Raw genomic sequence first — 56,833 nt, 5'->3', positions numbered from 1 at the left:
GGTGAGGAGTCGGGCAGCGGGATCGGCCGGTGTGATGGTTTCGGCCAGAGCGCGAGCCTGCGTAGCGGACAAGAACCGCTTGGCGCCGCCGGGCACCAGCTCGAGCAGCAGTGGGTGGATGTTCAACAGCTCGATGCATGTGCGGCCGAGTTCATCGCGGCGATCGACCAGTAGACCCAACACGATCAGTTCCGGATCCGCTTGCACCCGACGCAGATTCGGCGACCTCGAGGCTGCCAACGCGACCGAGTGCGCATCCACCCGGTTGGTCTTGCGGCGTTTCCGGTGGCGAACACCCGTACCTCCGCCGACAGCTTCGCTGGGACGTCGATGACGTTTTCGCCGTCGTAGACCAGACGGTGCGCGAGGTGACGGACGACACCGTTGCAGCCCTCGATCGCCCACGCACGATCTGGGAATTGTCCTACTGCGGTGAGCGTCTCGCCGTAGCCGGCGGCATCGGTCCCTGCCAGCCAGCCCCAGGCCGGCTACCACAAACACTTACCGGCGGTTCATTCGAGTTGGCGGCTCGTGGCACCGGATGGCGGCATTCACGCGCGGCTCGTGAGGTGTCCGGTGTGGCGTTCGCGAGGGCTGCGCCGGTGCGGTCGATTCCGTCGTTTCGGCGACAGCGCATCGGGTTGTATTACTCGGCAATGATCCGGGGCGCATGTGGGGTTCGAGTCGTGGCTGGAGCGTGACGAGGCGATGGCGCTCGACTTCGATCCGAATGCGGTTTCGTTTGCGGCGCAACCGCTTTGGCTATCATGGCTGCTGGCCGCCTACATCCAACTCCGGCTGGCCGCGGCCAGGCCGCCGAGCTGAGACTGCCTTGGGAGAACCACTGCCCCGCAACGATTTACACCCGCCCGCGTCCGACGAGGGGTCAGCACCTGCGAACACAAGCAACCAGCCCCGCCAGCGCGGCGAAATCCTCCCTCCCCTGACCAGGACGACCCGCAACATCGCAACCAGCACCTGGCACCACGCTGCGACGTGCACATCAAGACACCCAGCAAACAGAAAACATCCAAAGCCGCCGGACCGCGACCACGCCGCACAGGATAAAACGCGAGCTCGCGGGCCTGCAGGCAACGCCTCGGCCGACAACCGGCCATGATCGCCGAGTGATCTGCCAGGCCCGAGCGATCTCCACCCGGCCGGAGGAGTCAGTGTCGTCGGCGCCCGACCGCTCGACGTCGCCCGGTCCACGATCTACTAGTACATGTGCCAAGTGTCGGCGCTCATGGAATCCCCAGGTGAGTCGGTTTGTGCGGACGCAATGACGCACCGGGAACTGCACCGCCACAGCTGGCGGCAGCTCTTCACCGAGTTCGATGCCGTGGTGTGTCCGATCACGTCGATTCCTGCGTTTCCGCACGACCACAACCTCGACCGAGGGGAACGACGGATCGACATCGACGGCGTCGAGTACCCATACATCGACCAGGCCGTCTGGGCCGGTCTGGTTACCATGCCCGGACTCCCAGCCACCGCCATACCTGCCGGCCGGTCCCCCGAGGGACTACCGGTGGGCGTGCAACTCATCGGTCCGATGTTCGAGAACCGCATCCCGCTGCGGTTGGCCGAACTACTCGAGCAGACAATCGGCGGCTTCCAGGCACCAAAGTAAGGGCGTGCCGTCAACGATCGTGTCACCGCACGTGAAGCTGTTCGGCCTGGTAGCAGCCGATATCATCTTGTTCAGTTGCTGGCGTGAGGTAGCGGTACAGCGATGTTTTTGGGATCCCGGTCTTACTGGTGATTTCCCCGAAGCTGTTTCCTTGGCCGCGGAGCAGTCGGACGTAGTCGATCTTGTCGTCGGGCCAGGCGGTGGGTCGGCCGATCTGGCGGCCTTTTGGCTTCGGCGACGGCGCGGGCGTGGGCGGCGCGTTCGGCGGTGAAGATGCGTTCCATTTCGGCGAACAGGGCGAGCAGCAGGATCCGCGCCTGGCATCCCCACCGGCTACCGGCCGCTGCGCGTGCGCGGCATTCTCTTCTGATCTCGCCCCGGATGCCGCGGTACGGCAGTTCAGGATTCGATTTGACCTTCCAGTGGGTGGAAGGTGCAGGTTGGTGGCATGGACGAAGAGACGGATCGCTACACGATCGGAGAGCTTGCTCGCCGCACCGGGTTGGCGACACGCACGATCCGATTCTGGTCTGACAGTGGGGTAATACTGCCCTTGGAACGGTCGGCGGGCGGCTATCGCCTCTACAGCGCCGACGCGGTCGGTCGCCTGCATCTGGTCCGGACGCTTCGTGAACTCGGCCTCGGCCTGGACGCGGTGCGGGAGGTACTCGACCGACAATCCACGCTGGCCGAAGTCGCCGCGAGCCACGTCGAAGCCCTCGATGCCCAGATCCGGATGCTGCGGCTGAACCGTGCGGTCCTCCGCAACGCCATCTGTCGAGAGAACAAGACCGAAGGACTGTCCCTGATGTACGAACTCGCCCGATTGTCGGCCCGCGAACGGCAACAACTCATCGACAGTTTCGTCGACAAGATCTTCGCCGACGTCAACGACGCCGACGCTCTTGTCATCGCCGACTTCATGCGAGAGATGCCGCCACAGCTCCCCGACGACCCGACCTCCGCGCAGGTCGACGCCTGGATAGAGCTGGCCGAGCTCGTCTCTGACGACGACTTCCAACACATCATGCGCCAGATGGTGCTCCGCGGCGAATCCGACACCCGCATCGAATTCGGCCTCAACATTCGACCCCTGGTTCTCGAACACGCCGGCCCAGCCGTCGAGAAGAGCATCGCACCGGAATCCGACATCGGCAGCGTGGTCCTCGACCACATCGTGCCCACCGATCTCGACGACACCGAGTCACAGGCACTGCTCGAATGGCTGGACCTGGTCGCCGAACCCCGCGTCGAACGCTACTGGGAGCTGCTGAGCCTGATCAACAACCGCCCACCGGCTCCGCCCAGCGTGCCTGCTTTCACATGGCTCGCTGCCGCCCTGCGCACACACCGATAATCCGCCACCGCACTGGCCCCAAGCCCACCCGCAGGAGACTTCCCGTGCCGAACCTTCTTCACATCGATTGCAGTATCCGACCGGCAGAGTCGGTCACCCGCCAGCTGACCGCACTGTTTGCTGAATGCTGGCGCACCGAGAATCCCGGCGGCGACCACACCTACCGCGATCTCGGCAGATCGCCGATACCCCACATCGACGAGGCATCGGTGATGGCAGCCCTGCTCCCGCCCCACGAACGCACCGAAGCCCAACGACAGGCGTGGACCCGTTCCGAGCCTCTCATTACCGAGCTACGCGCGGCCGACACCATCGTGATCGGCGTGCCGATGTACAACTACTCCATCCCATCAACCCTCAAAGCATGGCTGGACCGCGTCACCATCGCAGAGCACATGGTCGATGATTCCCGTACCAAGTCCGGCGTGCTCGAAGGCAAACACGTCCTTGTGGTGACTGCGCGCGGTGGCGCCTATGGACCAGGCACCCCGCGAGCGGAGTACGACTTCCAAGAACCGTACTTGCGAGCCGCCTTGGGGCAGATCGGCTTGGCGACACACCTGCACCTTGTCCATGCCGAGATGACACTCGCCTATTCCATACCGCACCTGAGCCAATTCTCGAACATCGCTGACGCCTCCCGCAGCGCAGCCGAGGATCACGTTCGCAGGCTCGCCACAGCTCGAAGCTGACCGCATACGTGCCAATGAGACGCATGCCGTCATGGATTAGTAACGTTCGTTCGCGAGACACCCTGCCGCACAGGATGTGCCCGCAGGTCGATTCTGTAAACGTTGCCGTGTACGCGGCAATGTCAACCTGTCGGCGGTTCGCAATTGTGGATGTTCGAAGTTGTGTTCAGTGGTGACGTGCGAATTCGCCTGCGGCTGAAGAGGACTGCGAAACGTCGGCGTGTCTCGAACTCGTCCGCAATACCGTTCTTTGTGCTCGTACTCGTATTCAGCGCGGGGGTTGGAGGATGGTCGGGGATTCGTTGTTGCCGGAGCGGGGTGTTCTGACTGCTGACGAGGCGCGGTGGCGGGTGGCGGTGCGTCATGCGCAGGTTATCGGGCCTCTCGCGGAGTTGGATCGGGTGAGTATCGCGGTCGCGGATGAGGCCGCTGCTGTGTTCGGGGTGATGCAGCGTCAGGTGTATGCGCTGGTCAAACGCTGGCGTGCTGGGGAAGACGTGGCGTCGGATTTGTTACCGCGTCATCCGTCTGGTGGTCGTGGTGGTGCGCGGCTGCCCGATGAGGTGGAAGTGATCGTTCGGAAAGTTCTGCGGGCGCGGTACCTGAGCAGGCAGAAGCGGTCGGTGGAACGGCTGATCGGCACCATGATGACGATGTTGCACGAGCTGCCGGGCACCACGTTCTCCAACACCGGTGAGCGGGGCGACTACGACAGCGACGCGAAAGCTGTTCTCACCCTGGGCGAGTTGCAGCGACGGATAGCTCTTGCTGTGGGCCTGCTATCACGGTGAACCGCACGACGGGCTGGGTGGGCGGACGAGGCCGCGACCCAAGGGGTGCCGCGGACGGTGACGAGCGAGACGGCGTTTTTGATCTACTTCCTGCCGGTGATCCGCCGAACGCTGACCCGCACCGGGTTCACCGTCGATCACGTGCAGTATTACGCCGATGTGCTGCGGCCGTTGATCTCCCACCGTGAGCATTTGGGCCGGTTGGTGTTGCGGCGCGATCCACGCGATATCTCCCGGATCTGGGCGTTGCATCCCGAGACCGGTGACTACCTGGAGGTGCCGTACCGCACCTGGTCGCGGCCGTCGATCGGCGTGTGGGAACACAGTGCGGCGGTGGCTCGGTTACGTGAGCAGGGCCGCGCCGAGATCGACGAGAACGCCCTGTTCGCGATGGTCGAGCAGATGCGCCGCATCACCGACACTGCGACCGCGACCAGCCCCAAGGCCCGCCGAAACACCGAGCGCCACACCCAGGTTCGGTCGAGGACCCGCACCCCTACCGAGCCACCACTGTCATCGCCGCCAGCGGATGTTGCACCGGTGGCTGCGCGGCCGTTCGAGGTGATCGAGCAATGGTGATCGGTAACCCGGTCGATCTGTCGCATCTGCACCCCTCGGCGCATCGGGTCGCGATGCTTCCGGCCGCCGAGCGGGTGCGTCATGTGCGCGCGGACCGGTGGATCGGCTACACCCGCGCCACCGAAGCCCTGGGCACGCTCGAGCGGTTACTGGAGATGCCCAGTAAGCAGCGGATGCCGAACCTGTTGTTGATCGGGCCGACCAACAATGGCAAGTCGATGATTATCGAGAAGTTCCGCCGCGAGCATCCACCGATCTCGCACACCGACCAGGAGGAGATCCCGGTGCTGGCGGTGCAGATGCCCTCGGAGCCCAGCGTGCTGCGGTTCTACGTGGCACTGCTGTCGGCACTCGGCGCCCCGGTGCGCCCACGCGCGCCGCGGCTGGCCGATCTCGAAGACCTCGTACTGCGGCTGTGCCGGGAGTGCGGGGTGCGGATGCTGGTGATCGATGAGCTGCACAATGTCCTCGGCGGCCGTAGTAACGTGCGCCGGGAATTCCTGAATCTGCCGCGGTTTTTGGGCGACAGCTTTAGGCGGGAAGCACGGTTGTGGATCGACCCGCGACACAACCGCGCCCGGGCCGCGGCCGGCGCCTGGTCCCATCGCCGGCGCATCACCGCGCCGACGTGGTACCGGGGCCGGTGGTGCCAGGCCGGTTCGACCAGCAGTCGGCGTGCGTGAGTGTTTCCGGTCTTGGTGATCGCTTCCTGCACGCGCGACGAGCCGGAGGAATACTCCGAGGGCACCAGACCGATGAACGAACCGATGGTGTTGCCACTGAATCGATTCCAGTCACCGATCTCGACGGCCAACGCGAACCCGGTCAGCGTGGAGACCCCCGCAGACACGACACCCGTCGCACGACCTGGGTGAACTCACTCGCAGCAGCCATCTCCTCGATCGCGGCGTCGAGGCGTCCGCGTCTGGCCTGCATCGTCAGCACATGGTCGTAGTCGGCGTCGAACGCCATCCGTGTGGCCTGCGAGGTCAACTGTGGTGCCGCTTCGGTGCGCAGCCATCGGTCGTGTGCCCCGGTCCAGGCGGCGCCGCCGTAGTAGACGATGCCGTGCCGAAGCAGCAATTTCGAGAGCCGATGCCGGGCGCGCATCAGATCGCCTCGGCATTCCTCACGCGCGCGCACCAGATCCCGGGCCGCCTCCTGATCGATGGTCGGGATCGACACCGCAGTGATCTCGTCCAGCCGCAGCAACCGGGCCAGATGCAACGCGTCGCGGGCGTCGGCTTTGACCCGGTCACCGGCCGGTTTCTGCAGCTTCGAGGGCGCGAGGACCTCACAGCGGATCCCGACCGCGGTCACGCCCGATACAATCCGAACCCGGTCGGACCGGCCTCGTAGGCCACCACCACCGGACCCGGCAACCCCGATATCCACGACTGGATGGGCTCATACGATGGGGTCAACCGGGCTTGGAACACTTCGCCCGTGACGCCGTCGATAGCTGCTGCCGCGACCGAACGTGCATGTACGTCCAGCCCGACACTCGTACGCTCGGTAAACACCGGGGCCTCCCACCACTGTCGGAAAGACCGGGCAGGCGACTCCCACTCGGTAACCCACGAACATGGGTGAGCGAGGCCCCGGCCCGCAACCCCCAGCTCAACGCCGACGGCCACCCATACCGTCTAGCACCAGCAGTGTTGCATCGCCCCCTTGAACACGGCTGTGCGTTCCGGGCCGTCTCGCTTTGTAGCGGGGAACAGGATTTGAACCTGCGACCTCTGGGTTATGAGCCAAATGCATCTCACCGGATGAATGACATCGAACAAACCTCAGATCAAGGTCCGAATGCCTACCTCGGCCAGTACCAGAAAAACCATGCCCCGGCGGAACCCAGTGTGCATTCCGATGTATTGTAATTGCGTGAATAATCAAGCCTTTCCTGGTTACAAGATAGTTCCGTTGAGTGATTGCCATTGATCTTCGGATAATCTCCCTGGGCGTGATTCGTAGTCGGTGTTGCCGCTGCCACCCCGCCGGAGATAGCAGTCAGACCGGCGGCGATCACCGAGAACGCAATGATCCGTGTTCGCAATTTCTTCCCCTTCATCGTTGCTTCGTGAATGGTGTCGATAGCGCGATCACCCTGTAGTGCAGGTAGGTAAATTGGCCATCCAACACCTGCATCAATGTAGCTCAAGTCCGAGAGGATTGGCTCCCCTGATTATTCTCAGGTTGGAGAATACCTGACTATATTCACCTATCGATGGGCTGGAGCTGTTCACCGAACCCGGCGCCGCCCCCGGGCACCGGTGGCTGCTGGCCCGACGCAACCGAACCACCGGAGAAACCGCCTACTACCGGTGTTTTTCCACCCGACTGCCTCGTCAAATCGCGTGCTTTGCAATCCCTTTCGAAACCGTGCTCCATTGATCCTCGCGAACGTCTGCTGTTGAAGCGGTATTGCGCGTCAATGCGATACCGGTAGACATCCATCACTCAGCGATAAGCGGGCATTCATAAGATCGCACGACATGCAGGACATCCGCATCAGTGTCCATCGGTATGCAATAGGTATCGACCCGCCCTGAGTGGATAAGACCGATCGGAATTAGAGTCAATATGTGCGGCGCACCAACCCGAACAGTTGATAGACGTGCCGCACCTTGGTCCAGCGCAGCGGATGCTTCAACACGGCCGCAGCATCGACACCGATGTGTTCACCCTCTTTGGATGCCTTGCGTCCGATCTTCCCGCCGGCGCCGGGCTCACCTGGACGAACTCGTCTCTGCCTGCCCCGAAATGAAGACCTGGCCCGGCTCGTCGGTGCGTTCGCGTCGATCCTGGCCGAACGCCGCGGCAGCGACCTGGATAGCTGGATCACACGGGTTCGCGAGGCCAGGCACCGAACTCGACCCGTTCCTGCGTAGGCTCGCCCAGGTGGCCGGATCTCAACGACCGTGTCAAGCTGCGGTGTCCGGGATCGTTGGCGCGTCCGGTTGCCAGAGGCGGTTGTCGCGCAGCAATGCCCACACGACATCGATGAGTCGGCGCGCCAGTGCGATCATCGCCTTGGTATGGGGTTGTCGCTCGGTTCTTTTGCGGCGGTAGAACTGTCGTGACGGGCCGTCGGTCTTCAAGCTGGAGAACGCGGTCATGTAGAAGACGTTCCGCAGCCTGCGGTGGTATCACAGCGGCCGGTGAAGGACCCCGGTACGACGACCGGAGTCGTTGGGCACCGGCGCGAGCCCGGCGTAGGCGGCTAGCGCGACAGTTGTATTTCGTTGTGTGTCACTGTAGTTCGTGGCTCGATGGTTCGGCGTGATGGTGGATGATGTTGTCGCTGAGGATGTTTCGGTGTGGCGGTTGGGTTTCGATGATCTGTTCGCTCGGGTGGCGGGGGTGTTCGGGCGGGTTGAGCCGCGGCGGTGGGCTCGGTCGTATCTGATGGGGTTGTTGGCGCCGGTGGAGCGCAAGAACTCCTGGCAGCTGGCTGAGGCTGCCGGGGTCATCGATCCCGGCGGCCTGCAGCATTTCCTGAACCGGTCCCGCTGGAGTGCTGAGGAACTGCGTGACCTGTTGCGTGAGTATGTGGCCGAGGCGCTGGCAGGTCCGGACGGCGTGTTCGTTCTGGATGAGACGGGGTTCGTTAAGAAAGGCACGAAATGCCGATCTCGGCATTTCGTGCCTTATGACGAGCTGGCGGTAATGCCGAAGTGCGGCCGGGAGATTGGTTGTGAGGTTGCTGTTTGAGGCTGGTTGAGCGGCATTTTGTGGTGGTGGGTCCGGTTCGTGGTGTCTCTGGTCGATGAGTCCCATCGACGACAGGAGACGATCATGGACTCTCGAAGTGGAGCACGGCGCTGGGGACCGATTATCGTGGATGGCCCGCTGGCGTCGTTCGTCGACGGCTTGCGCCGGGAGTTGGCTGGTCAGGGATATGCCCTGGACACGGTCGGCGATCACGTGCATCTATTGGCGGATCTGAGTGACTGGCTGTCGGGCCGGGGTCTGGCGCTGGACTGACGAGCGAGATGGCCGGAGAGTTTCTGCGTGAGCGGCGCGCTCGGGGCCTGCGCATCGGAGTGACCGTTCGCGCCCTTGCGCCGATACTGGGGTATCTGCGCCGATTGGGTGTTGCCCCACCGCATTCGGCGGTCGCCGCGGTCACTCCGCAGGACGTTCTTCTGGCCGAGTATCGCGACTATCTGGAGGCCGAACGCGGGTTGTCGGCAGGAACCATTACGCACTACCTGCGGTGCGCACGGGTGTTTCTGACATGGCTGCCCGAGCCGTGCGGGTCGTTGTCGGGGTTATCTTCGGGTCAGGTCACCGGTTACGTCATGCGTTGGGCGCGACAACGGGAAGGTCGCCCGCCGGACATGGTGACACTGCCGGCGTTGCGGTCGTTGCTGCGTTTCCTGCACGTGGCCGGGCATGTCCCCTGGCTGCTGGCCGACGCGGTCCCGGCCGGTCGTGCTCATCCTGGTCGGCTGGGGGTGCCGCGGGCGGCGTCGGCGGAGGGGATCGGGGCGGTGCTCGCGTCGTGCGACCGTGACAGTGCGGTCGGCCGCCGCGACTACGCGATCGTGTTGTCGTTGACGCGTCTGGGTTTACGCGGAGGCGAAGTGGCGCGTCTGGAACTTGCCGACGTCGGTTGGCGATCCGGCGAGGTGATGATCCGGGGAAAAGGGCGGCCGGGTCGATGTCCTGCCGCTGCCTGGTGATGTCGGCGAAGCGTGGGCGCAGTATCTGCTGCATGCGCGACCGAAAACGACCGCCACCACGGTGTTCGTGACGATGGTCGCGCCGTTCACCGCGCTGGCGACCTCGTCGGTCACTCAGGTGCTGGCCCGTGCTTGCTCTCGTGCCGGTGTCGCCCGGTTCGGGCCCCACCGGATCCGGCATGCGGTGGCGTGTGGTCTTCTCGATGCCGGAGCGTCGATGGCCGAGATCGGGCAGCTGCTGCGCCACGCTCACGAACGCACCACGGCGATCTACGCCAAGGTCGACCAGGCCCGGCTGGCCGAGCTGGCCCAGCCCTGTCCGCAGGGGGCAGCCCGATGACCATCCGGACCCGGGTCGAGGACTATCTGGCGATGCGTCGCGCGCTGGGCTACCGGCTCCACGCCGAGGGTCGGATGCTGCTGGACTTCGCCGACCGGCTCGATGCGACCGGGCAGCACACGATCACCATGTCCGGGGCGCTGGCCTGGGCGATCGAGCCGAAAAACGCGGCACCGGTGTATTGGTGCCGCCGCTTGGGCGTGGTGCGAGCTTTCGCACGTCACCTGCACACGCTCGACCCGAGTTGCGAGGTCCCGCCTGCCGACCTGCTATCGGGTCGGTCGCAGCGCCCGACGCCGTATATCTACACCGATGAGGAGGTCGCCGCGCTCGTGCACGCGGCGCAGACCATCGCCGCACCGATGCTGGCGGCTACCTGCCACGCAGTGATCAGCCTGATCGCCGCGAGCGGACTACGGCTCGGCGAGACGCTCGCGCTGGACCGCGCCGACGTCGATCTGGACGCCGCGATGCTCACCGTGGTCGGCAAGAACCAGCACACGCGGATGATCCCGCTGCACTCCACCACTGCGAAGATGCCACATCACCCTGGCCATGCTCGCCCACGCCTTCCTGGCCGTCACCGCCGCCACCGACCCAAAAGCCCACGCGGGCTGGGCCCGATCACAGTCGCCGACATCCGCCGTCTCCTGGCGGTGATCATGCACCCCACCCGCACCCTCACCCACGCCCTAGCCGCCACCCGCTGGCGCCGCCACCACCAAGCACACGCGAGACAACTCCGCTACCAGCGAAAACACCTGACACACAACGAAATACAACTGTCGTGCTAGTCGGTCGTGTCTCACGCGACCTGGGTGATGGAGATGACCTTGCCGGATGTTCTGGTGACGGGGTGCGGACCTTGCGTAGGCATTCAGCGTGTGGGCGTCCGTGAACCGCCCGCGGTCAGCACCGATTTCAGCGAGTACGCGCGCTGGTCAAGTCCGCGAGGCGGGGAAATCGGTGATGACGGCGTAATCAGGATGCTTGCGGAATTGCTCGGCCCCAGCCTCTTCCAGTTCGGTGGCGCCAGCGCAGCCAGCATCGAGCACCGACACTAGCAGTGCGAGGGCTTGGCGAGCTTGGTGGCGGACTCGTCGGGCGAAGGTTGTCAAGAACGCAGGGTAGTACTCGAGCAGCGGCGATCACGGCTCTCACCGTAAATTCGCTAGCGGTCTTTGTCCTTGCGCAGGACGACGGTTTGCCGGTCCAGGTCCACGCCGACTAGCGGCGGTGCACCCTCGCTCTGCTCGTCGCGCAGCATGGAGACTGATTCGCGGTGGTCGAGTTCCATGCGCTTGGTGCTGTAGAACAGCGCGGTGAACTCGTCTGTGAAGGTGCTCGAGATCGGGGTACGGCGCCGCCTGCGGCGCTTGTTGATGGTCAGCTCGTAGACCGCGACGAGCAAAAGAAGGATTACCCAGCCCGGAATCCACCACTGCAATACTGATGCCATGCCACCAGAAATTACCAGAAATGGGAGCGAACAGTCGCGCTCCCGATATTCGAATCGGTTGGTCAGCGAGCCGATAATCCCCGGCAGTCCGAAACCCCTTTAATAGTTGGCCGAGTTCGTTGGGCTCCGGTCAAATGCGGTTATACGTACAGTCCGACGCATACCTATGGTCTACCGATGCGGGAAGCTACCCGGTCGACAACTATGACCTTGGCAGACAGGACGCACCGGTACTCTGCCCATTTTGTCTCTCGGGCGAGCGGCTATCGAGGTGCGTCGCCATCGCATCGGAGGCGGAGCGGAATCAACTCGAGCGCAATCAATTCCATTGGAGGAGATTTCAGATCATGCGCAAGACCATTACCGCATTACTCGTGGCCGGCGCGGCCATCTGCGCGTGCTCGGCTGCAGCCAACGCTGCGGCACCGATAAGTCTGTCTACCAGGGCTGCGGTCCAGCAGTCTGTGCGTGTAATCGAATTCCGATCAGTCGGACGCTGGGACGATTGGGCAATTTGCCAGGCGTCTAACGACTCCTGGCGTGCCGATGGGTGGCGGACATCCGAGTGTTACTGGAGTGACAGATACCTCCAGCCGGGTTGGGCATTCGATGCCTCGAGATGACCGGTCGGTGAGGATGATCGGCTCTGGTCCTGCTTTCCGGTGTGGTCGGTGATGCGGTCGCCGTAGATCAGGGCGAAACTGCTACAGCGCTTGTTCCAGCGGTGTGTGCACGCCGACGTCGGCCCGATTCTTGCGCGGTTGCGGATACCCGCGACCGCTCCATACCCATCTGGTTTAGCCACCGATCACGTTCGATCTCATCGCATTGTTCACTACGCTGCGGTCCTGAACCACCCCGGAGTGTGGGGAGACTTTGATGTGCCCCGGGTTTGCCGGAGTCGGTCTGCTTGACTTCTGGCCACGACATCGTCGAAGGAGACTTGTTCGTGGCGAAGCGCTATTCCGTGGAGTTCCGTCGCAAGGTGCTCGATCTGGTCGCTGCCGGTCGTCCGGTAGCGCAGGTCGCCGCTGATCTCGATATCAGTGATCAGACGATCTATACCTGGAGTTGATCGACACCGGTCAGGTGCCGAGCCTGACGCGGGGCGAGCAGTCCGAGTTGAGCGCGGCCAAGAAGCGGATTCGAGAGCTAGAGAACGAGGTTACGATCCTGAGAAGGTCTCGTGAGCTGCTGTCGGAGCCGAACGACCCAAAAGGCGATACGCGGCGATAGCCACGATGGCGTCGGAAGGTTTGCCGGTACAGGCCGCCTGCCGGCTGCTGGATGTGTCGGAGTCCGGGTTCTATGCGTGGCGCTCGCGCCCGCCGTCGAACCGGGACTTGCGCCACGCCTGGCTGACCGACCAGATCCGCGCCGTGCACACCGCGTCGCGCGGAGTATACGGCGCGATGCGTGTTCACGCCGAGCTCACCCTCGGCCTCGGACTGACCGTTGGCCACGGCCAAATCGAGATGCTGATGGCCCGCGCCGGGCTCAAGGGCTTGCCCGGCAACCGGCGCCCGAGACCGCGTCACGAGACTCCCGACCGCGGGCGATCTGGTTTCGCGTGCCTTCACCCGATCGGAGCCAAATCGGTTGTGGGTCACCGACATTGAGCGCCGTGAGGCGCTGTTCAACCGAGTGGAGGTGAAAGACCTGCACCATGAGGCCGTCGCAGCGGCCGAATGAAGCTGGGGGCAGCCTGATCCGGGAGACGCCGGAAAGGGTGGGAAGCAGCCCTGACAACGACGGGACGGCCTGGTACTGCCAGACGGGTCGGGTCCGGCAAGCGAGACGGGAAGGTGTACGCGAGGAACCAGCGGCTGAACGCTCCTTAAGTGAGAAACACCAGCTCCAACCTGGCGGATATGGGCTGGACAGCGACGCGCACCCGCCGCCGATGGCGGTGGGGAACTCCGCGGTCAGGTAGATGTCGCCGGTCGTGGAGGTCACGGTGAAAGTCTGCGGCGTAGCCGTGACGAGGTCGCAGGGGCATAGCTGGGCACCTCACCTGTCGATCGGTGAACAGTGAACACGGGAACCGTCTTTCGGCTCCCTGCCCTGGTTCGGCAACCCGCCGAACCGGGGCGGGGTAGGTGCGTCGTCTGCCGATGCCGGAGGACGGGGCGGAGGAGCCGTAGTAGTCCGAGGCCGGGAAAGCCGGTCACATGGCGAAGGGCTCCAGCGGGTTCGCGGCAAGCAAGCAGACTGTGGAGGTCACTTGTGAATACGAGTGCTTCGTGGCCCGATCCGGACACGGCGGAGCTGCGAGTACGCAGGATGCAGCGCAAGCTGCACCATTGGGCGGTCGATGATGTCGACCGTCGGTTCGATGATTTGTTCAACCTCGTTCACGATCCCGCGTTCCTCACGGTGGCGTGGGAGCGGGTGCGGACGAACAAGGGCGCGCGTTCGGCCGGGGCCGATGGGATCGTGGCGCGATTCCTCGGTCCGGACGAGGCGGCTGGACTGCTCCGGGAGCTGCGTGATGGGCTGAAGGAGCGTGTGTTTCGGCCGGATCCGGTGCGGGAGGTGACGATCCCGAAGGCGAACGGCAAGCTCCGCCGCCTGGGCATCGCTACCGTCGCCGACCGGGTCGTGCAAGCCTCGCTGAAACTGGTACTGGAACCGATTTTCGAGGCGGACTTTCATCCGTGCTCCTACGGTTTCCGGCCACGCAGGCGAGCACAGGACGCGATCGCCGAGATCCATTACCTCGCCAGCGGGCCACGGGCCTACCACTGGGTGTTCGAGGGAGACATCACGGCGTGCTTCGACGAGATCGACCACACGGCCCTGATGGACCGGGTGCGTCGCCGTGTTGGAGACAAACGCGTTCTGGCCCTGGTGAAGTCGTTCCTCAAAGCCGGCATCCTCGGGAAGGATCTCAACTTTCGGGACACCATCACCGGAACTCCGCAAGGCGGAATCCTGTCACCGTTGCTCAGCAATATCGCCCTGTCCGTACTCGACGAGCACTTCGCGGCGAAATGGAAAGCGCTCGGCCCGTATTGGACACGCGCCAAGCATCGGCGTGCCGGTGGCCCGACGATGAAAATCGTTCGCTACGCGGACGATTTCTGCGTCATGGTCCACGGCGAACGCGCCCACGCCGAAGCGCTATGGGATGAGATCGCGGCGGTGCTCGCGCCGATGGGCCTGCGCCTGTCGGTCGAGAAGAGCAGGGTTTGCCATATCGACGAGGGGTTCGAGTTTCTCGGCTTCCGCATCCAGCGGCAGGTCAAGAGGGGCACGAACAAGCATTACGTCTACACCTGGCCGTCGAAGAAGTCGCTGATCTCGGTCACCGACAATGTCAGGGATCTGACGAGACGGCACAAACATCGAACGCTCGCCGACCTGTTGTATCGGCTGAATCCCGTTCTGCGGGGCTGGTGCAACTACTTCCAGCACGGGGTGTCCAAACGCACCTTTCAATACCTGGACCACTTCGCGTGGTCTCGAGTGGTGACATGGATGCGCAAACGGCACCACGGGCTGGCCTGGGGTGTGTTCCATCGCAGATTTCTGCCCGGATGGCAGATCCGCGACGGAAAGAGGGAAATGTTCCGGCCGCAGAAGATTGAGGTCACCCGATATCGCTACCGGGGCACGAAGATCGACACCCCATGGACGGTGAGACCGCCCGTGACAGCGGCGGCAATGGCATAACCCGTGGAGAGCCCGTTGCGGAGAGATTCGCTCGGCGGGTTCGGAGGGCGGATCGGGGAAACGGATCGACGGAAACGCCGACACCGCGCCCCGGTCCGACCCCTACACCGAACATCGCACCCGCGAGGGCAAGGTGTATTGCGCGGTCGTGCTCGACGCTTTCTCCCGGCGTGTGGTCGGCTGGGCCACCTTCCTACGGAAGAAATACTCCCAGCCTTACCGATGGACTACTGATGTGAGCAAGCATTCCCCAACCTAGAGTCGATTGAAGCCCAGAGAGTTGAGCATCTCTCTGGTAGTTGATGTTGTCCTCACAGCTGGTGCTGCGGAAGTCCGCAGCACCAGATCGCGTTTGTGCGAGGAGTCTCGAAGTCGAGGCGGTGCGCGCAGTCAATACAATTGAGAAAGGCAATTCACATGATGCGCAAGATAATCACCGCTGCGCTGACTGGTGCAGCCGTCGTCGCGTGCGCGGCTACGGCCAGCGCTTGGGAATTTCGAGAGGGGACGGTCGGGCGCTTCAACGATCAGCCAGCGTGCCAGACAGTTCACGACCAGTGGCGTGCTGAATGGAAGACATCGGAGTGTTACTGGAACGACAGGTACCTCCAGCCCGGTTGGGCTTTCGACGCCTGGAAATGATCGGCCATCGCAGCGGGTCGGCGGCGGCCATCGAACCTCCGGCTGCCAGTGAGCAACGGCTACACTGCGAACTACGGTCACCGCCAATCCAGTTGTGATGCACACAAACACGACATATCACGCAGGAGACGGTTCTCTGTGGGTGAATTCGGCTGGAAGTAAGACAATGTCTCACATAGATTTGATTCGTTTCTGCTTCGTCGTAATCGGTTGTGCTGTATGAGGTTCGGTCCAGGTGGATGCGTTGTCGCGGCGGCTGGTGCCGGACGAGTTGTGGGAGTTGGTGGAGCCGCTGCTGCCGGAGTTAAGTCCAGGTCCGCAGGGTGGCGGTGTCGCGCCGGTGGGTCAGCGGGCGGTGTTCACAGCGGTGGTGCATGCGCTGAGCGGCGGTTGTGCGTGGCGGATCTGCCGCTGTCGTTCGGGGTGAGCGTGCCGACGGCGCATCGCCGGTTCACGGTGTGGACCAAGACTGGAGTGTGGCGGCGGCTGGATCGGGCGGTGCTCGACGAACTCGACGACCACGGGCTGATCGACTGGTCGCGGGCAGTGGTGGACGCCGCGAGCGTGCGGGCATTAGGTGGCGATCTGCCCGGTCCCAACCCGGTCGAACGCGCCAAGCCCGGCTCGAAGATGCATGCGCTGTCTGATCGCGCGGGAATTCCTCTGCCCGTGGCGGTTTCGGGTTGCCAACGTCCACGATTCGTAGGCGCTGAGGCCGTTGGTGAAGGTGGATCTGGCGGTGCGGTCCCGGTGCGGCCCGCGGCGGCGCCGACCGGACAAGCTACACGCGGACAATGCCTCCGACCGGCCCGAACTGCGGCTGTTGGTCCGCCGCTGCGGCATGGCGGTCCGCATCGCCCGCAAGTGCATCGAATTTACCCAGCGGTTCGGCCGCCACCGCTGGGTGATCAAGCGAACCATGCGTGCCGCGAAGCGATAGATTTCATCTGCTGGATGACAGGGAGTCACATGTCTCACGAATTGAAGGCCGTTTTGGGCAGGCTGGCACTTCTCGAGACCTTGGCTGGGGATCACGACATCCCGGTCGTTGCTCTCGATCAAGGTTTCGGTTTGATCCCGCTGACGTCAAAGATCATGCACACACTTGTCGGCGATCCGACGGGCCGACTTCGCCTGCGTGAACTTGATGAAGTATTCAAGCTCTGGTCGGCTCATGGTCCTATCGTTCACGCTACCAACGACGTACACGCTGGCGGGCCGGGTGCACAGGCCGCGCGGATCTGGCGGGATGGCGCACTCGTCTTTGCCCAAGAAGGATATGCCCACAGCGGGCCGATCTCGATGGCATTGCTGCGGCTGGGTGTTACCGGTGGCAGTCTTGGTTGGGACGAGTTCGATGTAGTGGGACTGAACCGTCACCGCAAGACCAGCCAGTGGCTCGATGCTGCACTCCAACGTCCGCAGAGCTAGAGACGGCGGCATAGTCGCCGGGCGGCTGCCGACCGCACTTGTGCAGCGCGGCCATCCGCTTGCAGAACATCGTCACCACCTCGTCGCGCGACTCCACTCGCTGCTGATGCAGCAGGCTGACCAGTAACGTCACCAGTTTCTTACCACCGGTCTTGCGCATATCGTCGACATCAGTGGGTGGGGCCTCACCGGCGAAGGTGAGCGTGACCTGACCCCGCGGGTTCGGTCCGGGTGGACCGAACCGAACCCGGGGTCCCTCTCAAGCGACCTTGGCGGGCGACACCCTCGGCCAGCCACGGCTCGGTCGGTCCGATCGCGTCCAGAGCTTGCGCCAGCCGCGCCTTGAACTTCGCCAGAGTGGGTGCCTGAGCTGGTGTCTTGATCCGGTCGAACTCGCGTGCCGCGTCGCCGGATCGACTGTCAGCATCCCCTTCAGCCGCGCCGGCGACGCCCGGTCAGGCCGGGCCGCGACCATGTCCAAGACGAAGGTCGACCTATCGTTCGCGGTCCCGTCGGATCGGGCTTCGAGGTTTGCCGATCGCCGATCGCCGATCAGCGAGCAAAGCACCACATGAAAGCAGTACTTGAACACTGTTCAAGCTCGAGGTAGATTGCGGCGTCATGTCAAGCGAACTGTTGGATGTGTTGGTGGAAAAGGCATTCCGCCGCGAGACCCCTACCCGCACAGAAGCTCTTGCGCTGCTGACAGAATCCGAACCGCTCATCGACGTCGTCGCGGCGGGCGCACAGGTGCGGCGCGAATTCTTCGGCACGCGAGTCAAACTCAACACGATCATCAACATGAAAAGCGGACTGTGCCCGGAGGATTGCGGCTACTGCTCACAACGACTGGGCTCCGAGGCAGGGGTCCTCAAATACTCCTGGATCACTCCGGACAAGGCCGCCGAGGTCGCTGGCAACGCGGTCCGAGCCGGTGCCAAGCGGATCTGCTTGGTCGCCAGTGGACGCGGCCCCGCGGACCGCGACATCACCCGAATCGAAAACACCATCACCGCAATAAAATCCGACAACCCACAGGTCGAGATCTGCGCGTGCCTCGGTCTGCTCACCGACGGCCAGGCCGAACGACTCGCCGCGGCGGGCACCCACGCCTACAGCCACAACCTCAACACCGCCGAGGCCCGCTACGCCGAGATCTGCACCACGCACACCTTCACCGACCGAGTGGACACCCTCCGCCGCGCCGCCACCGCGGGCCTGTCCCCGTGCTCCGGGGCGATTTTCGGCATGGGCGAATCCAGCGACGACATCATCGATGTCGCGATCGCTCTGCACGAGTTGGATCCAGACTCGGTGCCGATCAACTTCCTCATCCCATTCGACGGCACCCCGCTGGGCGACCGCTGGGACCTCACCCCCGACCGCTGCCTGCGAATCCTTGCCCTGTTCCGCTTCTACTTCCCCGACGTCGAGGTCCGCCTCGCGGGCGGACGCGAAATCCACCTACGCAGTCTGCAACCGCTGGCACTACACCTCGCCAACTCGATCTTCCTCGGCGACTACCTCACCAGCGAAGGACAGCCCGGCACCGACGACCGCCAAATGATCACCGATGCCGGCTTCACCATCGAAGGAACCGAGGAACAGACCCTGCCCACCGCCCGATACGACCTCGTCACCATCCGCCGACGTGGAGCCGGAACCACCCAGCGCCCTAATACTTAACCCACCACAACGACCCCCTCCCGAATTGCGTCCGCACAAACCGACTCACCTGGGGATTCCATGAGCGCCGACACTTGGCACATGTACTAGTAGATCGTGGACCGGGCGACGTCGAGCGGTCGGGCGCCGACGACACTGACTCCTCCGGCCGGGTGGAGATCGCTCGGGCCTGGCAGATCACTCGGCGATCATGGCCGGTTGTCGGCCGAGGCGTTGCCTGCAGGCCCGCTAGGTGGCTGGTGTCGAACAGGCGTCTGGCGGGCTGTGGTGTCGCCGGGTTTGGGCGGCGTGATCGTTTGAACGCGTGTTGACGGCGGTGCCGGTTGTCATGCCGTTTCGGGTTGTGCCCAGGGCGATTTGGGCTTTCTCGCGGGGTTGTGCGACTGTCAGGCCGGGACTGCTGTCCAGCCGCTGGCTGGTGTAGCCGATTCTGAGGACGGCGAGTGGGGCAAGGTTATGCGCGGCGGCGAGCAGGCCGAAAGTCGGCGCCGATCTTGGCCTGTCCGCGCATACGGGCGCGGCGTCCACCGTGGCGGCGGCGCATCAGGTGGCTGATCTTGCGTTCCACCTTGGGCCGGGTGGCGCGGTAGTCGCCTTCCAGTCGGGGCGAGTTGGCGTGCGCGGGCAGTGGCCAGGTATTTCTCGTAGGAGCCGATGGTGACGGTGCGTCCGCTGACTGCCGTTGTGCATTGCGCGCGTAGCGGGCAGCCGGTGCAGGCATCGGCGAAGGAGGCGGCGCCGGTGTGGCGGCCGGTACGGACAGCGATTGGGCGCGGTGCCCTTGTGGTCACCGACGCCGTTCAGATACAGCTGTGTGGTAGTGCCGAACAGGTGGTGGCCTACCCAATTCAGGCCGGGCTGCAATTTCCGGATTTGGCGATACGCGGATAGCCCTCGGTCGCAGTGGTCAGCCACCGACGGGTGTGCTCACCGTCGGTTCGTAGCGGCAACTGCAGGTGCTCGGCCAGCCCGGCGAACGCGCCGGTTCGGACGCGATCGCCACGGTGGACGATCTCGATGGACCGCCACGCTCGGGCCGGAGCGGTGTAGCAGCGCCGCACCCGATACACCGCCCACCTACACGTATCGAGTGCGGCATCAGCGAGAGCATGAACCTCGTGCGCGCCGTCGGCGCGTAGCCGGTCTCGCAGCGACTTACCGGGACCGAACAGGCCGGAGCGGTGGTTCAACGCGACGGTCACGAATTCGTCGACCAAATGTTTGTACGCCTCCCCGGGGGAGCCCGGTAGCGGGCGAGCTGGTCGGGCCAGCTCGGCACCGACACGAAACAGCACTGGCGGCAACACGATTTCGGCCACCACACTCCGAATACCCCGAAGAGATACCCCTGGCACGGTGCGCGGGACCAGCCGGTGGCGGTAAGCGGATTTATCGGGTGACGCCGCCCACCCATCGTGACCGAAGTATCCCGGCCCATCCGCCCGGTCTCATCGACATTGAACCCAACCGCATGAACGTGGTTGTGGACCCAAATATGTTGCGCACCAAGCATCGAGCGGTTGCCCTTTCGCTTTGGCTGAATACGTGCGCTGTCCACTGAGCGTCGGCATTACGCCGTTGCGGCGGTGTTCGACACTGTGGGGGTAGAAGCCGTGTTCGTCCGGGTCGGGATGCCGCCGCGTCGGTACGCGAGTGTCCTGCAAACCACGATCCCGTCCACGGCGCTCGGACTTGCAGGGGCCGCCTCGACCAGTCGCACCCACCGCTGAGCCAGCAACGGCAGGACATGCTCGGCGACCAGATCGCAGGTGCTGGACCACTCATCGCCGGTCTGGGCGACCACTACGATCAGATCGACAGATCCTCCCGCAACTGCGGCGGCCGGAACGCTGGATCCAACAACGTCCGCACGATCGCCGCAGGCCTCCCCTCCAAGGCTTCTCTACCGGGTTCCGAGCTGTTGATCGTAGGGACTTTGCTCGGGTAACTGGGCAGTGGGATTCAGGCGTCGATTCCAGATGAATTTCGAGCGTCACGGATGTGCGTTGAAGGTGATCGATCCGAACGAGCTGGATGACGGCGCCGCGACCTTCGCGCGTGTTGGCCCGCGCCCGGGCGCCGCAGCGATGTGATTCGACCAGTTCTTCGATCTCCAGCGGCGTCGGTGCGTCGAGATGCCTTTCAACCCAGACGTTTTCGATGGTGTGCCTATACGGATTGTGGGTGCGTCAACGCCGCCACCACGGCCGAGACTGTCCGAACGACACTCGTGCCCGTCCACAGGTGGCCCGATCTGCCAGTGCCGCAGGCACTTCGACCGGGAACACGACCATTGGTTCCGGCACCACAACCGCACCGCCGGCCGCGTACTCCAGGTAGCGGCGGGTCTGCAGCGGCGAGCACCCAAACCGCCGCACCAGCGCCGGAGCCGCCTCCACCACCGGTACTTCAGCATCAGCCAGTTCCACTGCCGCATTGATTCGCTGCGCGAATTCAGCAGTGCTGCAGCGATTTCCAGCTATGACTCGACTGTCATACCAGACATGCCACACCGTCCCGGAAACGCCGGCGAGGACCCTCCAACTGGCGATAGCTCAGAGTGCCATCGAAGCAGAAGTTGCCAACTGCGTTGGGGCGTATCTGTTCGACCCCCTCGCAACTACGCATTACCTATTACTCACTGATGTGCGGCGCTGGATATTGGCCGACGATGATCTTTCGGTACCCGCGAGCGACGATGACAAGGACAACCGGGGACCCGACATAGCCGGTGGTGAACAGTAGGGAGTACCGGTCGACGATGGTCTCTGAACTACCCCGGGTTCGGTGCGCGCCGGTTTATCTGTCACCGGCCGGTAGCTCGGCGCGATGTGCCGAACCCAGCGTTGCGTGGTCCCCGCTATGGGATGCCTCACAGGCAGATCCGCAGGATGTCACCGACGACACCTGGATGGATGAGAGCTTCCGGATGAGAGTTGCCGGTCACGTCCGGCGGGATGGGTAGGAACGTCGGTGGCCATCACGGATATCCGGGCGTTCGCCCACCTCACCGAAGCCGACATCGAGGCGCTCGGTCGCGAACTCGACCAGATCCGCGCAGACATCGAGCGATCGCTCGGGCAACGAGACGCGGACTATATTCGGCGCGTCATCAGGGTTCACCGCGGCCTCGAGGCGACTGCGCGGCTGTTGTTGTGCGCCAGCCGATACCGGGCGCCGCGAATGGCCGGGATCTTGATGCTGGCGGCCGCCAAGATCATCGAGATGATGGAGCTCGGCCATAACATCAGTCACGGTCAGTGGGATTGGATGAACGATCCCGAAATCCATTCCACCAACTGGGAGTGGGATTTCATTGGTCCGTCCGCTCATTGGAAGCGTTCGCACAACTATGTTCACCACACCTACACCAACGTATACGGCTTGGATGAAGACCTCAGCTTCGTGGTGCTGCGGATGACCCGCGATGAGCCGTGGCGTCCGGTCCATCTGATCCAGCCGGTGGTGAGCCTGGTTGTCGCGGCCGGGTTCGAATGGGCCATCGCCGTACACGACTGGGCACTCGAGCGACGCCACACAGGCGTTCACCGCGGTCAGCGGCGGTCACAGCCGAACATTGAGTTCGCGCGAAAGATCGCCAGCCAGGTCGGTAAGGACTTCCTGCTGTTCCCGGCGCTGAGCCGACGGGGGTTCCGACGGACGCTCGCGGCGAACGCCTCAGCGCTGCTGTTGCGCAACTTGTGGTCCTACGTGGTGATCATGTGCGGGCACTTCCCCGACGGAGCCGAGAAATTCACCATCGAGCAACTGGAGGGAGAGACCCGTGGTGAGTGGTATCTGCGGCAGCTGCTGGGAACCGCGAACTTCACTGCTCGCCCGGTGCTGGCGTTCCTGAGCGGCAACCTCTGCTACCAGATCGAGCACCACCTGTTTCCCGACCTGCCCAGCAATCGCTATCCCGAGATCGCCGAGCGTGTCCGCGCGCTGTGCGACAAGTACGACCTGCCCTACACGACCGGCTCGCTGACCGGACAGTTCTGGCTGGCCTACCGCACCGTCTGGAAACTCGCGCTGCCGGACCTGTTGCTGCACCGGACCTCCGACGATGCCGCGGAAACCAGATCCGAACGGAAATTCTCCGGGATTTCACTCGCCTCGAGCGGGTCCTCTTGGCAGGCGATCGACCCGATCACCGGTACGCGACGGGGGCTCCGCACTGCCCTGGCGGCGGACTCGTCGAGGCGGCTGGCGGATCACGGTCGGGGCCGGTGGTTTCAGCGGCGATGGATCGCCTCGATCACTGGTCAGCGCTGAGGACGGCAGTGAAAGGACAGTCATTGACGACAGAACGGCCCGTGGTTCGGATTCTCGCTGGAGTGGCAGGTCGCAGCCTCACTCTGATGGTCGGGATGGCGATCGGTGCGGTGGACGCCCTTGCGGCCCGGCGATACCAAAACAGCAGGCAACCAGCCCCCGCGTTGCAACCGGTCGTCGTGGGCGTGAGCGGCGGTGCGATCGCGGCCGCGGCGATAGCGCTGGGTGTGACCCGTGACCAGGCCCGGCAGATCGCGATCGATCATCCTGAGCAGAATGTCCTGGGCACGAAGAGTTTCCGTGCCCTGCTGACCCGACGTGCGCTGTATCCGCAGGCGCGGATTCGGGAACTCGCCCACATCATCGTGGGTGATCGCACTTTCGCCGACTTCGTCCTCGACCCGAAAATTTTCGGACAGCAACCACACCAGACGGCATCGTCTCTGCTCATACCCGTCTACTCTGCCGAACACGGCACACTGCTGCTGCCCCGAGATCTCCCGAAGCTTGGCCTGTCCGACCTACCCGTCGCCGATGCGCTGGTTGCCGCCACCCGGATACCGGGAGCTCTGCCAGCGGCCGCGGGACTTGAGGACATCTTCGACGGCGGCTGCCAATACCGGGTCCCTCACGACATCTTCGCCTCGCGCCCTGCCCTGGTTCTGGACCTGTACAGCCCGCAGCCATACGACAGTCGCGGCGGATTGATCTTCCCCTTGCTGCATCCATCGCTGCCCGCAATCGCCCATCGCCCGCGCCCGTTCCACGACAAGACCCTGCGTGAGTCGACCATCTTCGCCCACCAACCCTACGGAGCAGCACTCAAAGCTCCCGCACGCACATCCGAAGAACTGTTCGACACCGGCTACGACATCACCACGACCTGGATCTGTTCCCGCACCGACGAGCAACTCCTGAACATTGTCGACTCACAGGTTCTCGGCTTGCCGGATGAAACCGCCGCCGAGAATCGAATCCAGTCGATCGCCTGACGAAGTCGTTCAGGGATATGGCTCATCGGGTTACGCTTCCGGCGATTCCAGTTCGACGTCGAGCAACAGCGGCCCGCCTCGCCCGGCCCACCCCTCGACATCCGGATCCGTGCCATCTCGGAGCTGTCCGTATCCGGGATGCACAACGGACGCAAGTCGATACAAGCGCGTGCGACCGGAACGGCTTCGTGGACATCCGCGCTTCTCCCGCTGCCGAGGGGCCGACAACGCACTGTGTCCTCCCGCAGTGTTGCCGCTCCCTCCAATATTTGACAAAGGGTAAGACCGGACACCAGTAGACCTGCTGCAGGAATTCGGCCAAGGACGAATCGAGCTGACCCACCAGGCATTCCACACCCTCGAACCCTGGCGAGCCGACACCCATCTGCGGGAGCTGCTCATGGCCTGCGGTGTTCTCCCCGCGATCGACAAACAGATCTGCGCGTTCGAACGCTGGCTAATCAGCCACCTCACCACCATCACCGACCCGGACCACGACCAGATCGTCCGCCGCTTCGCCACCTGGTATCTGCTGCCCCAACTGTGGGCCAAAGCCGATCACCCCAGCCAGCCGCCGCCTCCGCTCACGACCAGACCAAACAGGCAACACAGTTTCTGGAATGGCTCGCAGCCCGGCAAATTGCACTCACCACCTGCCGACAGTGCAATTTCGACTCCTGGCACGTCGAGCATGGTGAGCATCAGCGTGGTTGCCTCCGCCCTTTCTGTGGTGGTGCATGAACGGCAAACTCACCCAACGCTTCTGGCTGCCGACCGCAATTTCTCACCGGGCGTTACCGATGCCGCCGCGTGATCGCCTCGAGCTGATCGGTGCGGTCCTGACCGACCAGGACAAGCCGCTGCACTAACGCGCCGCAGCTGTGATCGTGTTGCGCTACGCGCAGCCACTCACCCGCGTCGTCCGGCTCACCATCGACGACGTCATTCGCGACGGTGACCAGGTACTTCTGTGGCTCGGTGAACTACCGTCCTGGGTCCCGGATCTGGTCGCCGACATCCTGCTCGCCTGGATCGACCAGCGCACCAATATGAATACCGCCACCAACCGCGGCTCGCGTTGGCTGTCCTGGCCGGCGAGCTGGACAACCGATGCACCCCGAAACCGGGCGCGCGTTGGTCAAGGGGCTCGGCGTCCTCACCGTTCCCGCTCGAGCGTCAGCGATCCGTCAGCACGTTCAGCGGATGCCCGCCCCGGTCGTCGCCGCCGCTCTCGGCTACCACCACCTCACCATTACCAGGCTTGCCGCCGAGGCCGCGGCCACCTGGGGCCGTTACGCCACCGCAACCTGATTCCGCTCACCCACCGGTTGGAAACCGTCGACAGTTGAACACGCGAGCTCGCCAGTCCGGAACCCCTCGTCGACGATGCGGGCCGCGTTCGCGACCTCAAGGTCTGCGAGCTGTGCGCGTAGTGCGCCCGGGACCACTGTCGATGTCGTGGTTGCGTGCGGTCGTGGCGATGCTGTCGAAGAATGCGTCGAGTATTAGTGCGGTATCGCGCTCCGGATCGGGATGTAGTCGCCCACACTGAGGTCGAATCGGTCGATATTCACGTGTCTGTCCTTTCGAGACGTTGTCCGCTCCGGAACACAGCCACCGCACCCGAAATGGACGGCCGGCCGTGCTCGCAACCGAACGAGCACGCCGACGCACTCCACCGACCAACCTGGCGTCAACGATATGAGGTTGTTACGCGGGCGGCATTTCACAGCCGCCGCTGTGCCGTCCAGACCCCGATTCAGACGTCCCTGCAATGCTATTCAGGGCGCTGAAAGTGCCAGAGGATCATGGCGGGAACCCCGGAACCTGCGGTCTGTGCGGCCTCGGGTGCCAGGCCGCCTAGTGACCACGGCCAGGCGTCCCACGGCCCAGGATCGTCACTGCGCGGCGGAACCGACGTCGGCGCGGGCGCAACGGGCTCTTCACAGCCCCGCACCAGCAACCCCGCAGCCAGTGCTGCGCGCACATAGTCCCCGGCGCGATGGTGATAGGACCGCACCCGCCCCGCCGTCCCATCCGCGCGCCGAATCGTCGGAACCCGCCCGCGCGCAACCTGTTCCGGATGCACATCCGCGATCACCAGCTGCCCGCCCGGCCGCAGCGCCCGCGCGAACTCACCCAGTACCGGCTCCAGCTCAGGAAGATGCGTCAAGGCCAGCGCACACGCCGCCACATCGACCGAACCGCTCTCAACTGGTAGTTCGCGCAGGTCCCCAAGCCGAAAGTCCCCCTTCGGCAGTCGTTCTCGCGCCACCGCGAGCATCTCCGCGGAACTGTCGACCCCGATGACCTGATGCCCGCACTCAGCCATCAGGGCCGCAACCCTGCCAGTCCCGCAGGCGGCGTCCAATGCCATCCCACAGGGCAAGTTCGCCGCTACCGCGCGAATCATCGCCCCACCGAAGTCGAACGCAGGATTGTCGGGAGCGTCATACCTACTCGCCCAAATCCCGTATCCCTCAACCGAATCCACATGCTCGACCTCAACGCCAGACACGCGTTCCGCCTCATCGACTAGCCGGCGGATCTCCGCGATCCGCGCCTCGGTGAACTCCCGTCCATATTCCCCGGCGAATGCGCGCAACAACGAGACTCCTTCAAGCCCCAACACATAAGCCAGCGGATGCTCGTAGGCCATGATCGCGAAGCTAACCCCCAACCGCCCTCTCGAAGCCACCGATTTTCCGTCCGCAACCATTGACATTGCCCCCGAGGACAAGGTTTACCGTCGAGTTCCTCGCGGCTGATCTCCGGAAACTCGCGAAGCTGCTGAACTCCTCGTCCGCGAATACTCGCGTCGCCACGAACCTAGTCCTCCGGGACCCCGACCAACCTCATCAGCAGCCAAGCCAAGCACCAACCACCCCGCCCCGCATCCGGAACCATCCCGGTCTATTAACGATCCACACATTACGGCGTGGAGACGTCACGATTCACCTCACCGATACACGCAGCTCATCCGCTATGCATCGACCGCGTACGCTGACTGGAATGCGCAGAAGGCTGCGAAAAAGGCTGCGAAACCTCCAAACTGGTGGCCGGGAATATGTCTGGCGGGCTGAAATCGGCTGCCTACCCGGCGACGGAGCCGATCTTCACCGCTGCATCAACGTTCGCATCTGGGGTGCCGGGAAGAATAGCCGTGTTCTCGTCGCTGACCTACTCTCCAGAAGCATGAGCGTGGGCTGGATCCCCGCTGCAACTGACGGCGCCTACCCCACCGCTTTCGACATCCTACGACTGATCGATCGCGCCGTGGCACTCGGCTGGGAACCCGACATACTCGGCGGAACCTTCCTACTGACCGAAAGCTCCGGATTGGAACTCCCCAGGTTCCTGATCACAGACCGGGTACGGCGCTCCGATGCTCCCGATCCGACCGCCCGGGTAATCCAAGCCAACAACCATCGGCTCGAAGCAGATATCTAGCCGACGGGACCGGAAGCCCCGCAATAGACACACCATCCGACGCCCTCGGCTCTATCTCGCTATCGGTTCGCGCCGTGAGGCGCTGTGATCAGGTCAGTAATTGCTCTCGCACGGCACGCGCCCGCCGACCTGCAAACCGTGGCCAGAGCCGCGAGTCGGCTATGCCTGGCTAAGACTTCGTGAAGGAATCCGATTTGCCAGATCGGGCTGCTGCGTGACTCCTCCGGCAGATATCACGGGTCCTCGGCGCCGATCATTTTTTCCTGCGCTGACACCCGCGCCGCTGTCAGTGATCTTTCGGTCGGGCCCATTCGCGTTGTACGGGTGAGTGTTCGGTGCTCAGCCCAGGCTGAAGGGCTGGCCCCACAGCGTCATCCAGGTAATGACGTTGTCGGTCTCGACCTGCGCGCTGACGAAAGCGCGCACCTGGGCGTAGCTGCCGCAGCCGGACAGGCCGATGGTCTCGTCGGACCAGATGGTCGACCACTGGTGCCCTTGAAGACTGGTGCAACAATCGACTCCTGGCTTGAACAGGGGCGGAATATCAATGTCAGTGTGCAGGTGTTGAATTCGGTTGCACGGACGTTGTCGTTGGATGCTGCGGAGAAGGCGCATTTGTATCGACTTGCGGATGTGCCGACGGTGCCGACTGCGCATGCGGGAACGGCTCTGCCAGAAGAGCTTCAGGTGATTTTGGATCATCTGGAGCCGTTGCCGGGTGTGGTGTTGAGTCCGCGTTATGACGTGCTGGCGCACAATAAGTCGTATGAAGCGCTGTGCCCGGGTTTCGTCAAGGGCGAGCGTAATGTTGCTCGTCGGGTGTTCCTGACCCCGGAGTGCTGCAACACCTATCACCACAATTGGGATGACTTGCGCCGCATGGTCGGTTATCTGCGTGGTTCGTATGTGAAGAAGCTTGGTGATCCGGGGTGGGAGGGTTTTATCGCTGAGTTGTGTGCGGAGAGTGAGACTTTCGCGTCGTTGTGGGCTCGTAATGATGTTGCGGCTGTGCCAGTTGCGCCGAGGGTTCGTGGCCCTCACGGGTCTGGACGACTGCCTTCACCGACTGCCCCATCTCGGGGTCCGAGACGCCGATCACCGCGACATCGAACACGGCGTCGTGCAAGGCGAGCACGTTCTCCACCTCTTGCGGATAGATATTCACACCGCCGGAGATGATCATGAACGCCTTGCGGTCCGTGAGATACAGATAGCCGTCCTCGTCGAGGTGGCCGAGATCGCCAACGGTTGTCCAGGTCGGGTGCTCGGGATGCTGTGCGGCACGGGTCTTCTCGTCGTCCTTGTGGTACCGGAACGGCAACTCCGGACGGGCGAAGTACACCGCGCCGGTTTCCCCCGACGGGAGTTCCTCGCCGGAATCGTCGCAGATGTGGACCTCGCCGAGCATCGAGCGCCCGACCGATCCGGGCCGCTCCCGCCATTCGGGCGTGGTGATGATGGTCAGCCCGCCCCCTTCAGTGGAACCGTAGTACTCCAACGGGTGCGCCCAGAGATCAGGAGGTGATCGTTTTGCGGTCATGACCTGTGTCGGAAGCTCGTCGTCGCCTGCCGGTGTGAGTCCGGTCCGGGTAGCTGCCAGGAGGCCCGGTAGCAGGCTGGCGGCTCGGTCTGGAAACGGGTCGGGTCGAAGCCCAGCGTCGAAAGCCCTTGTAGGGGAAGCGACTGAGCGGTCCGTAGCGGAAGCGAAGCCTGCCGCGTCGTTAGACATTGAGGGAGAGCCGAGCCGGGCTGTTCACGGTGAAGGCCATGGAAGCGGTGAAGAGCCTGGATGCGCAGCCGTGAAGGACTCCCCGGCGTAGAGGGCGCGGAACGTTCAGAAGGTGACGGCGGGAACTGGGGAGGCCCTCCCCGGCCGAAATGCACTGCGAATTGTGTGGAAAGGCTTGTCCTATAACCGGTGTGGAGCCGGGAAGTGGATCGGGTGCCGGGAGGGAGTCGGAGGCGGTCGTAGTACCGATCGAGCCGGGCGGACAACATAACCGCCGGTGAGGGAAGGGCCGTTGCTTCGTTCACGCGTTGTGTCTGGAAAGGATGGGCCCGGTGAGTGCCGGTCAGGCTAGTTCCACCGCTGTGGGGTCGTTGGACCCGGTTCGAGCCTTGCAGCACACGCTTTACTGGTCGGCCAAGGCTGATCCGGGACGACGGTTTCATGCGTTGCGGGACAAGGTCTATCGCAGAGACGTCCTGTGGCGTGCGTGGGTGGTGGTGCGCCGCAACAATGGTGCGCCGGGTGTCGATGAGACCACCCTGGGGCAGATCGAGGACTACGGTGTCGAGAGATTCCTCGACGAGCTGGCCGAGGACTTGCAGAACGAGCGGTGGCGGCCGTTGCCCGCGTCGGGTGCTCATCCCCAAGTCGGGGTCTAGTGAGAAGCGGCCGTTGTCGATTCCTGTGGTTGGTGATCGTGTGGTGCAGGCTGCGGTGAAGATCGTGCTCGAGCCGATCTTCGAGGCGCAGTTCCTGCCGTGCAGTTTCGGGTTCCGCCCGAAGCGGTCGACACACGATGCGCTGCAGGTGCTCGTCGACGAGTCCTGGCGAGGCAACCGATGGGTGGTGGAAACTGATATCGCCAACTGGTTCTCGGCGATTGGGCACGAGAAGCTGATGGCAGCGGTCGAGGAACGCGTCAGTGACCAGGGCATGCTGAAGCTGCTGCGCGCGGTGTTGCGCGCGGGAGTGATGGCCGGCGGTTCGGTGCGCCGTGAGGTGACCGGAGCCGCGCAAGGCGGACCGCTTTCGCCGTTGTTGTGCAACGTGTATCTGCACCGGCTCGACCGGGCATGGGACACGAATGCGCACGGAGTGCTGGTCCGATACTGCGATGACCTGGTGGTGATGTGCCGATCGCGTCGGCAGGCCGAGGCCGCGCTTGCGCGGCTGGTAGTTCTGCTGGGTGAGCTCGGGCTCGAGGTCAAGGAGTCCAAGACCCGGATCGTGCATCTGGTCGAGGGCGGCAAGGGAGTGGACTTCCTGGGCTTCCACAATCGGCTGGTGCGCGGGTGGACTCCCCGGTCGGCGCATCTGGTGTTCCTTGCTCGTTGGCCCTCACGCAAGGCGGTGCAGCATGCTCGGGACCGGATCCGGTCGATCACGGCCCGGCACCGGATGCTGCTGCCGACCGAACACATCGTGGGAGAGCTGAACCTGTTCCTGCGGGGATGGGCCGGATACTTCCGTTATGGGAACTCGGCTCTGCTGTTCGGTCAGATCAGAAACTATGCCCTCTCGCGTCTGGCGTTGCTGTTGTCCAAGCGGGGCAACCGGCGACACGCATGGGGATGGGGCATGGCCCAGGTGCTGGCGTCGCCGGACCACCTCGGGCTGATCAGCCTCGATGGAATCGTCGTGCCGCCCAGGCCCTTTCGGACCTGGAAGGGTTGAATGCCGCCGGTGAAGAACGTCGGTAAGCCGTGTGCGGGAGAACCGCATGCACGGTTTGACGGGCGGGAGCTGGAAACGGATCGAATGGCCGGTCATGGTGGGGCAGAAGAACGATCAAGCGGGAAAACCGTTCGGTCACAGTGGCTTCCACACCTACAACCGCTCACGACACCGCGCCAGTTCCCGACCCAACCACTGATCCCCACCATTCGATCATCTTTTCCTTGACCTCCGGCGGGCACGGTGCAGCGGAATGCATGGCGATCTTCATCGATGAGACGTCGTATTTGGCGCGATTCTCCTCGGGGAGTTGCAGCATGCGGACGAACATCGTGGGTACGAACTGAGCGATCGTCACGGGATAGCGGTCGATCAGTTCCAATGCCAGTTCTGCGTCGAACTTGTACATCATCAGCACTGTGCCGCCCAACGAATGGATCGCGGCGGCCCATTTCACCGATGCACCATGATAGATGGGAGCAGGCTGCAAGTAGACGTCCTTCGCACCGATGTGGAATCTCTGGTCGAGGATGGCCGTCAGCGGCTCACCCGGCTCGGTCACTTGGATTGTCATCGAAGCACTGCGAATTCCCTTGGGCCGACCTGTGGTACCCGACGAATACATCATCTCCGCACCACGTGGCAGTGTCGACGGACGACGCCCGAGGTAACTCTCGATGAGCGCGTCGTAGTCGCGATAGCCCTCGATTGGGCCCCGGATGCCATACCGGAACTCGACCGCGGGTGTCATGTCCACAATGGCCTTGCCTACCTCGCCCAGCACAGCCGAGCAGAACAGCACCTTCGCGTCACAGTCGTTGACTATGTAGGCCACTTCCTCGGCCGACAGGTACCGGTTGATGGGGGTGATGTACATCCCGGACTGCATGACCGCCCAATAGATGTCGAAGTACTCGGCGATGTTGTCGACCAGCACCGCGACGACGTCACCGCTGGTGAGCCCCATATCGCCGAGCGCGACGGACAGCCCTGCCGATCGCCGGTCGAGCTCTGCGTAGGTGACGACGCTACCAGTCTCGCCGATGATGATCGCTGGTCGATCGGGGTCGGCCGCGGCGTGAATTCCTGGATACATCAGTTGTGTTCCTTTCTGACGGCCACCGCAGGGAGCCTTTGCGCGGTCACGACGGGCTGTCGCGTCTGCCAACGCTGCCGGCTCTTACGTAAATAATAAAAAGTAGATTAAAAACATGACCGAAAGCTATGGTGCGCAATGGTTTTCGTCAAATGAGATCGTACGATGCGCGACCTGATGTGCGCAACATCGTGAACGTCAAGTCTTGTAGGGAAGCCGTTGGCAGAAAAGGCTTTCGGTCCACACAGATCAACCACCGCGGGCCTTCTTCCGGCCCGTCGGCGAGTCCGCGTTCTCGAGATCAGCTCAGTCCTTCTACAACCGTGGCGATGTCGGCTCGGTCGGTACGGAAACCGTTGGCAGGGTGGTCATTGTCGGCATAACCAAAGGACACGGCGCACACTATGTCGCGATCGGCCGGGATCTGGAGATGCTTGTGCACAAAGGAAGAGTGCATCGCGATGGCCGCCTGCGCGATAGTGGCCAGACCGAGGCTCTGTGCGACAGTCAGGAGGGTGGACACGTACGCGCCGCAATCTACTGTCCCATAGGTGCCGAGCGCTTTCGGCGTGCTGATCACAGCGACGTGGGGCGCGCCGAAGAATCGGAAGTTGTCCATGGCCTGCCGCAACCGGCCTTCCTGATCGTCACGCGCGATACCGACCGCCTCGTAGAGCCCGAACCCCGCGCTGCGGCGCCGCTCGGCGTAAACGCCCTCGTATCGATCCGGCCCTGCGATGTCGGGGGCCGGCGGGTGGGCTGAGGCCCACGCGGTCAGCTCCTTGGCGAACTGAGCCGTGTCTTCCCCGCTCGTGAGGTTCACCTGCCAGGCTTGCGAGTTACACCAGGATGCACTCCGCTGGGCCAGGGTGAACAACCTTGTTATGACATCTTCCGGTATCAGGTCAGGGAGGAATCCCCGGCAGCTGTAACGGTCGGTCAGCAGTTGCTCCAGCACCACATCGGTGCTCATACATTGCTCCTGTCGTTTGTTGATTGCCTGATCGTCCACCGATCACAGCCCCTTATCGCGGCCGATGAGGTCCTTCATGATCTGGGTGGTGCCACCGAAGATCGTCTGGACACGCACATCGGTGTAGGCGCGCGCGACCCGATATTCGTTGATGTATCCGTATCCGCCATGTAGCTGCAGGCTTTGATGGTCGAGGTCGGCGACCGCTGCTCGACAATCAAATCTAATATAGATTAGGCTGCGCGAGCGAATTGCATCGGGAGATGCGCATTTCAGGAAGGGATGACGTGCTCGCACAGCAGCTAGTAGAACTCGTCGGTCCAGATGGTCTGCGTCTGGTGGACGTCGACGAACCCGCCGGGGGTGGGAGGGTCGTGGTGGATGTGGAGGCTGCGGGGGTCAGCTATCCGGATCTGCTGCGCTCGAAGGGGGAGTACCAGATGAAGAACGAAGTCCCCTATGTTCCTGGTGTGGAGGCCGCGGGCATCGTGCGCTCGGCGCCGGCGGATAGCGGGCTGCGACCAGGGCAGCCGGTTGCCGTCCTCGCTACTGAGGGTGCGTGGCAACAGGTTGTCGCTGTCCACCCCCGGCAGGTCTTCAGCCTTCCAGAAACAATCACACCTGTCGCGGCCGCGGGTGTCTTGACGAACTATCTCACTGGTCACTTCGCGCTCAGGAGGCGCGCAAAGGCAGTCGAAGGTGAGACAGTGCTGGTTCACGGGGCAGGTGGGGGAATCGGTACAGCGGCTCTCGGACTTTGCCGCGCGTTGGGGTTGCAGAGCATCGCGGTGGTGAGTGGGCCGCAGAAGGCTGATGCCGCGCGTGCGGCCGGGGCCGACACGGTGGTGGACTTGAATGGCTGGCTCGACGCAGTCCGGGACCATACGGGAGGGCGGGGTGTCGATATCGTGCTCGATCCAGTCGGTGGCGACCGGTTTACGGACTCGGTCAGGAGTCTGGCGCCCGAAGGAAGGCTAGTGGTCCTAGGTTTTGTAGGCGGTGAAATTCCCGTTGTGAAGGTCAATCGCTTGCTCCTTCGGAACGGCGCCGTGCTTGGCGCGGGACTGGCAGAGCTGCTTGCCCACGATCCCGGCTATCCACGAAAGCAGTGGAAAGAGCTGTACCAGATGCTGTCCGATGGAAAGCTCGTGGTCCCCCCGCCAACCGTGGTCAATCTGGCCGACGCGGGTAAAGCGATGGCTGATATGGAGTCTCGGTTGGCGGTCGGGAAAATCGTCCTGAAGACTCGGTGAGGACAATGACATACGAGAAGCGTGATCTCGTCGACATCGAGCGGCGGGAATCCTTGCTGGTTATTCGCATGCGTCGAGAACACAAGCGCAACGCGATCGACCGCGCGCTGGCCGACGACTTGGACTACGCGTTCAATCTCCTGGATGATGACGACGACTTGCGCGCCGGTGTCCTCACTGGTTCCGACACGGTGTTCTCGGCGGGCAGCGACCTGACATCCGAGGGTGACTATTGGACCAAGCGTGGTGGGGAGTACGGGCTGATTCGTCGCCAACGACGTAAGCCGTTGATCGCCGCTGTGGAAGGACCGGCGCTCGGCGGCGGGTTCGAACTTGTCCTGGCATGTGACCTGGTGGTTGCATCGCGTACCGCCCGGTTTGGTCTACCTGAAGTTTCTCGTGGACTAGTGCCCACCTGTGCCGGGCTTTTCCGCGGACCTCGAAGCCTCCCGGTCAACCTTGCCCGCGAGCTCGTCCTGACAGGAGAGTCGATTGATGGCAACCGGGCTTATGCCGCAGGTTTGGTGAATGTCGTTACCGAGGCCGGTGGTGCAACGTCGGCCGCGATTGAACTGGGACAGCGGATCTGCGCGAACGCTCCGGTTGCGGTGCAGGCCAGCTTGGTCGCGATCGGCCGGTGGTTGGGCGCGGGCGACCAGCTGGGTTGGGAGAGTACCGAGGAGGCAAAGACGACAGTCTTGGCGTCGGCGGATCATCGCGAAGGCGTGGCGGCCTTTCTCGAGCGGCGCCAACCGCTTTGGAGCGGCCGCTGAATTTATTTGTCGGCGTCGCTCACACCAATCCTGTCGTGCCAGTCGGCTCGCGGATCGGTCCGATCAGTCTCAGGGTCGTACGTAATGGACGGCGGCCCAGAAAATTCGGTGTCGCTGTGGGGCAAGGGGTTGCACATCTCGCGCAGTAGGCTGTGCAGCCTACCTGCGCGCTAGGCGTCAATCAGGGAACTGCCCTTCAGAGACACAGCTCAAAATCAAGATATTAATATAATATAGAGTAGATTCTAACCTGATTAGTCCTATGCCCCCACGTGCCGCCGGCCGGTTGCTGGCTGTGTCCTTCTCGGCGGCCGACACGAGGTCCCGGTTACAGCTCACGGGCCCGGCTGTCGCGGCGGCATTCGCCGGTCAGGGTCCCATAGTCTCGATGGAGAGGTGAACTTTGGTGCGTATCGGGTTGAGCATCAACTATGCGGGGGGCTTCAAGGAGGTCGCGGCCGAGGTCGCCGATCTGGAACGGGCCGGCCTGGACATCGTCTTCGTGCCCGAGGCCTACTCCTACGACGCGGTGAGCGGACTGGGATATCTGGCGGCTAAAACCGAGCGGCTGCAGCTGGCCTCGGGCATTCTGCAGCTCTACACCCGCACGCCCACGCTGACCGCGATGACGGCCGCGGGCTTGGACTACGTTTCCGACGGCCGCTACGTCCTCGGCTTGGGTGTCTCGGGCCCGCAGGTGATCGAGGGATTCCACGGCGTGCCCTACGACGCGCCGATCGGTCGCACTCGCGAGGTCGTCGAGATCTGCCGCAAGGTGTGGCGGCGCGAACGCCTCGAGTACCGGGGCAAGTACTACACCATCCCGCTGCCCGCCGAACGCGGTACCGGACTGGGCAAACCACTGAAGCTGATCAACCACCCGGTGCGTGACCGCATCCCGGTGCTGCTGGCCGCGCTCGGCCCGAAGAATGTCCAACTGGCCGCCGAACTCGCCGAGGGCTGGCAGCCGGTCTTCTTCCTGCCGGAAAAGGCCAGCGACGTGTGGGGTGAGGCGCTGGCCGCCGGTACCGCGAAACGTGATCCGGAACTCGGCGAGCTCGACGTCTACGCCTCACCGGCACTGGCGATCGGCGACAACGTGGAGCCGCTGCGACAGTTGGTCAAACCGCAGCTGGCGCTCTATATCGGCGGTATGGGCGCCATGGGCAAGAACTTCTACCACACGCTGGCCACCCGGTACGGCTACGGCGCCGAGGCCGATCGCATCCAGGAGCTGTATCTGGCCGGCAAGAAGGAAGAGGCCGCCATGGTCGTTCCCGACGCGCTGGTGCGTGATATCTCGCTGATCGGTTCGGCGGGTTTCGTCAAGGAGCGGGTGGCGGCGTTCCGGGAGGCTGGTGTGACGGTGCTGAACGTGGTGCCGATGGCCGCGATGGCGCTAGAACGAGTGAAGCTGATCGAACAGCTACGCGGGCTGATCTGAGTCTTGGAGTGAGATCTGTAATGAAACTCGACCCACTGTCCGATCCCAGCGGCAAGGCCGTTCAGATGGGGACGGATGACCCGCGGAGGGGCGCGGATGCCCCGGAATTCGCGTTCGCCGAGCTCGGCACCGGCTACCGGCCCGACCTCGGCTACCTCGCAGAATTGGGTGCCCTCGACGACACCGCCCACCCCCGCCACCGTCGTGGGCTCCACGACCTATCACGAACTCGGGTACGTCGGGCTGGAATGGCAACGCAGTTTGTCCTCGGCGTCGCTGCGGGGCGTCGGAGCCGACGCCATCTACCTCGCCACGCGTCTGCCATGACCGCCACAACTACTGCCGCACAACACCATTCACCTCGATTTCGAGTTCCGAGGCGACCGCGATGACGATCCCGCCACTGCTGCGCACTCTCACCGTGCCTGTTATCGCCGCGCCGATGACCGACGTGTCTGGACCAGAGTTGGTGATCGCCGCCTGCCGCGCTGGTGTGGTCGGGAGCTTCCCCGCCCACAACGCCGCATCGACCGATGATCTGGACTCCTGGTTGGCCACGATCGCCACCACACTGGCCGCGGATCCTGGTGCCGCACCGTTCGCGGTCAACCTGATCGTGCACCCCAGCAACGACCGCCTCACCACGGATCTGGAGTGTTTGGCCGAGCATCGAGTACCGATCGTCATCACCAGCGTCGGCTCACCTGTCCCCGTAATCGAACGCCTTCACCAGTCCGGTGCCCTGGTGTTCGTCGACGTCGCCACCCTGCGCCACGTCGACCGGGCTGTCGGGGCGGGTGCTGACGGGCTGGTGCTGTTGTGCGGAGGTGCCGGTGGGCAGACCGGCACCGCGAGCCCTGTGGCGTTTCTTCCGGCGGTACGCGACCGCTTCGACGGACCGATCGCCCTGGCCGGTGGTATCTGCGATGGCCGATCACTGTGGGCGGCAAAGGTACTCGGAGCGGACTTCGGATACCTCGGCACGAAATTCATCGCCACCCCCGAAAGCCTCGCGACGCCGCAGTTCAAGGCGGCGCTGATCGCGGCGACTCTCGACGACATCGTCACCACCTCAGGACCCAGCGGGCTAACGGCCAACTTCCTGCGTGAGTGGCTGGCCACCCACGACATCGAACCCGACACCGCTGGCGGCTACCAGCAACGCCGCCTGTTCGCCTACAAGAACGTCTGGAGCGCCGGTCACAGCGTTAGCGGAGTGACCAGCGAACAGTCCACCGCCGCTGTCGTCGCCCAGCTCGCTCGCGAATACCACGCCGCGCGACAGGCCACGGCAACCGATCTGCTCGTTTGACCCCCGCCTCGAACCAACGAAGGAGCGACCATGTGGGGAACACTGCCACGGTTGATGGCCCGCGTCACCACCGATCACGGCGACCGGACAGCCATCATCCACGGCGACCGGTCACTGACCTACACCGAACTCGCCGCGGCCACCAACCGCGTCAGCACCGGGCTGATCGAAGCCGGGCTACGACCAGGTGACCGCGTCGGCATCCTCATGCCCAACTGCCTGGAATACATCCCCACCCTTTACGGAGTATTGGGTGCAGGCGGTGTCGTCACCCAAATGCCCGCCCGCGCCTCAGCATCGGACTTCCGCTACTTCCTCAACTCCGCCGCCACCACCACCCTGATCCACCACCACAACTTCGACACCGCACTGACCGGCATCCGCACCGACAGCCCCACCCTGCGGACGGTGATACGACTGGGATCCCCACTCGCCCCCGACACCGAGGCCCTCGACTACACCGCCCTGTTCGCTGCCGCCGACCCGACACCGCCACCGATCCGGATCAGTGAGAACGACCTGGCTTTCATCGGTTTCACCTCCGGCACGACCGGCGTCCCGAAAGGCGCCCTGCAAAACCACGCCGCCTTGCTGCACAACTGCGTCACCGCCGGTCTCGAGATCGGCGACACCCGCCCCGGTGAAGTATTCGCCCACGGCGCACCCCTCACACACTTCACCCAGACGTTCATCATGCCCACCCTCATGCGCGGCGGCACCAACCTCATCCTGCCCGGCCTCGATGTCGACACCCTGCTGTCCGCGATCGACACCCACAATGTCACCGCCACCGCGGTCGTGCCCACCATCATCTACAGTCTCCTGGCTCGCAACGACCTCACCGACTACGACCTGTCCTCGCTGCGGACGGTCATCTACGCCGGATCACCGATGGCACCGTCCGAACTCGAGCACGCTCTGCGCGTGTTCGGCCCGGTCTTCGCCCAGGCATATGCCGGTACCGAACCCGGCTACATCAGCACCCTGCGCAAACAAGACCACCTCGTCGAAACACCCAAGCAGCGAGCACGTTTGGCTTCAGCGGGGCGACCGATGTACCACGTCGACCTCAGCATCCGACAGGACGGCGGACAAGTGGTCGCCGCAGGCGAGGCCGGCGAGATCTGGGTGCGACAGGCCGGTCAGATGATCGGTTACCTCGACAGCTCTCTGGACGCCGACACCATCCACGACGGGTGGGTGCGCACCGGAGACATCGGCTACCTCGACGAGGAAGGGTTCCTGTTCATCGTCGACCGCAAAAAAGACATGATCATCACCGGCGGGTTCAACGTGTTTCCCCGCCAGATCGAAGACATCCTCGACACCCACCCCGCAGTCCGCCAATGCGCGGTCATCGGCATACCCGACCCGAAATGGGGCGAAGCCGTGAAAGCCTACGTCGTCACCGACCCCGAAAACCCCGTCACCGCAAACGACCTCATCCATCTGGTGCGCGAGGGGAAGGGCAGCGTGTGGGCACCGAAATCCGTCGAGTTCGTCGCCGAGCTGCCACTCAACCCGTCCGGAAAAGTCGACAAAAAGGTTCTGCGCCAACGCCATTGGGACGGACAAACCCGGCAAGTGCACTGACCTTCCACCACCAACACTCCTCCATACCGCCAACGGAGTAATCGAATGTCCGACACCACTTCTGCTCGCACCGACCATCTCCTGCGGGGCGGCCGGGTTCGGTCCGCCGACGGCACCATGATCAGCTATCTAACCCGCGGATCCGGACCGGTCGTCGTGTGCCTGCACGGCGGCCTGGGCAGCGCACTGAGCCTGCTGCCGCTATCAGCGCACCTGGCTGACGAGTTCGAGATCGTCATGGTGAACCTTCGCGGACACGGAACAGCCAATGGGGCCAATCCCCACCCGCCATCGCCCACGCGATCGAGGACATCCTCGCCGTCCTTGATACCGTCGGGCCGGTCAGCGCACTGTTCGGCGATTCCTACGGCGCAGTCCTCGCCCTCGAAACCGAATTCGCCGCACCAGAGCGGATCCACAAACTCGCCCTCTACGAGCCACTACCGGTCACCTACCTCATGCTAAATCTACTCGAAACTGCCTTAGCCTCAGGGGATTACCCTCACTGCCACCGCAGGCAGCGGCGGCCTGTCGCGCTCGCCGAACTCGCCACCTTGCGCGAGGATCCACTGTGGCCATCCAAAGTCGCCCACGCACCCACTCTCGTCCCGACCATGCAGGTGTTGTCGGGACTGCATCCCACCGTCGACCAATACGCGGCCGTATCAATGCCGACCAAGCTGATGATCGGCACCACCAGCGCCTCCTACATCCTCCAAGCCTGCGACCTGCTCGCCGACGCAATACCCAACCTCACTCGCGAAGTCCTGCACGGGCAAGGACACCACGTCGATCACCTACTCCTCGCGCGATCCCTCACAGCATTCGTACGCCAATAAGCACCAGACCACACCTGGCGGAGAACTCCGATCACGGTGCGGTTTGAGTGCCGTCGGCTACCGGCGCTGATCGAGCTTCTTACCCAGAACCTGTGCGGCGATGGTGTTCTTGAGAACCTGCATGGTTCCGCCGGCGATGGAGGAGACGATGACATCGCGGAAGCATCGTTCCGGTGGGAATCCGGTGACCAGGCCGTTCCCGCCGAGGATCTGCATGGCCTTCCAGCACACGTCGCGGCCTACGTCAGCGGCGTGCAGCTTCGCGACTGAGACATCCAAAGGCCTTGGGAACTTGCCCTTTTCGGCGGTCATGGCGGCCTTGTAGGTGAGGTAGCGGACCGACTCGATCTGGGTCCACATCTCGGCGATCAGATGGTAGATCGCCTGGAATTCGTTGACCGGGCGACCGAATTGAATTCGCTCGTTGGAGTAGGCCACGGCTTCGTCGAGTGCGCCTTCGGCCAAGCCGAGGCACAGCGCGGAGATGTAGAGGCGCTCCATGTTGAACGCCTGCATGAGGGTGGGGAAAGAACCTTCGCCCATCAGCAGGTTTTCCTTGGGAATGCGGCAATCCGTGAATGTCAGGTCGCCGTGCTTGGAGCCGCGCGAGCCCATGTACTCCGGTCCGTTGCCGAGAGTGAATCCGGGCGTGCCCTTTTCGACGACGACGGCGCCGATGCCCTTCATCCCCGGTGTTTCGTTCAACCGGACGAACGTGATGTAGAGGTCGTAATCCGGTGCACCAGTGATGAAGCGCTTGCTGCCGTTGATGAGGATCTCGTCGCCCTCGATCACCGCGGTGGTCTCGATATCGGTGACCGCCGAACCGTGTGCGGGCTCAGACAACGCGATCGAGGCGGTCAGCTCGCCGGCTGCGATGCGCGGCAGGTACTTCGCGTGTGCGGTCTTGTTGTCCGACATCATGATCACCGACGGTCCGGTGCAGGTGGTGGCGAACAGAATGTCGCCCGCCATCCAGGATTTCATTGCACGGCAGGCGGATTCGATCGCGAGTGCGAATTCGATGGCAGACAGTCCCTTTCCGCCGTATTCGGTGGGGATGGTGATTCCGGCCAGACCCATGTCGACGGTGTCGCGGACCATGTCGGCGATGGGCGCGCTGTCTTCGCGGTCGATCTGCGTGGCCAGCGGTGCCCACTTCTCGCCGAAGGCCCGGGCTCGGGCCTGGATATCTGCTTGGGCAGGGGAGAGGTCGAATGCTGTTGTGTCCATGTCAGATCCGCTCGATGATGGTGACATTGGCCTGGCCTCCGCCCTCGCACATGGTTTGCAGGCCGTAGCGGCCGCCGGTGCGCTCGAGTTCGTGCAGCAGGGTGGTCATGAGGCGGGTGCCGGTGGCGCCAATGGGATGGCCCAGGGCGATGGCACCACCGTTGACGTTGATCTTGGTGTGGTCAGCCTTCAGATCCCGTTCCCAGGCGATGACGACGGAGGCGAAGGCTTCGTTGATCTCTACAAGGTCGATATCGTCGAGGCTCATCCCGGTCTTCTCCAATGCGTACTGGGTGGCCGGGATGGGTGCGTGCAGCATCATTACCGGGTCCGCTCCGCGAACCGAGATGTGGTGAATACGAGCCCGTGGCGTCAGGCCATGGGCTTTCACGGCGGCCTCGGAAGCGATGAGCATGGCCGACGCGCCGTCGGAGACCTGACTGGAGATTGCGGCGGTGAGACGCCCACCGGGCACCAGCGTGTCGAGCGCCGCCATCTTCTCCAGGCTGGTGTCGCGCGGGCCCTCGTCCTGCTTGATGTCACCGAACGCCAGGATCTCGCGGTCGAAACGGCCCTCGGTGCGCGCCGTGATAGCCCGAGCGTGGCTCTCGAGCGCGAAGATCTCCATCTCCTCCCTGGAGATGTCCCACTTCTCCGCGATCATCTCAGCGGATTTGAACTGCGAAATCTCGGTGGTGTACCGCGCCTCCCAGCCTTTGGAGCCGGTCCACGGGTCCTCGGGTCCGCCGCAGGCCTGCGCTCCGGCGGTGAAGGCGGACAGGATCGGGTACTGGGTCATTTTCTGTACGCCACCGGCGATCACCAGATCCTGGGCGCCACTCATGACACCCATGGCGGCGAAATGTACTGCCTGCTGGGATGATCCGCATTGCCGGTCGATGGTGACGCCGGGCACCGTCTCCGGCAGACCGGCGGCGAGGGCGGCGGTGCGCGCGATATCGCCCGCCTGCGAACCGATCTGGTCGATGCAACCGAGCACGACGTCGTCGATCGCGGCCGGATCGAAACTGCCGCGCTCGACGAGCGTGCCGATGACATGGGCGGCCATGTCGGCGGGGTGCGCATCGGCGTAGCCGCCCTTACGGCGTCCGACGGGGGTGCGAACGGCATCGACGATGTATGCCTCTGGCATGTATTCCTCCGAATACTGTTGTGAGAGAGTTGAACTGCGACCGGACGGGCTGCGCATGGACGTGTGAGTTACGGCATGGTGTAGCCGCCGCTGACCGAGAACACCTGACCCGTGACCTGGCGGGCGGCGGTCTCGGACGACACCCATACGACAGCGTTGGCGATGTCCTCGGCCGTGGTGAGGCGCCGCAGCGGAATTTCCTTGCGCAGGAATTCGATCTGCTTCTCGTTGAACACCGAGTCCTCGCCGGCGGCCCAGAGACTCTCCTTGCCAACGGCGTCGGGCCCTTCGGGGATGACCAATCCCGGGCAGACCACATTCGAGCGGATACCGTGGCGGCCGTGTTCGCGGGCGGTGGTGCGCGCCAACGCGATGAGCGCGGCTTTGGTGGCCCCGTACACGCCCTGCCGGATCTGCCCGAACGCGGCATCGCTCGAGATGAAGACGATCGAACCTTGGCCGACCTCCCGCATCACCGCGATGGCGGCCTGGGTGGTCGCGATGGCGGTGTAGAGATTGACCTCCACGGTGCGCTGCCATTTCGCACGATCGGTGTCCTCGGCGATGAACCCAGGTACGCTCCACCCGGCGTTGTTGACCAGTACGTCGAGCCCTTTCCAGTCCCGCGCAGCGCGATCTACAGCGACTTGCGCAATGCCCTCGGCGGTGAGGTCTCCGGCTGCGACTTCGACTGCCGCGGCGCCGAGTTCGAGCGCTTCGGCTCGCACTTTCTCTGCTTGTTCGGCGTCGATATCGCTGATCACGACGCGCGCGCCCTCACGGGCGAAGCCGTGCACGATGCCGCGGCCGATATTGGAACCACCGCCGGTGACGAGAACACGGGCGTTGCGCAGCTGCAGATCCATGCGGTCTAACTCCTTCGTTCAGGACCGATGACAAAGTCTAATTTATGTTCAATTAAATATCTACAGTCGAGGGGTCGGCTGCGCCGCTGAGCCCGCTGCGGATGATGGTCTGCGCTGTATGGACTACCACGTCGAGCGGACCGGCGGAGGGAGTCCACCACTCCGAGGCCCAGTTCAAGGCGCCGAGCGTCAGCATGCGTGCGGCGCGCAGATCGAGATGATCGGACAGGTCTCCGGCCTCTGCGGCGTCCTGGAATAGCTGTTTCCAGACTTGGCCGTAGGCGGCTTCCTCGGCTATCTGCCGGGCGCGGATCTTCTCCGGGACCTGTCCGGCGTTGCGGATGGCGGCGGTCGTGTAGTCGGAGATTTCGAGTTCGTGGCGCAGATGGGCTCCGACGGCGACCATGATCCGCTCGATCGGGGGAGTCGCTTCCGGCATCGTGTCGAGAATCTCCGAGATGTGCTCGCGCATTTCGGCGATGCCGGACCACATCACCTCTTCGACCAGATCGTCGCGAGAGGGGAAGTAGTAGTAGATGGCTGGCGCCTGCAGTTCGGCTCGTTCGGCGACATCGGACAATCGGGTGTCCGCATAGCCCTTACGGCTGAGCGTGTATGCCGCCGCGTCGAGGATGCGCTTGCGGGTGCGGGCCGATTTCGATTCCGGGCCCTCGTCGGTGACGGGCATTGCCATGTCGGTGCCTCCGATCTTCGCTTGCGCCCGGTTCCGGGGGCGGTCCGGCTGTGCTGCAGGATTGACCTGACCGCCATTCAAATCTATATTAAATTCAAAGTCTAGTGAGGAGTGCTGACGTGCGAGTTTTCGCCACCATTGAGGAGTTCGCCGCCGCTGCGGGTACGTCGCTGGGAACCACCGAGTGGCTCGAGATCGATCAGAAGCGGATCGACACCTTCGCGGACGCGACCGGTGATCACCAATGGATCCACGTGGATCCAGAGCGCGCCGCGGACGGGCCGTTCAAGGGCGCCATCGCGCACGGACTGCTGACACTGTCGCTGCTGCCGGCGCTGAATCACCAGCTCTACAGCATCGAAAAGCTGTCCATGGCCGTGAATTACGGCTTCGACAAGGTGCGCTTCATCTCGCCAGTGCCGGTCGATTCGCGGGTGCGTGCCACGACGAGTGTCGATTCCGTCGACGAGGTGCCCGGCGGCATCCAGGCGAAGCTGATCACCACCATCGAGGTGGAGGGGTCGGCCAAACCGGCCTGTGTCGCCGAGTCGATCGCACGGTTCCTGGCATGAGCGGTCAGGGGCCGGAGGCGGTAGCGGAGCGTGACCACGCAGGCCCCCTGCTCATGCCCCATGAACACAGCATGACCAAGCTGCTCAGCGGGAAGACCGCCGTCGTCACCGGTGCCGCAGGCGGTATCGGGCTGGCCATCGCGCAGCTGTTCCATGAGCACGGTGCTGGGGTGGTGCTGGCCGATCTGAACGAAGAGGGTGCCTGCGCGGCGGCCGAATCGGTCGGTGGACACGCGATCGGGATCGGCTGCGATATGACCGACGAGGATTCGGTGCAGGGGCTGGTGGACGAGACGGTGCGCTGGGCCGGTGGCTTGGATGTGTTCGTCAACAATGCCGGTGTCACCCGGGACGCGTCGCTGCGCAAGATGACCGTGGCCGACTTCGACACCGTGATCGCAGTGCATCTGCGCGGCACTTGGCTTGGGCTGCGGGCGGCGTCGGCAGTCATGCGCGAGGCCGGGCATGGGGCGATCATCAATATGTCCTCGCTGTCGGGCAAGTCAGGGAATCCGGGGCAGACCAACTACAGCGCCGCCAAGGCCGGCATCGTCGGCATGACCAAGGCGGGTGCGAAGGAACTGGCGCACAAAGGAGTTCGCGTCAATGCCATCCAGCCTGGACTCATCCGCACGGCCATGACCGAGGCCATGCCGCCGGAGGTTTTCGCCGAACGTGAGGCGGCCATTCCGATGAAGCGAGCCGGTGAGCCGCACGAAGTGGCGGGAGTCGCACTGTTTCTCGCCTCGGATCTGTCCAGCTATATGACCGGAGCGGTGCTCGAGGTCGGGGGAGGGCGATTGATGTGAGTCAACCGGAGCCACAGGCCGGTCTCGGCGCGACGTCGGCGGAGGTGGTGCTAACGGAGGTGACCGACGGCATCGGCACCATCACCCTCAACCGGCCCGGCCGGATGAACGCCATCACTGTCGAATTGGGTGCGCGGTTGCACCTCGCGCTGATCGAGACGGCCGCGCGAGCGAAGGTGATCGTGATTCGCGGCAGTGGCGGAAACTTCTGCGCCGGAGGCGATTTCCATGAGTTGGAACGGCTGCGGGCAGACGGCCGCGACGCCATGGCTCCGCTATTCGCCAACTTCCGGTCCGCCTGCGACGCGATCGCCGAGCTGTCGGTGCCGGTGATCTGCGCGGTCGAAGGTTATGCCACGGCCGGTGGGTTCGAACTCGCTCAGGCCGCCGATATCGTGCTGGTCCACGAGAACGCGGTGCTCGCGGACATCCACTCGCGGTACGGGCAGGTCCCGGGCGGCGGCAGTACGCAACGACTCCCGCGGCTGGTCGGACGGCAACGCGCACTGGCGCACATTCTCACCGGAGACCGTCTCACGGCCGACGACGCGGTGGCCTGGGGACTCGCGTACCGGAAATACTGCGCATCCGAGTTCGAATCCGGTGTGCGGGCTTTCGCCGAGCAGCTGTCCACGAAGAATCCCACCGCACTGGCCAGGAGTAAACGGCTCGTCTACCAGGGGCTGGGCGCGTCGCTCGAGGTAGGGCTGAGTCTGGAATTCGAGACGGTCCTGGACCATCTCGCCAGCCCGTCCGCGGCCGACGGAATCGGCTCGTTCACCACAGGGAGCAACAGATGAATGATCTGGTCCGTGTCGACGTCGATGACGACGGTATCGCCCATGTGCTGCTGAACAGTCCGGACACCTCGAATGGAATGGACGTCCCGTTCCTGCAGGCATTGCATTCCGCGATTCTGCGTACCTACGGTGATCCGCGGGTCCGGGCGGTGCTGCTGTCCGGTGCCGGCAAGAATTTCTGCGCCGGCGGCAACGTGCGGGTATTCGCGTCCAAAGGGGAACAGCTGCCGGACTATCTGCGTGAGGCCACGGCCTGGTTGCAGATCGCCGTGTCCGCTCTCACCCAGCTGAACGTGCCGGTCATCGCAGCGGTGCAGGGTTTCGCCGCTGGCGGTGGTGGTTTCGGCCTGGTCTGTGCCGCGGACTTCGTGATCGCCGCCGATACCGCGAAATTCATGTCCGGGGCGGTTCGCGTGGGCATGGCTCCGGATGCGGGAGTTTCGGTGACCCTGACGCAGCTGGTCGGCCTGCGTAGGGCCATGCACATTCTGCTGACCAACCCGGTTCTCGACGCCGCCGAGGCGCTCGAGATCGGACTGCTGACCAAGGTGGTGCCCGCCGCTGCCTTGGTGACCGAATCTCTCACCTACGCACGCCAATTCACGTCGACCGCGCCGAAAGCGATCGGTGCCACCAAGCGCTTGGTGTGGGGCGGAGTTGGCGCGACGCTGGCGGACCGGCTGCCGGAAGAAGCCCGGACCGTCTCCGAGCTGTCGGGCACCGTCGATTCCCGTGAGGGTCTGGCCGCCGTGATCGAGCGCCGTGAACCGAAGTTTCGAGGTGAATAGCATTGTCCGGCAATGATTCACCCGTCCTGACGGAGGACCGCGGGCCGATCCGGACTATCACCCTGAACCGGCCGCAGCGGCGCAATGCCATCGATCTGTCGCTGCGCTACGCACTGGCCGAACGGCTCGAGGAGGCCATGGCCGACCCGAGTGTGCGGGTGATCGTGCTAACCGGCGCGGGTGCGGGATTCTGCGCGGGCGGCGATATTTCGACCATGCGCCGCATGGACCAGGCGGAGGCCCGCCCGCGCGCCGAGGCCGCGCAACGGGTGGTGCGCGCGATCTGGCAGGGCGGCAAACCGGTCATCGCAGCGGTCGAGGGCGCGGCGTTCGGCGCCGGTGTGTCTTTGGCCTTGGCATGCGATCGGGTCGTCGCTGCGGCGGACGCCGTTTTCAGCACCGCGTTCACCGGTGTCGGCTTGGCCGGGGACATGGGCATTTTCGCCTCGCTGCCTGCGCGTGTCGGCATGGCCAAGGCCCGCGAACTCATGCTGCTGCCCACCCGGCTCACCGGTACCGAGGCAGTCGAAATCCGACTAGCCGACGCGGTCGTGGCTCCGGGCACCGCCTTGGAGTCGGCGCTCGCCGAGGCCGAGCGCATGGCCATCGCGCCGCCGCTGGCGGTCGCCGCGCTGAAGGAGATGTTCGTGCGCTGGCCGCGCGATCCGATGACGGTGCTGGACAACGAAGTCGACAACCAAGTGAAGCTGTTCGACTCCGAAGATTTCGCCGAGGGTGTCTCGGCGTTTCATGAGAAGAGAACTCCCGTATTTCGCGGGGAATAGCGGAAGCGCATGCCTATGACAGCCGTGGCTGAACGCAACCTCAGTGAGTCCTATTGGGTGGCCGACGACAGTGTGCCGCTCTCGGACCACACTGTCGGTTCGCTCCTGGCCGATCGAGCCCAGAACCATTCCACAACAGTCGCTTTGGTCGGAACCCCGCACGGCGGTTCTGAGCTCCGCCGCCTCACATACGGTGAGCTCTACGACGAGGCGAGGCGAGTTGCGGCCGCTTTGACCGAACTCACTGAGCCGGGCGAGTTCGTGGCTCTGTGGGCGCCGAACGTCATCGAGTGGCCCGTTATCGAATTCGGCGCCGCGTTGGCGGGCCGGGTGCTCGTGGCGCTCAACCCTGCATTCCGCGAAGGCGAGCTGGTCTACACACTCGAGCATTCCGGAGCAACCGTGCTCATCCACGCCGACGAATACCGCGGCTACGACATGGCGACGGTTGCCGCGGCGGCAGTCGATCGAGTACCGGGCGTCCGGGAGCGGATCAGCCTGGCAGACACCACACGCTGGAAGTCGGGCACGCGGGACTTCGTCTCGCCGGACATCGATCCCGGCGATCCGGCGATGCTGCAGTACACCTCGGGCACGACAGGGAATCCGAAAGGCGTTCTGCTGCGGCATCGTTCGCTGGTCAATGTCGCGAGGATGACGATGGCCGCTGCCGAGCTCTCGGATGGAGCGGTGTTCGTGAACCCGTTGCCGATGTTCCACACCGCCGCCTGTGTGATCGCCACCCTTGGACCTGTCTGGATGGCCGGCACGACTGTGCTGGTGGAGACCTTCGTCCCTAGCAAGGTGCTCGAGCTGGTCGTCGCCGAGAACGCCGGCGTGCTGTTCTTCGTGCCCACGATCCTCGGCGCCTTGCTGGAAACCACCCGCGGAAACGAGTCTGCCGCACCGAAAATCGGCAGCATCGTCGGCGGTGCGGCGAATGTTCCGCAGGTGATGATCGAGGGCGCGGCGCGGGTTTTCGGTGCGGCGGTACACAATCTTTTCGGTCAAACCGAACTTGCCCCGGTGATCACCCTTACCCGCAAGAGCGACTCGATCGCCGACCAACGCAGCACGGTGGGCCGCCCCATTCCGCAAGTCGAGGTGAAGATCGCCGGTTCGGACGGCGGCGGGGTGGCTGCGTTGGGCGTGATCGGTGAGATCTGCGCCCGCGGCTATCAGCAGATGATCGAGTACTACCGCGACCCGACCGCGACCGCGGCGGCAGTGGACGACGAAAGCTGGCTGCACACCGGCGATCTCGGAATGATGGACGAACGCGGATTCGTCACCGTCACCGGACGGCTCAAGGACATGATCATCAGCGGCGGCGAGAACATCGCCCCGGCGGAGGTGGAATCTCGCCTGCTCGAACATGATTCGGTCCAGCAGGCAGCAGTCATCGGCATCCCGCACGAGAAGTGGGGCGAGACCGTGGCCGCCGTGCTCGTAGTGCGTGGTGAGCGGCCGGAGGATCTGGTCGCGTCGGTCAAAGACCAGCTCAGCGATACCCTCGCGCCGTTCAAGACGCCGCGACGCTGGTTCGTCACCGACACCCTTCCCGTCACCCCCTCGGGCAAGGTTCAGAAATACCGACTCCGCGAGGCGATTCTCGACGGTGCAGTCGATGAGATCGGGTGAAATGTCATGAGTAACACTGATTTCGACGTTCGAAGGAAGAGGCTGGCGGAGCGGTTCCCGAACTGGCAACCGCGGTCGCTGGGGGACTGGCTGCACCGTTGCGCCGATGAGTTCGGTGAACGCCCCTTGGTCATCACCGACGAACGCACGCTGACCTACCGAGAGACCGCAGACCTTGCGACCAGCCTCGCCGATGGACTGGCCATGCTGGGTATCCGCCCGGGAGATCACGTCGGGGTACTGATGGCGAACTATCCGGAGTTCGTGCCGGTGAAGTTCGCCATCGCTCTCGCGGGTGCGGTAGCGGTGCCGTTGAATTTCCTGTACCGCGCAGAGGAACTCGCCTATGTGCTCGGCCAGTCCGAATGCCGAGCTCTCATCACTATGACCGGTTTCGCGGGACTGGACTACCTCGGGATGCTCGACGAGGTCGTACCGGCATGGGAATCGTTCGACCGCGACAAGTCGCGACTTCCCGAGCTGCACAGGGTTATTCAGCTTCCCACCGACGGACGCGAGCGCGCCGGAGTGCTCACCGTAGACGAACTGGCCATGGTCGGCGCCCGGCACCGCGGGGCGACCGCCGAGGTTCGAGTGGACCCGACGGCGGTAGGCGACATCCTCTACACCTCCGGCACCACCGGATCGCCCAAGGGGGTCCTCATCACCCATGACGCGGTCCTGCGCACCGGATACGCCTCCGCGCTCACCCGCGCCTTCGACGACGGTCGCCGGATCCTGTTCTCGTTGCCGTGCTACCACATGTTCGGCTACGTCGAGGGCTTGATCGCGGCCATGATGGTCGGTGGCGCGGTGATCATGTTGCCCGCCTTCGACGCCACGAAGTACCTCGCCGGAATCGAGCGGCATCGCGCCGACGACATTCTGTGCGTCCCCACGATGACAGTCGCGCTGCTGGAACATCCGGACCGGCAGCGCTATGACCTGTCATCGTTGTCGGCGGTGCTGTCGGGCGCCGCGCCGGCCCCGGTTTGGCTGTGGGAGCGGGTCCGCGCCGAATTGGGTGCGGCCGAGATCGTCACCGGCTACGGCATGACCGAATGCGGCGGCGCGATGACCCTGACCCGGCCCGAGGACTCGCTGGAACTCACCGCGACCACTGCCGGTCGGCCGAAATCCGCCGGAGCAGCCGGAATCGATGACGGGGCGCTGGTGCGATATCGCACCGTCGACCCGGTCACCGGTGTGCCATTACCTGAAGGCGAAGAGGGCGAACTGGTTTCGCACGGCCCGACCAGCATGCTCGGATTCTGGGGCAAGCCGGAGGAAACCGCCAAGGGACTCCGCGACGGCTGGGTGTTCTCCGGTGATCTGGGGCGGGTGCGTCCGGACAGCTATCTGGAGATCACCGGGCGCAGCAAGGAACTCTACAAGAGCGGCGGCGAACTGGTGATGCCCAAGGAGATCGAGGAACTGCTGACCGCCCGCGCGGAGATCAGCCAGGCGTATCTGGTCGGTGTACCCGACGAGCGGTGGGGTGACGCGGGCTGTGCGTGCATCGTGCGCGCACCCGACGCCGAGATATCCGCCGAGCAGGTGATCGAGATCTGCAAGGCGAATCTGGCCCGGTTCAAGGTTCCCAAACACGTCGTCTTCCTCACGGCAGCGGAACTGCCCACCACCCCGACGGGGAAGGTGCAGAAGTTCCGTCTCGTGAGCTACGCGAAAGCACGATTGGAGCAACAGAAATGACGGTCACGACACCTCCGGACGCCGCGCGCGAACCGGGCGATCATTCGATCTGCGATCCGGACGCGGCCTGCGAAACCGGCCCGGTCGCGAAACAAGCACCGCGAGTCGACTATTCGAGTCTCATTCAGCCAGAGCGGGTACACGGCTCGCTCTACACCGATCCGTCCGTGTTCGCCGACGAGCTGGAACGCATCTGGTACGGCGGCTGGGTTTTCGTCGGCCACGAATCCGAGGTGCCGCAGCCGAATGACTACGTGCGCAAGAACATCGGGCCGCAGGACATCATCATGACCCGCGACCGCGCCGGGGACGTGCACCTGGTTACCAACCGGTGCGCGCACCGCGGCAACCTGGTGTGCGACGAGCCACGCGGTAACTCCAGCTCCTTCCGCTGCCCGTATCACGGCTGGACCTACAGCAATACCGGTGACTTGCTCGGCTATCCCTACAACAAGGGTTATGGCGGCAAGGGCAAACTGAACCTCGGCCTGGGTGTGGTGCCGCGCGTGGAGAGCTATCACGGCTTCGTGTTCGGTAGCTTCAATCCCGACGTCCCGCCACTGCTGGAGCATCTGGGTGCGGCCGCCGGTGAAATCGATCGACTGGCCCGGCTCTCACCCACCGGCAAGGTACGCCTCGACAACGGCTGGCTCAGGCACCGCACGCGCGCCAACTGGAAGTTGTTGGCGGAGAACGAAACCGACGGCTACCACCCGCAGTTCGTGCACGGCTCCATCTTCTCGGTAACCGGCTCCACCATCGGCCCGCTCTACAGCGACGCCTCCACTGCGGTCACCCGCGCGCTCGGCAACGGGCACAGCGAGAACGATCTGCGGCCTGAGTTCCGTAAGTTCGCCGAGCCCATGCGCTGGTTCGGCACCACCGCGGACCGGGTGCCGGAGTATGTGGCGAAGATGCGGGAGGTACACGGCGAAGCGGCCGAGGAGATCATGATCGAGGGTGCGCCGCACGTCATGATCTTCCCGAACCTGTTCATCGCCGAGATTCAGGTGTTCAACATCCAACCGCTGTCGGCGCACGAGTGCATCCAGTTCTCCACTTCGGTGCAGTTGGACGGTGCGGATGAGCTGAACAAGCGGATGCTGTCGCAGTCCATCGGTTCGGTCGGCCCGGCCGGGATGCTGCTGGCCGACGACACCGAGATGTACGAACGCAATCAGGTCGGGGTCGCACAGTTGCTGCCCGAATGGCTCGACCTGCGGCGCGGGCTGGATCGGGAATCGTTGGACGACAACGGTTTCCGCATCGGCGGCGCGACCGACGAGACCGCCATGCGGGCGTTCTGGCAGCACTACAAGACGCTGATGGAGGCGAAATGAATTCGGTATCGCGAAGCGATTCAATGAGGGGTGGTGGCCGGGTGACGGGTGGGCCTGCCCTAATCGATATCGACCTGCGCGAGCTCGAGCAGTTCATCTACCGCGAGGCCCGCTTCGCCGACGAACATGACTACGACTCGTGGGAGGCGCTGTGGACCGACGACGCCCTGTACTGGGTGCCCGTCGACGGCGGCAGGTACGACCCGGAGCGGCACGTGTCGATCATGTACGACAACCGCCGCCGCATTTCCACCCGCCTGCAACAGCTGCGCACCGGCAAGCGGTACGCGCAGTCGCCGCCGTCGAATCTGCGCCGCACGATCTCGAATGTCGAACTGCTCAGCGTCGAGGGCGATGAAATCAGTGTGGGCGCGAATTTCGTTCTCTACGAGTCGAAACCGCGCGGGATTCACACCTGGGCGGGCCGCTACACCTACGTGCTGCGGCGGGTTAATGGTGAGCTGAAGCTGGTCCGCAAGACCGTGGTACTTGTCAACAGCGCGGAAGCCGTGCCCAGCATGGGCTTTCTGATCTGAGGGGTCGGCAGATGGACAGGCCAGGATCGGATCGCGGCGCCAGCCATGAATTCGGCGTCGTGCACAGTGAATTCGCTCAGCTGCGGGTCGGCATCGACGAGACGGCGAACGGTCCACGGTTGCGGCTGGAGGACTTGAAGTCCGGCCGCGTCCGTCTTCTGGACGCCCTCGAACTGGAGACGATCGTGTGGCTGGCCGAGGGGCACATGGAACGTCTGCTCGACCCGTCTGCCGATCGCTGGCAGGAGGACTGATATGCCGGATGCCATGCCGCCACGAGCGGTTTCCGTACCGAACCTCGATTTCCGCGACTGCGTCCGTCCCGGCGACTTCGTGGTGTGGGGTCAGTCGTGCGCGGAACCTGTGACGCTGACCGAGCGTCTGCTCGCCGAGCGGGCGGACCTCGGTGGCATCACCTGCTTCATCGGCATCCCCGCGGGCGAGACGGTGAAACCGGAGCATGCCGACCATATTCGGTTCGTCAGCTACTGCGGTACGGGCAGCAATCGGGCGCTGGCCGCGGCCGGGGCGCTCGAGGTGTACCCCGGCCACTACTCGACCCTGCCGGAGTTCGTCTCGCGTGCCGACGTGGTGTTGGTGCAGTGTGCACCGCCGGACGCGCGCGGGTGCTACAGCCTCGGGTTGGCCGACGACTACCTCACCGCCGCCATCGACAGCGCGCGGGTGGTGGTCGCCGAAGTGAACGATCAGGTGCCCGTTACGTCCGGCGCCCGGCATCTGACCGACCGTGACATCGACATCGTTATCCGAACCTCACGCCCGGTGGCGGAGAGTCCTGCCGCCCCACCAACACCTGAGACGACGGGCATCGGCGCGTATGTCGCGAGCATCGTGCCCGACGGCGCCACATTGCAGTTCGGGATAGGTTCGGTGCCCGAGGCGGTGCTCGGCGCGCTCGGTGCGCGCAACGACCTCGGCATCCACTCCGGCATTCTCACCGATGCAGCGGTCGAACTGATTGATAAGGGCGTGGTGACCAATGCCCGTAAGACCACCGACCGCGGCGTTTCCGTTGCGGCGGTGCTGATAGGCACGCGGCGATTGTTCGAGCACGCGCACCGCAACCCCGCGGTCTCGCTGCGGCCGATCACCTACACCCACGATCCCGAACGCCTCGCGGCGCAACATCGTTTCGTAGCGATCAACTCGGCCATCGAGGTCGATCTGACCGGGCAGATCAATGCCGAGGTCGCCGGCGGCCGGTACGTCGGTGCGGTCGGCGGCGGCGGGGAATTCCTGCGCGCCGCGGCGCGGTCGAACGGCGGTCTGCCGATCATCGCCCTGCCGTCCACCGCGGGCTCGCGCAGCCGGATCGTGGACCGGCTGTCCGGGCCGGTCAGCATCGCACGCAGTGATGCGGGCATCGTGGTCACCGAATTCGGCATCGCCGACCTGCGCGGTCTACCGCTGTCCGAGCGGCGCGAACGGATGCTCGCCATCGCCCACCCCGACCAGCGTGATGTCCTGCGCGCGATGGCGAGTAACTGGTGATCTAGCCGGAAACGCGGAGTCGTCCGAAAACTACAGCGACACAGTAATACTCAGCATCGAGGTGGAATCATGAAGAGAGCGGCGATCGTCAGTCCGCTGCGCACCCCCGTCGGAATCTTCGGCGGCACACTGCGCCCCGTCCCCGCCGAAGACCTGGCCGCCCACATCATCAAGGCGGTCGTCGAGCGCTCCGGCATCGATCCGGCGTGCATCGACGATGTCTCGTTCGCTCAGTCCTACACCAATTCCGAAGCACCCTGCATCGGTCGCTGGGCCGCACTAGCGGCGGGCCTGCCCATCGAGGTGCCCGGCTTCCAGACCGACCGCCGCTGCGGCGGCGGCCTGCAAGCTGTTGTGACCGCCGCGATGATGGTGCAGACCGGGGCAGCCGACGTGGTGCTCGCGGGTGGCGTCGAGAGCATGAGCAATATCGAGTACTACACCCAGGACATGCGCTGGGGCGCACGGTCGGGCAATGTCGCCTTCTACGACCGCCTCGACCGTGGTCGGGAACGCTCCCAACCGGTCGAGCGCTTCGGTCACATCAGCGGCATGATCGAGACCGCCGAGAACCTGGCCCAGCGGTATTCCATCACCCGCGAGGCTGCCGACGAATTTGCCGCCCGCAGTCATGAAAAGGCTGCCGCTGCTTGGGAATCCGGGAAGTTCGCCGACGAGATGGTGTCGATCTCGGTGGCGCAGCGCAAAGGCGACTCGATCGAGTTCGGTCGCGACGAAGGCATTCGCGCCGACTCGACGCCGGAATCCCTCGGGCGGCTTCGCGCGATCATGCGCGACGGCACCGTGACCGCGGGGAACTCGAGTCAGCAGAACGATGCCGCGGCGGCCTGCCTGGTCGTCGCCGAGGACAAGCTCGACGAACTCGGACTCGAACCTCTCGGATTCCTCGTCGGCTGGACGGCTGTGGGCTGCGAACCCGCCGAGATGGGCATCGGTCCGGTGCCCGCCGTGGCGAAACTCTTCCAACGCACCGGGCGCACCTTCGACGATATCGATCTCGTCGAACTCAACGAAGCCTTCGCAGTCCAGGTGCTTGCGGTGCTGAAGGGCTGGGGTTTCGACGACCACGATCGGCTCAACGTCAACGGCTCGGGCATCTCACTCGGCCACCCCATCGGCGCCACCGGCGTTCGCATCCTCACCACTCTGCTGCACGAATTACGCAGGCGCGGTGGACGATACGCCCTGGAGTCGATGTGCATCGGCGGCGGCCAGGGCATGGCGGCACTGTTCGAGGCACCCTGATGACCAACTACGGAATCACCTCCTACGGCACCTACCTGCCCGCCCACCGGGTATCACTCGCCGATATCGGAGCGACCCTGAACATCAACGCGGGCAAGGGAGTTCGGGTCGCAGCCGCCTTCGACGAGGACAGCACCACAATGGGCGTCGCGGCCGCCGCAGCCGCGCTCACCCCCGGTGCTGCACCCAGCGGGCTGTATTTCGCGACCACCACACCGGCCTACGCCGACAAGGCGAACGCGACAGCCATCCACGCGGCACTCGGTCTTCCCGCCGATATCTTCGCCGCGGATCTGGCCGGTTCCGCCCGCAGCGGCATCGCCGCGCTGCTCGCGGCCGCGAGCGCCGGCGGGCTCGCGGTGTTGGCCGATATGCGCATCGGCCGCCCCGGATCCGCCGATGAGCGCGGCGGTGGCGACGGCGCCGCGGCGTTCGTCTTCGGGACCGACCCGATCGCCGAAATCATTGCCAGATCCGCACTGACCACCGAATTCCTCGACCGATGGCGCGATCCGCGGGCGGCGACGGGGGAGCAGTGGGAGGAGCGTTTCGGCATCGAGCGGTACCTGCCGCTAGTGCGCCGCGCGGCTGCCGACGCTCTGGCCGATGCAGGGATCGACGAGACGGATCGCGTCGTTCTGGTCTCACCCAATCTCACGCTCGCCAAACGTGCCGCAAAGATCGTGGCGGGGAAACTGTCCACCCGAAACTCGCCCATCGGCCATGCGGGCACCGCCGACGTCGGGCTT

At 64.1% G+C, this 56,833-nt stretch carries 57 protein-coding genes and 8 pseudogenes (2 of these 65 cut by a window edge); 46 read left to right on the top strand and 19 right to left on the bottom strand.

The genetic code is table 11. The features are described 5' to 3' along the window. Positions 1-96, bottom strand: a pseudogene (locus tag ACQP2U_RS23220) (transposase); its annotated part reaches 111 nt to the left of the window's first position; the annotation flags it as partial. 576 nt (positions 97-672) lie between these two features. Here ACQP2U_RS23220 and ACQP2U_RS23215 point away from each other — a divergent pair. The 7 genes and pseudogenes from ACQP2U_RS23215 to ACQP2U_RS23185 all read left to right on the top strand — a co-directional run. Then, positions 673-825 carry a hypothetical protein gene (locus ACQP2U_RS23215; protein ID WP_433709413.1) on the top strand — a complete coding sequence of 51 codons (153 nt, stop codon included), beginning with the start codon at positions 673-675 and terminating at the stop codon, positions 823-825. 400 nt (positions 826-1,225) lie between these two features. Next, a complete protein-coding gene (locus ACQP2U_RS23210; protein WP_433709412.1) occupies positions 1,226-1,633 on the top strand; it encodes an amidase family protein in 408 nt (135 codons plus the stop codon). A 448-nt stretch (positions 1,634-2,081) separates the two neighbouring features. Next, complete coding sequence (locus ACQP2U_RS23205; protein ID WP_433709411.1) at positions 2,082-2,990, top strand: MerR family transcriptional regulator; 909 nt, start codon at positions 2,082-2,084, stop codon at positions 2,988-2,990. 44 nt (positions 2,991-3,034) lie between these two features. Beyond that, positions 3,035-3,682 carry an FMN-dependent NADH-azoreductase gene (locus tag ACQP2U_RS23200; RefSeq protein ID WP_433709410.1) on the top strand — a complete coding sequence of 216 codons (648 nt, stop codon included), beginning with the start codon at positions 3,035-3,037 and terminating at the stop codon, positions 3,680-3,682. 287 nt (positions 3,683-3,969) lie between these two features. Further along, positions 3,970-4,473 (top strand): hypothetical protein, encoded by a 504-nt coding sequence (locus tag ACQP2U_RS23195; protein WP_433709409.1) that lies wholly within the window; start codon positions 3,970-3,972, stop codon positions 4,471-4,473. Positions 4,474-4,530: 57 nt separating this feature from the next. Beyond that, positions 4,531-5,052: a Mu transposase C-terminal domain-containing protein gene (locus ACQP2U_RS23190; RefSeq protein WP_433709408.1), complete on the top strand. Its 522-nt coding sequence runs from the start codon at positions 4,531-4,533 to the stop codon at positions 5,050-5,052. Next, a pseudogene (locus ACQP2U_RS23185) lies at positions 5,046-5,573 on the top strand (TniB family NTP-binding protein); the annotation flags it as partial. The gene ACQP2U_RS23190 and the pseudogene ACQP2U_RS23185, both read left to right, overlap by 7 nt. A gap of 23 nt (positions 5,574-5,596) precedes the next feature. On the opposite strand, the pseudogene ACQP2U_RS23180 reads toward ACQP2U_RS23185, so the two are convergent. The 3 genes and pseudogenes from ACQP2U_RS23180 to ACQP2U_RS23170 form a co-directional block, all read right to left on the bottom strand. Continuing rightward, a pseudogene (locus ACQP2U_RS23180) lies at positions 5,597-6,575 on the bottom strand (IS110 family transposase); the annotation flags it as partial. Positions 6,576-6,865: 290 nt separating this feature from the next. Further along, the gene (locus ACQP2U_RS23175) at positions 6,866-7,213 is read right to left on the bottom strand and encodes a hypothetical protein (RefSeq protein WP_433709407.1); all 348 of its coding nucleotides are present in this window, start codon (positions 7,211-7,213) and stop codon (positions 6,866-6,868) included. Positions 7,214-7,976: 763 nt separating this feature from the next. Beyond that, positions 7,977-8,171: a hypothetical protein gene (locus ACQP2U_RS23170; RefSeq protein WP_433709406.1), complete on the bottom strand. Its 195-nt coding sequence runs from the start codon at positions 8,169-8,171 to the stop codon at positions 7,977-7,979. Between the two features lie 208 nt (positions 8,172-8,379). Here ACQP2U_RS23170 and ACQP2U_RS23165 point away from each other — a divergent pair, with 208 nt between their 5' ends. From ACQP2U_RS23165 to ACQP2U_RS23145, 5 genes and pseudogenes are all read left to right on the top strand, one after another. Next, positions 8,380-8,766 (top strand): transposase, encoded by a 387-nt coding sequence (locus ACQP2U_RS23165; protein WP_433709405.1) that lies wholly within the window; start codon positions 8,380-8,382, stop codon positions 8,764-8,766. 84 nt (positions 8,767-8,850) lie between these two features. Then, a complete protein-coding gene (locus tag ACQP2U_RS23160) occupies positions 8,851-9,039 on the top strand; it encodes a hypothetical protein (RefSeq protein WP_433709404.1) in 189 nt (62 codons plus the stop codon). An 8-nt stretch (positions 9,040-9,047) separates the two neighbouring features. Next, complete coding sequence (locus ACQP2U_RS23155) at positions 9,048-9,740, top strand: tyrosine-type recombinase/integrase (protein WP_433709403.1); 693 nt, start codon at positions 9,048-9,050, stop codon at positions 9,738-9,740. Then, the gene (locus ACQP2U_RS23150) at positions 9,724-10,080 is read left to right on the top strand and encodes a tyrosine-type recombinase/integrase (RefSeq protein WP_433716561.1); all 357 of its coding nucleotides are present in this window, start codon (positions 9,724-9,726) and stop codon (positions 10,078-10,080) included. Before ACQP2U_RS23155 ends, ACQP2U_RS23150 begins: the two co-directional genes overlap by 17 nt. Then, positions 10,077-10,607: pseudogene (locus ACQP2U_RS23145) on the top strand (tyrosine-type recombinase/integrase); the annotation flags it as partial. The gene ACQP2U_RS23150 and the pseudogene ACQP2U_RS23145, both read left to right, overlap by 4 nt. Before the next feature lie 414 nt (positions 10,608-11,021). Here the strand turns inward: ACQP2U_RS23145 and ACQP2U_RS23140 are convergent. Together ACQP2U_RS23140 and ACQP2U_RS23135 are read right to left on the bottom strand one after the other, a co-directional pair. Next, a complete protein-coding gene (locus ACQP2U_RS23140) occupies positions 11,022-11,198 on the bottom strand; it encodes a hypothetical protein (RefSeq protein ID WP_433709402.1) in 177 nt (58 codons plus the stop codon). Between the two features lie 53 nt (positions 11,199-11,251). After that, positions 11,252-11,539: a DUF6191 domain-containing protein gene (locus ACQP2U_RS23135; RefSeq protein WP_433709401.1), complete on the bottom strand. Its 288-nt coding sequence runs from the start codon at positions 11,537-11,539 to the stop codon at positions 11,252-11,254. Between the two features lie 949 nt (positions 11,540-12,488). On the opposite strand from ACQP2U_RS23135, the gene ACQP2U_RS23130 reads away from it, so the two are divergent. From ACQP2U_RS23130 to bioB, 6 genes are all read left to right on the top strand, one after another. Further along, positions 12,489-12,614, top strand: a complete 126-nt coding sequence (locus ACQP2U_RS23130; protein WP_433709400.1) for a transposase — start codon at positions 12,489-12,491, stop codon at positions 12,612-12,614. Positions 12,615-12,780: 166 nt separating this feature from the next. Then, positions 12,781-13,158: an IS3 family transposase gene (locus tag ACQP2U_RS23125; RefSeq protein WP_433709399.1), complete on the top strand. Its 378-nt coding sequence runs from the start codon at positions 12,781-12,783 to the stop codon at positions 13,156-13,158. A gap of 607 nt (positions 13,159-13,765) precedes the next feature. Further along, the gene (gene ltrA, locus ACQP2U_RS23120) at positions 13,766-15,214 is read left to right on the top strand and encodes a group II intron reverse transcriptase/maturase (protein ID WP_433709398.1); all 1,449 of its coding nucleotides are present in this window, start codon (positions 13,766-13,768) and stop codon (positions 15,212-15,214) included. Positions 15,215-16,091: 877 nt separating this feature from the next. Beyond that, on the top strand, positions 16,092-16,283 hold the full coding sequence (locus ACQP2U_RS23115) for a transposase (RefSeq protein WP_433709397.1): 192 nt from the start codon (positions 16,092-16,094) through the stop codon (positions 16,281-16,283). Then, complete coding sequence (locus ACQP2U_RS23110) at positions 16,253-17,287, top strand: hypothetical protein (protein WP_433709396.1); 1,035 nt, start codon at positions 16,253-16,255, stop codon at positions 17,285-17,287. The genes ACQP2U_RS23115 and ACQP2U_RS23110 overlap by 31 nt, the downstream gene beginning before the upstream one ends. Before the next feature lie 621 nt (positions 17,288-17,908). Further along, the gene (bioB, locus tag ACQP2U_RS23105; protein ID WP_433709395.1) at positions 17,909-18,973 is read left to right on the top strand and encodes a biotin synthase BioB; all 1,065 of its coding nucleotides are present in this window, start codon (positions 17,909-17,911) and stop codon (positions 18,971-18,973) included. A 386-nt stretch (positions 18,974-19,359) separates the two neighbouring features. Here bioB and ACQP2U_RS23100 read toward each other — a convergent pair whose 3' ends face one another. The 3 genes from ACQP2U_RS23100 to ACQP2U_RS23090 all read right to left on the bottom strand — a co-directional run bounded on the left by ACQP2U_RS23100 (position 19,360) and on the right by ACQP2U_RS23090 (position 21,402). After that, entirely contained in the window at positions 19,360-19,764 is a 405-nt protein-coding gene (locus tag ACQP2U_RS23100) for a transposase (protein WP_433709394.1), read from the bottom strand. A 57-nt stretch (positions 19,765-19,821) separates the two neighbouring features. Next, positions 19,822-20,292: a hypothetical protein gene (locus ACQP2U_RS23095; RefSeq protein WP_433709393.1), complete on the bottom strand. Its 471-nt coding sequence runs from the start codon at positions 20,290-20,292 to the stop codon at positions 19,822-19,824. Positions 20,293-21,162: 870 nt separating this feature from the next. Next, complete coding sequence (locus ACQP2U_RS23090; RefSeq protein WP_433709392.1) at positions 21,163-21,402, bottom strand: hypothetical protein; 240 nt, start codon at positions 21,400-21,402, stop codon at positions 21,163-21,165. A 544-nt stretch (positions 21,403-21,946) separates the two neighbouring features. Between ACQP2U_RS23090 and ACQP2U_RS23085 the strand changes: the two genes are divergently transcribed. The 4 genes from ACQP2U_RS23085 to ACQP2U_RS23070 all read left to right on the top strand — a co-directional run bounded on the left by ACQP2U_RS23085 (position 21,947) and on the right by ACQP2U_RS23070 (position 25,551). After that, on the top strand, positions 21,947-23,248 hold the full coding sequence (locus ACQP2U_RS23085; RefSeq protein WP_433709391.1) for a fatty acid desaturase family protein: 1,302 nt from the start codon (positions 21,947-21,949) through the stop codon (positions 23,246-23,248). Between the two features lie 62 nt (positions 23,249-23,310). Further along, positions 23,311-24,240: a patatin-like phospholipase family protein gene (locus tag ACQP2U_RS23080; RefSeq protein WP_433709390.1), complete on the top strand. Its 930-nt coding sequence runs from the start codon at positions 23,311-23,313 to the stop codon at positions 24,238-24,240. Positions 24,241-24,640: 400 nt separating this feature from the next. Beyond that, entirely contained in the window at positions 24,641-25,054 is a 414-nt protein-coding gene (locus ACQP2U_RS23075; protein WP_433709389.1) for a hypothetical protein, read from the top strand. A 296-nt stretch (positions 25,055-25,350) separates the two neighbouring features. Continuing rightward, the gene (locus ACQP2U_RS23070; RefSeq protein ID WP_433709388.1) at positions 25,351-25,551 is read left to right on the top strand and encodes a hypothetical protein; all 201 of its coding nucleotides are present in this window, start codon (positions 25,351-25,353) and stop codon (positions 25,549-25,551) included. A gap of 466 nt (positions 25,552-26,017) precedes the next feature. On the opposite strand, the gene ACQP2U_RS23065 is transcribed toward ACQP2U_RS23070, so the two are convergent. Further along, positions 26,018-26,899 carry a class I SAM-dependent methyltransferase gene (locus ACQP2U_RS23065; RefSeq protein WP_433709387.1) on the bottom strand — a complete coding sequence of 294 codons (882 nt, stop codon included), beginning with the start codon at positions 26,897-26,899 and terminating at the stop codon, positions 26,018-26,020. Positions 26,900-27,435: 536 nt separating this feature from the next. Between ACQP2U_RS23065 and ACQP2U_RS23060 the strand changes: the two genes are divergently transcribed. Next, positions 27,436-27,690 (top strand): hypothetical protein, encoded by a 255-nt coding sequence (locus tag ACQP2U_RS23060; RefSeq protein WP_433709386.1) that lies wholly within the window; start codon positions 27,436-27,438, stop codon positions 27,688-27,690. 339 nt (positions 27,691-28,029) lie between these two features. On the opposite strand, the pseudogene ACQP2U_RS23055 reads toward ACQP2U_RS23060, so the two are convergent. Continuing rightward, positions 28,030-28,185 (bottom strand): annotated as a pseudogene (locus ACQP2U_RS23055) (MspA family porin); the annotation flags it as partial. Here ACQP2U_RS23055 and ACQP2U_RS23050 point away from each other — a divergent pair. Then, positions 28,180-28,644, top strand: a pseudogene (locus tag ACQP2U_RS23050) (transcriptional regulator); the annotation flags it as partial. The pseudogenes ACQP2U_RS23055 and ACQP2U_RS23050 overlap by 6 nt on opposite strands. Positions 28,645-28,699: 55 nt before the next feature. On the opposite strand, the pseudogene ACQP2U_RS23045 reads toward ACQP2U_RS23050, so the two are convergent. Beyond that, positions 28,700-29,419 (bottom strand): annotated as a pseudogene (locus tag ACQP2U_RS23045) (AMP-binding protein); the annotation flags it as partial. Between the two features lie 332 nt (positions 29,420-29,751). On the opposite strand from ACQP2U_RS23045, the gene ACQP2U_RS23040 reads away from it, so the two are divergent. Next, positions 29,752-30,078 (top strand): hypothetical protein, encoded by a 327-nt coding sequence (locus ACQP2U_RS23040; protein WP_433709385.1) that lies wholly within the window; start codon positions 29,752-29,754, stop codon positions 30,076-30,078. Positions 30,079-30,091: 13 nt separating this feature from the next. Beyond that, entirely contained in the window at positions 30,092-31,093 is a 1,002-nt protein-coding gene (locus ACQP2U_RS23035) for a reverse transcriptase domain-containing protein (RefSeq protein WP_433709384.1), read from the top strand. A gap of 163 nt (positions 31,094-31,256) precedes the next feature. On the opposite strand, the gene ACQP2U_RS23030 is transcribed toward ACQP2U_RS23035, so the two are convergent. From ACQP2U_RS23030 to ACQP2U_RS23020, 3 genes and pseudogenes are all read right to left on the bottom strand, one after another. Beyond that, positions 31,257-32,189 carry an AMP-binding protein gene (locus tag ACQP2U_RS23030; RefSeq protein WP_433709383.1) on the bottom strand — a complete coding sequence of 311 codons (933 nt, stop codon included), beginning with the start codon at positions 32,187-32,189 and terminating at the stop codon, positions 31,257-31,259. A 301-nt stretch (positions 32,190-32,490) separates the two neighbouring features. Beyond that, the gene (locus ACQP2U_RS23025; RefSeq protein WP_433709382.1) at positions 32,491-33,162 is read right to left on the bottom strand and encodes a nitroreductase; all 672 of its coding nucleotides are present in this window, start codon (positions 33,160-33,162) and stop codon (positions 32,491-32,493) included. Positions 33,163-33,204: 42 nt separating this feature from the next. Further along, positions 33,205-33,348 (bottom strand): annotated as a pseudogene (locus ACQP2U_RS23020) (acyl-CoA dehydrogenase family protein); the annotation flags it as partial. A 101-nt stretch (positions 33,349-33,449) separates the two neighbouring features. On the opposite strand from ACQP2U_RS23020, the gene ACQP2U_RS23015 reads away from it, so the two are divergent. The 7 genes from ACQP2U_RS23015 to ACQP2U_RS22985 all read left to right on the top strand — a co-directional run bounded on the left by ACQP2U_RS23015 (position 33,450) and on the right by ACQP2U_RS22985 (position 40,376). Beyond that, entirely contained in the window at positions 33,450-34,415 is a 966-nt protein-coding gene (locus ACQP2U_RS23015) for an NADPH:quinone oxidoreductase family protein (RefSeq protein WP_433709381.1), read from the top strand. A gap of 5 nt (positions 34,416-34,420) precedes the next feature. Further along, positions 34,421-35,188, top strand: a complete 768-nt coding sequence (locus ACQP2U_RS23010) for an enoyl-CoA hydratase-related protein (RefSeq protein ID WP_433709380.1) — start codon at positions 34,421-34,423, stop codon at positions 35,186-35,188. A gap of 406 nt (positions 35,189-35,594) precedes the next feature. Continuing rightward, positions 35,595-36,632, top strand: a complete 1,038-nt coding sequence (locus ACQP2U_RS23005) for an LLM class F420-dependent oxidoreductase (RefSeq protein ID WP_433709379.1) — start codon at positions 35,595-35,597, stop codon at positions 36,630-36,632. A gap of 96 nt (positions 36,633-36,728) precedes the next feature. After that, complete coding sequence (locus ACQP2U_RS23000) at positions 36,729-36,959, top strand: hypothetical protein (RefSeq protein WP_433709378.1); 231 nt, start codon at positions 36,729-36,731, stop codon at positions 36,957-36,959. A gap of 61 nt (positions 36,960-37,020) precedes the next feature. Beyond that, complete coding sequence (locus ACQP2U_RS22995; RefSeq protein ID WP_433709377.1) at positions 37,021-37,944, top strand: NAD(P)H-dependent flavin oxidoreductase; 924 nt, start codon at positions 37,021-37,023, stop codon at positions 37,942-37,944. 30 nt (positions 37,945-37,974) lie between these two features. Continuing rightward, positions 37,975-39,537, top strand: a complete 1,563-nt coding sequence (locus tag ACQP2U_RS22990; RefSeq protein WP_433709376.1) for an AMP-binding protein — start codon at positions 37,975-37,977, stop codon at positions 39,535-39,537. 614 nt (positions 39,538-40,151) lie between these two features. Then, positions 40,152-40,376 (top strand): hypothetical protein, encoded by a 225-nt coding sequence (locus ACQP2U_RS22985; protein WP_433709375.1) that lies wholly within the window; start codon positions 40,152-40,154, stop codon positions 40,374-40,376. Between the two features lie 57 nt (positions 40,377-40,433). Here ACQP2U_RS22985 and ACQP2U_RS22980 read toward each other — a convergent pair whose 3' ends face one another. The 4 genes from ACQP2U_RS22980 to ACQP2U_RS22965 form a co-directional block, all read right to left on the bottom strand. After that, positions 40,434-41,609: an acyl-CoA dehydrogenase family protein gene (locus ACQP2U_RS22980; protein WP_433709374.1), complete on the bottom strand. Its 1,176-nt coding sequence runs from the start codon at positions 41,607-41,609 to the stop codon at positions 40,434-40,436. 1 nt (position 41,610) lies between these two features. Next, positions 41,611-42,762, bottom strand: coding sequence for an acetyl-CoA C-acetyltransferase (locus ACQP2U_RS22975; RefSeq protein ID WP_433709373.1), 1,152 nt, complete (start codon positions 42,760-42,762; stop codon positions 41,611-41,613). A 68-nt stretch (positions 42,763-42,830) separates the two neighbouring features. Next, positions 42,831-43,628 (bottom strand): SDR family NAD(P)-dependent oxidoreductase, encoded by a 798-nt coding sequence (locus ACQP2U_RS22970; RefSeq protein ID WP_433709372.1) that lies wholly within the window; start codon positions 43,626-43,628, stop codon positions 42,831-42,833. Between the two features lie 52 nt (positions 43,629-43,680). Further along, on the bottom strand, positions 43,681-44,322 hold the full coding sequence (locus ACQP2U_RS22965; RefSeq protein ID WP_433709371.1) for a TetR/AcrR family transcriptional regulator: 642 nt from the start codon (positions 44,320-44,322) through the stop codon (positions 43,681-43,683). A 119-nt stretch (positions 44,323-44,441) separates the two neighbouring features. On the opposite strand from ACQP2U_RS22965, the gene ACQP2U_RS22960 reads away from it, so the two are divergent. From ACQP2U_RS22960 to ACQP2U_RS22900, 13 genes are all read left to right on the top strand, one after another. Further along, the gene (locus tag ACQP2U_RS22960; RefSeq protein WP_433709370.1) at positions 44,442-44,894 is read left to right on the top strand and encodes a MaoC family dehydratase; all 453 of its coding nucleotides are present in this window, start codon (positions 44,442-44,444) and stop codon (positions 44,892-44,894) included. A gap of 71 nt (positions 44,895-44,965) precedes the next feature. Continuing rightward, positions 44,966-45,703, top strand: a complete 738-nt coding sequence (fabG, locus tag ACQP2U_RS22955) for a 3-oxoacyl-ACP reductase FabG (protein WP_433716560.1) — start codon at positions 44,966-44,968, stop codon at positions 45,701-45,703. Beyond that, a complete protein-coding gene (locus tag ACQP2U_RS22950; protein ID WP_433709369.1) occupies positions 45,700-46,503 on the top strand; it encodes an enoyl-CoA hydratase/isomerase family protein in 804 nt (267 codons plus the stop codon). Before fabG ends, ACQP2U_RS22950 begins: the two co-directional genes overlap by 4 nt. After that, positions 46,500-47,291 carry an enoyl-CoA hydratase/isomerase family protein gene (locus ACQP2U_RS22945; protein WP_433709368.1) on the top strand — a complete coding sequence of 264 codons (792 nt, stop codon included), beginning with the start codon at positions 46,500-46,502 and terminating at the stop codon, positions 47,289-47,291. The genes ACQP2U_RS22950 and ACQP2U_RS22945 overlap by 4 nt, the downstream gene beginning before the upstream one ends. A gap of 2 nt (positions 47,292-47,293) precedes the next feature. Further along, the gene (locus ACQP2U_RS22940) at positions 47,294-48,076 is read left to right on the top strand and encodes an enoyl-CoA hydratase/isomerase family protein (protein WP_433709367.1); all 783 of its coding nucleotides are present in this window, start codon (positions 47,294-47,296) and stop codon (positions 48,074-48,076) included. Positions 48,077-48,091: 15 nt separating this feature from the next. Next, entirely contained in the window at positions 48,092-49,717 is a 1,626-nt protein-coding gene (locus tag ACQP2U_RS22935) for a class I adenylate-forming enzyme family protein (protein ID WP_433709366.1), read from the top strand. 6 nt (positions 49,718-49,723) lie between these two features. Beyond that, a complete protein-coding gene (locus ACQP2U_RS22930; protein WP_433709365.1) occupies positions 49,724-51,430 on the top strand; it encodes an AMP-binding protein in 1,707 nt (568 codons plus the stop codon). Further along, positions 51,427-52,770: an aromatic ring-hydroxylating oxygenase subunit alpha gene (locus ACQP2U_RS22925; RefSeq protein WP_433709364.1), complete on the top strand. Its 1,344-nt coding sequence runs from the start codon at positions 51,427-51,429 to the stop codon at positions 52,768-52,770. The genes ACQP2U_RS22930 and ACQP2U_RS22925 overlap by 4 nt, the downstream gene beginning before the upstream one ends. 41 nt (positions 52,771-52,811) lie before the next feature. Then, positions 52,812-53,306, top strand: coding sequence for an aromatic-ring-hydroxylating dioxygenase subunit beta (locus ACQP2U_RS22920; RefSeq protein ID WP_433709363.1), 495 nt, complete (start codon positions 52,812-52,814; stop codon positions 53,304-53,306). Positions 53,307-53,317: 11 nt separating this feature from the next. After that, entirely contained in the window at positions 53,318-53,560 is a 243-nt protein-coding gene (locus ACQP2U_RS22915; protein ID WP_433709362.1) for a hypothetical protein, read from the top strand. A 1-nt stretch (position 53,561) separates the two neighbouring features. Next, positions 53,562-54,818 carry an acetyl-CoA hydrolase/transferase family protein gene (locus ACQP2U_RS22910; protein WP_433709361.1) on the top strand — a complete coding sequence of 419 codons (1,257 nt, stop codon included), beginning with the start codon at positions 53,562-53,564 and terminating at the stop codon, positions 54,816-54,818. Between the two features lie 69 nt (positions 54,819-54,887). Then, entirely contained in the window at positions 54,888-56,084 is a 1,197-nt protein-coding gene (locus tag ACQP2U_RS22905; RefSeq protein ID WP_433709360.1) for an acetyl-CoA C-acetyltransferase, read from the top strand. Further along, positions 56,084-56,833, top strand: the 5' portion of a protein-coding gene (locus ACQP2U_RS22900; RefSeq protein ID WP_433709359.1) for an OB-fold domain-containing protein. The gene runs 615 nt beyond the window's last position; only the first 750 of its 1,365 coding nucleotides appear in the window; its start codon is at positions 56,084-56,086; its stop codon lies beyond the right edge, outside the window. The genes ACQP2U_RS22905 and ACQP2U_RS22900 overlap by 1 nt, the downstream gene beginning before the upstream one ends.

It is taken from the genome of Nocardia sp. CA-084685 (assembly GCF_050955785.1).
Lineage (GTDB): Bacteria > Actinomycetota > Actinomycetes > Mycobacteriales > Mycobacteriaceae > Nocardia.
Note: the sequence above shows the minus strand (reverse complement) of the source record. Positions and strands in the feature narration are given on the sequence as shown.

Excerpts from the sequence above, each read along its gene's own strand:
- ACQP2U_RS23210 (WP_433709412.1), top strand. The coding sequence starts at position 1,226 with ATGTGCCAAGTGTCGGCGCTCATGGAATCCCCAGGTGAGTCGGTTTGT.
- ACQP2U_RS23205 (WP_433709411.1), top strand. The coding sequence starts at position 2,082 with ATGGACGAAGAGACGGATCGCTACACGATCGGAGAGCTTGCTCGCCGC.
- ACQP2U_RS23195 (WP_433709409.1), top strand. The coding sequence starts at position 3,970 with ATGGTCGGGGATTCGTTGTTGCCGGAGCGGGGTGTTCTGACTGCTGAC.
- ACQP2U_RS23170 (WP_433709406.1), bottom strand. The coding sequence starts at position 8,171 with ATGACCGCGTTCTCCAGCTTGAAGACCGACGGCCCGTCACGACAGTTC.
- ACQP2U_RS23160 (WP_433709404.1), top strand. The coding sequence starts at position 8,851 with ATGGACTCTCGAAGTGGAGCACGGCGCTGGGGACCGATTATCGTGGAT.
- ACQP2U_RS23155 (WP_433709403.1), top strand. The coding sequence starts at position 9,048 with ATGGCCGGAGAGTTTCTGCGTGAGCGGCGCGCTCGGGGCCTGCGCATC.
- ACQP2U_RS23135 (WP_433709401.1), bottom strand. The coding sequence starts at position 11,539 with ATGGCATCAGTATTGCAGTGGTGGATTCCGGGCTGGGTAATCCTTCTT.
- ACQP2U_RS23125 (WP_433709399.1), top strand. The coding sequence starts at position 12,781 with ATGGCGTCGGAAGGTTTGCCGGTACAGGCCGCCTGCCGGCTGCTGGAT.
- bioB (WP_433709395.1), top strand. The coding sequence starts at position 17,909 with ATGTCAAGCGAACTGTTGGATGTGTTGGTGGAAAAGGCATTCCGCCGC.
- ACQP2U_RS23075 (WP_433709389.1), top strand. The coding sequence starts at position 24,641 with ATGGCCTGCGGTGTTCTCCCCGCGATCGACAAACAGATCTGCGCGTTC.
- ACQP2U_RS23070 (WP_433709388.1), top strand. The coding sequence starts at position 25,351 with ATGCACCCCGAAACCGGGCGCGCGTTGGTCAAGGGGCTCGGCGTCCTC.
- ACQP2U_RS23065 (WP_433709387.1), bottom strand. The coding sequence starts at position 26,899 with ATGGCCTACGAGCATCCGCTGGCTTATGTGTTGGGGCTTGAAGGAGTC.
- ACQP2U_RS23060 (WP_433709386.1), top strand. The coding sequence starts at position 27,436 with ATGAGCGTGGGCTGGATCCCCGCTGCAACTGACGGCGCCTACCCCACC.
- ACQP2U_RS23030 (WP_433709383.1), bottom strand. The coding sequence starts at position 32,189 with ATGTATCCAGGAATTCACGCCGCGGCCGACCCCGATCGACCAGCGATC.
- ACQP2U_RS23025 (WP_433709382.1), bottom strand. The coding sequence starts at position 33,162 with ATGAGCACCGATGTGGTGCTGGAGCAACTGCTGACCGACCGTTACAGC.
- ACQP2U_RS23010 (WP_433709380.1), top strand. The coding sequence starts at position 34,421 with ATGACATACGAGAAGCGTGATCTCGTCGACATCGAGCGGCGGGAATCC.
- ACQP2U_RS23000 (WP_433709378.1), top strand. The coding sequence starts at position 36,729 with ATGCCCCGGAATTCGCGTTCGCCGAGCTCGGCACCGGCTACCGGCCCG.
- ACQP2U_RS22995 (WP_433709377.1), top strand. The coding sequence starts at position 37,021 with ATGACGATCCCGCCACTGCTGCGCACTCTCACCGTGCCTGTTATCGCC.
- ACQP2U_RS22990 (WP_433709376.1), top strand. The coding sequence starts at position 37,975 with ATGTGGGGAACACTGCCACGGTTGATGGCCCGCGTCACCACCGATCAC.
- ACQP2U_RS22985 (WP_433709375.1), top strand. The coding sequence starts at position 40,152 with ATGCAGGTGTTGTCGGGACTGCATCCCACCGTCGACCAATACGCGGCC.
- ACQP2U_RS22980 (WP_433709374.1), bottom strand. The coding sequence starts at position 41,609 with ATGGACACAACAGCATTCGACCTCTCCCCTGCCCAAGCAGATATCCAG.
- ACQP2U_RS22975 (WP_433709373.1), bottom strand. The coding sequence starts at position 42,762 with ATGCCAGAGGCATACATCGTCGATGCCGTTCGCACCCCCGTCGGACGC.
- ACQP2U_RS22970 (WP_433709372.1), bottom strand. The coding sequence starts at position 43,628 with ATGGATCTGCAGCTGCGCAACGCCCGTGTTCTCGTCACCGGCGGTGGT.
- ACQP2U_RS22965 (WP_433709371.1), bottom strand. The coding sequence starts at position 44,322 with ATGGCAATGCCCGTCACCGACGAGGGCCCGGAATCGAAATCGGCCCGC.
- fabG (WP_433716560.1), top strand. The coding sequence starts at position 44,966 with ATGACCAAGCTGCTCAGCGGGAAGACCGCCGTCGTCACCGGTGCCGCA.
- ACQP2U_RS22945 (WP_433709368.1), top strand. The coding sequence starts at position 46,500 with ATGAATGATCTGGTCCGTGTCGACGTCGATGACGACGGTATCGCCCAT.
- ACQP2U_RS22935 (WP_433709366.1), top strand. The coding sequence starts at position 48,092 with ATGACAGCCGTGGCTGAACGCAACCTCAGTGAGTCCTATTGGGTGGCC.
- ACQP2U_RS22930 (WP_433709365.1), top strand. The coding sequence starts at position 49,724 with ATGAGTAACACTGATTTCGACGTTCGAAGGAAGAGGCTGGCGGAGCGG.
- ACQP2U_RS22925 (WP_433709364.1), top strand. The coding sequence starts at position 51,427 with ATGACGGTCACGACACCTCCGGACGCCGCGCGCGAACCGGGCGATCAT.
- ACQP2U_RS22915 (WP_433709362.1), top strand. The coding sequence starts at position 53,318 with ATGGACAGGCCAGGATCGGATCGCGGCGCCAGCCATGAATTCGGCGTC.
- ACQP2U_RS22910 (WP_433709361.1), top strand. The coding sequence starts at position 53,562 with ATGCCGGATGCCATGCCGCCACGAGCGGTTTCCGTACCGAACCTCGAT.
- ACQP2U_RS22905 (WP_433709360.1), top strand. The coding sequence starts at position 54,888 with ATGAAGAGAGCGGCGATCGTCAGTCCGCTGCGCACCCCCGTCGGAATC.